The organism is Rhizobium sp. IBUN (genome assembly GCF_000510625.1).
In the GTDB taxonomy this organism is placed as follows: domain Bacteria; phylum Pseudomonadota; class Alphaproteobacteria; order Rhizobiales; family Rhizobiaceae; genus Rhizobium; species Rhizobium altiplani.
In genome coordinates this window covers 54,536-105,943 of sequence record NZ_AZNV01000022.1, presented here as the reverse complement: position 1 = coordinate 105,943, position 51,408 = coordinate 54,536, and the positions used below count along the sequence as shown (strand labels likewise).

The following is a 51,408-nucleotide window of genomic DNA, read 5'->3' as shown; positions in this document are numbered from 1 at the left end:
AGATCAGCTACCCCTTCCACGACCGCGATGCCATCGTCACCAATTGCGGCCGTCTGTGCATCCATCGCAAGAAGATCAACATCTCAACCGTCATGGCCGGCCAGAAGCTNGGCCTCAAGAAGTCGACGNCGGCATTTGGCTCGTCAGCTTCCCGCGCTATGATCTCGGATATATCGACCTCGAACAGAGGACATTGCAAACAATCGACAACCCGTTCGGCACGAGGTTGTCACCGATGTCTTAGGTACCGATTGTGACCTATGTGTCCGGGTCGGACAATCATTTGACTGGTAGCGGAGGAGGGATTTGAACCCCCGACACAAGGATTATGATTCCTCTGCTCTGACCTACTGAGCTACTCCGCCACTGGTCAACGGTGCCGTTCGCGATGCGCTCGGCCCGTGGGATGAGCGGCTTATAAGGTGCGCTTCGGCTTTGTGTCAAGCGCATGATCGAGAAAATGCCACAGGCTTTTTCAGGCCGCGACCGGGCTGGCCAACAGCGCCTTCAGCGAAGCTTCCGCCGCCGGTTCGCGCTCGGAGCGTTCGATGAAACCACCGCCATACACGCGGGCGTCGTCGCCGGGTGACGAATAGAGCGCACAGGCCTGGCCCGGCGCAACGCCAGCCTCGCCAACCGCGAGGTCGACATAGATGCCGGTCGCATCGGCATGCAGGACGGCAGGCGTCGGCGCGCGCGTCGAGCGAACCTTGGCAAAGCACACGAAGCCCTCGCCCGAAGCCGCCTCGACAAGCGGCTCGTCACCCAGCCAGTTGACATCCCGCAAATAGACGCGGTGCGTCTCCAGCGCCTCCTTCGGCCCGACAATGACCCGGCGCGAGCGGGCATCGAGATAGACGACATAGAGCGGCTCGCCGGTGGCGACGCCGATGCCGCGGCGCTGGCCGATCGTGTAGTGCAGGATGCCTTCATGCTGGCCCAGCACGCGGCCGTCGAGATGGACGATCTCGCCTGCGAGTGCCGCATTCGGCTTCAGCTTGTTGATGATGTCGGAATATTTGCCCTGCGGCACGAAACAGATGTCCTGGCTGTCGGCCTTCTTGGCGACGACAAGCCCCATCTCTTCGGCAAGCTTGCGGGTTTCTGCCTTGGGCAGACCGCCGAGCGGAAAGCGCAGGTAATCGATCTGTTCCTGCGTCGTCGCGAAGAGGAAGTAGCTTTGGTCGCGATCGGCATCAGCAGGGCGATAAAGGGCGCGGCGACCGGGATTGCCGGGGGCCGGATTGGCGCGGGAGCGAATGTAGTGGCCAGTCGCCAGCGCGTCGGCGCCAAGCTCCTTGGCCGTTGCCAGGAGATCCGCGAACTTGACCGTCTGGTTGCACGAGACGCAGGGGATCGGCGTCTCGCCGGCCACATAGCTTTCCATGAAGGGGTTGATCACCGTATCCCGGAAGCGCTTTTCGTAATCCAGGACATAGTGAGGAATACCGAGCGTTTCGCAAACGCGACGCGCATCGTCGATATCCTGGCCGGCGCAGCAGGAACCGGCACGGTGAACGGCCGCGCCGTGGTCGTAAAGCTGCAGCGTAATGCCGAGCACGTCATAGCCCTGGCGCTTGAGAATGCCTGCCACCACGGAGCTATCGACGCCGCCGGACATGGCGACGACAACGCGGGTATCTTCCGGCCTCTTGTCAAAATCCAGTGTATTCACAGGTGGCTGCCAATTCTAAGCTTGTTGCGGTCCGCCCATCTGAGCCGGCGGATTTCCTGCGTCAGAGCGGGATCGGCCGCCGGACTTTCGTTGGCGAGGATATAGAAAGGATTGGGGTCCGGCGCAAGAGGAAGCAAGTTTCATCACTCGCGCCGCCCTGGTTCGAAGCGCGGCTCGATCAGAACGACGCGATCAGCCTCCACGCCATTCCGGCAGCAGCACATCCAAGCAGTGTGGGGATCACCGACATCCTGAACCGGAAGATCGCAACCGCTGCGGCAAGGCTGAGAGCCAGCGACGGCAGGGCGAGCGACGACCAGACCGGCAGTTCGACCCATAGTGGACCGAACTGATGGACGCGAGCCTCGACAAATAGAAAGTGCAGACCGAACCAGATGGCGAGGTTCAGTATCACACCCACCACGGCAGCGGTGATCGCCGACATTGCACTTGCGAGCGCCGCATTTCCCCTGAGCTTTTCAATGAAAGGCGCACCGAGAAAAATCCAGAGGAAGCACGGCACGAACGTGACCCAGGTCGTCAGCATCGCCGCCAGCGTGGCTGCGGTCATCGGATCGAGGCCAGCCGGGTCGCGATAGGCGCCCATGAACCCGACGAACTGTAGAACCATGATCAGCGGCCCCGGAGTCGTCTCGGCCATGCCGAGTCCATCTAGCATCTCCGTCGGCCGCAGCCAGCCATAGTGCTGCACCGCCTCCTGCGCGACATAGGCGAGGACGGCGTATGCGCCGCCAAAAGTCACCACGGCCATTTTGCTAAAGAAGATGCCGATCTGCGTGAACACGTCATCTCCGCCACGGAAAACGTAGAGCAGCAGAAGCGGCCCGAGCCAGAGTGCCAGCAACACAGCCGAGATCTTAAGCGACCACACCAGGTTTGGCCGCGCATGAACCGGCGTTTCCTCACCAAGCGCGGAGTCGACATCGGCAAGGATGTGACCCGCCGCAGTTTTGTGGCCATTACCCACCTGGAAGAGCCTTGAACCGGATTTGGAACCGAGGAAGCCTGTTATCGCCGCTGCCAGAATGATGAGCGGGAATGGGACGTGGAGCACAAATATCGCCAAGAATGCCACTAGCGCGATAACGACCATCGCGGGATTTTTGAGCGCCCTGCCCCCGATCCGAATGACCGCTTGCACGACGACCGCAAGCACGGCGGCCTTGAGGCCGAAGAACATGCCTTCGACGGCCTCGACGTTGCCAAATATCACGTAGACGTAGCTTAAGGCCAGGATGGAGAGGAAGCCGGGCAAGACGAAAAGGATGCCGGCCACAAGGCCTCCTGCCGTCCTGTGCATGAGCCAGCCAATATAGATGGCGAGCTGTTGCGCCTCTGGCCCGGGTAACAGCATGCAGTAGTTGAGGGCGTGCAGAAAACGGTGTTCGCCGATCCACTTCTTTTCGTCGACGACGATCCTGTGCATGACGGCGATCTGCCCGGCCGGGCCGCCGAAACTCAACGCCGCCACGCGCAACCAGACGCGAAAGGCCTCGCCGAAGGAGACACCGTGACCCGTCCCGCCCGTCGTGTCGTCGGCGGGCCTGTTCGTGGCAAGATTGGTCATCTAACTTCCCTTCTTCGCGGAGGGCCAGTTGTGCGTTTCGTCGGTCGCGTCGCGGCACCATCGGTAGAAGGCATCGTAAAGGGTCATGCCGGCCTGCAATTGCTCGAGGTCATCGGCAAACATCCGCGAGAGCCCGAGCGAAGCCGCCAGCAATCCCGCTGCTTCGGGTGCAAGATCGAGCCTTGCGGTGTCGGCAGCCCGGACGATCGTCGCAAGCCTGAGGAGCGGCTGGGATTGAAGGGTGAACTCCTCCAGCATGATATCGAAGGAGCAACGCTCGCCACGATGGCTCCAGAAGACATCCTCGATGTCGAACGGTGTTGCGCCGAACCGGTCGGCGACCATCAGCACTTCAGCGGTCGGAACGAACAGGAAGACAGCCGATGGATCGACGAAGCGGCGGATCAACCAGGGGCAGGCGATACGGTCGATCTTCGGGCGCGCGCGCGTGACCCAAACCGTCCGCCCCTTCGCGTCCCGCGGCGGCAGCTTATCGTCCGGCACGGCGAGACCGCCTGCCTTGATCCATGCCTCGAACCCGCCTTCCAGTGTTTCGGCCTGCGTACCCATGACGCGAAGATGCGCGGCAACGCCGTGGCTAAGCTTGGCGCCGTGGTGGCAGACAATGACGGCCGGGCCGTGGGTTTCGGCACCCCACTCCTCCACATCCTTGAATGGCTTGCGGATCGATCCGGGAATGAGACGAGGATCGGCGGAAAAGTCCTCGTCATTGCGCACATCGATCAAGACAGGCGCACCCGGCGTGCCGATGAGGCGGTTCAGTTTGTCGGCTGAGATTTCGGTGAATGACGGCATCGCGCGTCCTCCGTTTTAGCGGCTTCGTTGGACGCGACTCTTCGGCTGGCGCCTCGTGGGGTGATCGCGACCCCATGGACCATATGATCCACGCGTGAATCGGCTATGTCAACATTTTCCGCCTGCTTGCGCTGCCGGCAAACAATTGAGATGTAACGATTGATCCCGCAGCGGCTAGACTGAAGTGTCCGAGCGCACGAGGAGGACGATATCACGCTAGGCTTCGGACGCTTTTTCAGGTCGCCGTCAGATTTCGAAAGCAGAAGACCCTGGCGGGTTCGTTTGTGAAAGGTAGTTCGATATGGTCGACGTTGCCGGCTCGCGACCCGCAGCCCTGCGGGCGATCCCGAAAGGCGTCTGGGCTCTCGGCTTCGTTTCGCTGTTCATGGACATCTCCTCCGAGATGATCCACGCGCTGCTTCCGGTGTACATGGTTGCCATCCTCGGCACTTCGGCATTTGCAGTCGGCGTGATCGAAGGCATTGCCGAGGCGACCGCCGCCATCACCAAAGTGTTTTCCGGAGCGCTCAGCGATTGGCTTGGCAAGCGAAAGCTGCTCGTGACCCTGGGCTACGGAATGGCCGCGCTGACAAAGCCAGTGTTTCCCCTGGCACCGTCGCTGGGCTGGCTCGTAACCGCGCGTTTCGTGGACCGCGTTGGAAAGGGCATCAGGGGCGCACCGCGCGACGCCTTGATAGCCGACATCAGCCCGAAGGAAATCCGCGGCGCAAGTTTCGGTCTGCGTCAGTCGCTGGACACGGTCGGCGCCTTCCTTGGGCCGGCACTGGCCTTGGGTCTGATGTGGTGGACCGCCGACCACTATGCGACGGTCTTCTGGATCGCCGTCATACCGGCGTTCTGCTCGGTCGCGATCATCCTCTTTGTCGTCAAGGAACCGCCGCATGCCGACCAAGGGCGCGCTCGGGTGCCGCTCCGAGCCTCGGAACTCGTTCGACTGCCTGTGATCTACTGGCTGGTCGTTGCCGTCTCTGCTGTCTTCACCCTTGCACGGTTCAGCGAGGCCTTCCTCATCCTTGATGCTCAACAGATGGGACTTCCCGTCATGTTCGTTCCGATCGTCCTGATCGTCATGAACATTGCCTATGGATTCTCGGCTTATCCGGTAGGCGTCATGGCGGATCGTGTCGACAGGATAACCCTGCTGATGGTCGGGCTGGCGCTTCTCGTTCTCGCCGACCTCAGCCTCGCGTTTCTTCCCGGGCTGGCAGGCCTCGGGATTGGAGTACTGCTGTGGGGGCTCCACATGGGCTTTACACAGGGCCTGCTGGCGACCCTTGTTGCGGATGCCGCACCCGCCGAACTGCGCGGAACCGCCTTCGGCATCTTCAACCTGATTGCGGGTGTCGCCCTTCTCGCCGCGAGCGTGCTCGCCGGCGCCCTCTGGGATTGGGGCGGACACCAGATAACCTTTCTCGCCGGCGCAGCCTTTGCCTCGCTCGCCGGCCTTTCGCTGCTGCCGTTGAAAAGGCGGCTTAGAACTGCTTTATAAATCAGGAGCTTGCCCCGTCAGCGATCCACGCAGCAAAGCTGACACCTTCGAGGTAATGATTTCAGGAGCCGGTCGCGGCAAGCAAGGGAGAGGCTCCGCCGTAAATCAGGGCCTCCGCCTCGGCCTGCTGCATAGGCGTGCCAAGCAGGAAGCCTTGTACTTCGCTGAAGCCTTCGGCGCGCAATTTCCGTAACTGCTCTTCGGTCTCGATCCCTTCCGCAAGCGTTGTCGCGTTGAAACCGGAGCCGATGCCGACGACCGCGCGCACGATCGCCAAGTTACCCGGATCCGTTTCGATGCCGGAGACAAAGCTGCGGTCGAGCTTGATCTTGTCGAAGGCAAAGGCGCGCAGATAACTGAAGGAGGAATAACCGGTGCCGAAATCGTCAATGGCGATGCGGATGCCGAGTTCCTTCAACGCCCGCAAGAGCGGCAGGCTCTGCTCAACGTCGGCGAGGAAGACTGACTCGGTGATCTCGATCTCAAGGCGTTCAGGACGGAGACCGGTCTCATCCAGTACCGCAACAACGGTCGCAAGCAGGCTGTTGTGGCGAAATTGGCACACGGAGAGATTGACGGCGATCTTGAGGTGATCGGGCCAGGCCGCCGCCGCCCGACAGGCTTCGCGCAGCACCCACTCGCCGATCTGAATGATAAGGCCCGTCTCCTCGGCGATGGGTATGAATTCCATCGGCGGGACCAGCCCTCGTACGGGATGGCGCCAGCGGATCAAGGCCTCGAAGCCCGCCAGACCATCGTCATCAAGTTGCACGATTGGCTGGTAGTGCAGTTCAAACTGGCCCTTTAGCAGCGCCTCGTGAAGCTCGGCCGTGAGCATGTGCCTGCGCTCGGCTTCGAGGCGCATTTCAGGAAGATAAAAGCGATAGGTCGAGCGACCACTTTCCTTCGCTGCGTAGAGCGCAAGGTCCGCGTTTCGCATCAGGACATCGTCGTCCTCGGCGTGCTCCGGCGCAAGCGCAATGCCGATGCTGCAGGTGACATGCTCGTCGACGCCATCAAGATCAAATGGGGCCGATAACGATCGGAGCAGCCGTTCGGCAAAGCGTTCAATGTTCTCACGTCGCTCCAGTCGGAGCAGCAGCGCAAACTCGTCGCCGCCGAGACGCGCGACGAGGTCGCCATCGGCGACAAGCTGCATCAGGCGCCCTGCGACCTGGCATAGCAGCGCATCGCCCGCGGCATGCCCTTTGCTGTCATTGATATGCTTGAAGTGGTCGACATCGAGGTAAAGCAGCGCCAGCGGGTTTTCCGTCGTGGCGACCGGTGCCTCCCGCTGGATATGATCGGCGAAAGAGGCGCGGTTCGGCAGGCCCGTCAGCGCATCGTGCATTGCCATGAAAGCGAGACGAGCCTCGACCGATCGCTCCTCGGTTACGTCCTGGGAAATGCCCAGGACATAGCGCGGCACGCCGCCGTCCGGTGCGGGCAGAGCCCGCTTGATCGTCCGCAGAATCCGCGGCGTCCCATCGGCGCGCTGCATCGTCTCTTCGAAGCTGATGGTTGTACCTGCCCCGAGAGCTCGGGAATCCTGCTCGCGAAAGATCGCCGTTTGCTTCTCTTCGAAAATGATGGAGTCGCTCTGACCGATGATACCTTCTGGATCGTGGCCGACGATGACCCCACACGCTTCGTTGAAAAGGATGTAGCGTCCGTCTTCTTCCATGTCCTTCACGAAGACGCCTACGGGCAGGTTGTCGACGATACTGTCCAGCATTGAGCGTGTATCGCTCACCTGCCTTTGGGCTGCGTTGACCTCGGTCCGGTCCTGCACGATCGCGAGGATCGCATCCCGTCCGTCGAAGCGAACCGCCCGTCCGTAGGTGAGCACTTCCAGGGTTTCGCCATTGGCCTTCAAATGCGTCCAGCGCTCCGCACGCTCCATATCCGTACGGGCCTGCACGGCATCGCGCATTCGCTTGCGCTCTTGCTCCGGCCTGATGTCGAGGACCGTCATGCGCGCGTAGTCCTGGCGCGAATAGCCGTAGAGATCGACGGCAGCATTGTTGACGATCAGGAAGCGAAGGCTGCCGGGTTCGTAGACCCACATCGGCGACGGATGGGTTGCAAACAGCGACTGAAAATCATCGTTCGGCGCATCGATCGGAGCAAATGCTTTCTGGAAACCGGTCATACTAGATCACAAGAAGTAATGGCAGCGGATCGACGGGTTATAGGTCGAAAAGCTAAACAAAAACAGAATCATAATTCGCACAAACTTTAGGCGCAACGCCTTTGGATTGTGCATTGCGGTATTTCTGCCTCCCTTCCCCATCAGTGATGGGCATGGCTGCACTGGCCGTGATCCGCCAGCACCTCGATGACACGGCACTGATCGACGCGGCCGTGACCGCAGCCTTCCACCATCAGCTCCAGCTCCGCTTTCAGCGCCATCAGGCTTCGGATCCTCTGCTCGACTTCGATTAGGCGCGCCTTGGCGATCGCGTCTGCAGAGGCGCATGACTGGTGCGGGTCGTCCTGCAGGGTCAGGAGGGTGCGGATCGCCTCCACTTCGAAGCCAAGCTCGCGGGCATGACGGATGAAGGCGAGCCTGCGCAGATCCGCCGGCTCGTAGGAACGTTGGTTGCCTTCGCTCCGGTTCGGCTCCGGCAGGAGGCCGATGCTCTCGTAGTAGCGGATCGTCGGCACTTTGACGCCGCTTTTCCGGGAGGCTTCGCCGATCGTGATCGTTTTCATGATTTTCCTCTTGCACCTCTAGTCGCTAGAGGATGTAGGGAGGATGCTTCTGTCTGACAAGGAAGCGGATCATGGGTGAAACTGTCGAGAAACGTTACAGGGTTGGTGGCTTGGATTGCGCCAGCTGCGCAGCCAAGATTGACACCGCCGTCCGACGCATCCCAGGTGTCGAAGACGTTTCTATCTCCGTGACCGCGGGGACGATGACTGTACGCCACGACGGCAGCAGCGATCTTGTCGCCATCGAAAAGAAAGTGACGAGCCTTGGCTATTCCGTCTCGCAGGTGACCGGAAGGATGCCAGTGGATACACAGCCGGCAGACCATTCCCACCATGACCATGACCACAGTAATCACGACCACGCGGGGCATAATCACGCAGGTCATGAGCATGTAGCGGAAAGAGTGCCTGACGCGCTGGACGGGCTCCACGGTCACGAGGCCCCTATGGCCGGACCTTGGTGGCACAGCAAGAAGGGCCGGCTGACAATCTTTGCCGGCGCAGCCCTCGTTATAGCTTACGTCATCGGCCACCTCGTGCCGGCAATTGCGCCCTACGCGTTCATCATGGCAGTGCTCGTCGGCCTTGTTCCAATCGCCCGACGCGCAATCGTCGCTGCCTTCGCTGGCACGCCCTTTTCGATCGAGATGCTGATGACGATCGCGGCGGTTGGCGCGGTGATCATCCAGGCCAGCGAGGAAGCCGCCGCCGTGGTCTTCCTGTTTCTGGTTGGCGAACTGCTGGAAGGCATCGCCGCCGGCAAGGCACGCGCGAGCATCCAGTCGCTGGCGACCCTGGTCCCGAAACGCGCCTTCCTCGAAGAGGATGGCAAGACCCGGGAAGTGCCCGCCGAGAGCCTCGCCGTCGGTTCGACGATTCTGGTTCGTCCGGGCGACCGCATCGCGGCGGATGGCACCATCCTGTCCGGCGAAAGTGCAATCGACGAAGCGCCGGTCACCGGCGAAAGTACGCCCGTGCAAAAAGGCGTGGGCGACACCGTTTTTGCAGGTACCGTCAACGGCGACGCGGCTCTTCGGGTCAAGGTGACGGCAGCGGCGGCGGACAACACGATTGCGCGTGTCGTCCGGCTGGTCGAAGCGGCGCAGGAATCAAAGGCGCCGACGGAGCGCTTCATCGACCGTTTCTCTCGTTACTATACGCCCGGCGTCGTCGTGGTTGCCGCCCTTGTCGCGATCCTGCCGCCGCTTCTTGCCGGCAGCGCCTGGAACGAATGGATCTACAAGGGCCTCGCCATATTGCTGATCGGCTGCCCCTGTGCCCTCGTGATCTCGACCCCGGCCGCGATTGCCGCCTCGCTTTCTTCTGGAGCGCGCCGCGGTCTGCTGCTGAAAGGCGGCGCGGTTCTCGAGACCCTCGGCAAAGTCACTGCCGTAGCATTCGACAAAACAGGCACGCTGACGGAAGGCAAGCCGCAGGTGACCGATGTGATCGCGTTTGGAAAGGACGAAGGCGAAGTCCTGAAATATGCCGCTGCCCTTGAGACAGGATCCAGCCATCCGCTGGCGCTTGCAATCCTGGCGCGAGCAACCGCCGCCGAGATCACCCTCCCCGCAGCAAGCAACGCCAAGGCTCTGGGAGGAAAAGGCATCACCGGGACCGTCGAGGGCCAACCCGTATTCTTCGGATCTCCCAAAGCCGCCAGCGAACAAATCCCTCTTTCATCGGATCAGGTCGCGCGCATCACGGCGCTCAACGACGATGGAAAAACAGTTTCGGTACTAATCGTCGGCGACACGCTGGCAGGAGCCATCGCCATGCGTGACGAACCGCGCGATGACGCCGAGCCCGGCCTTGAGAGATTGACCGAGGCAGGCATCAAGACTGTCATGCTAACGGGTGACAATCACCGTACCGCAAAAGCGATTGGCACACAGCTCGGCATCGAGGTACGCGCCGAACTGATGCCGGAGGACAAGCAACGCATCGTGACCGAGCTGAAGCGCGGCGGCCTGATCGTTGCCAAGGTTGGCGACGGCATCAACGACGCCCCTGCCCTTGCGACCGCCGATGTCGGTATCGCCATGGGCGGCGGCACCGATGTGGCGCTCGAAACTGCCGATGCCGCGATCCTGCATGGTCGCGTCAGCGACGTTGCGGCGATGATCGCGCTCTCCAAGCGCACCATGCGCAACATCGTCCAAAACATCACCATCGCGCTCGGCCTGAAGGCGGCATTTCTCGTGACCACCATCGCAGGCATCACTGGCCTCTGGCCGGCGATCCTGGCCGATACCGGCGCAACGGTGCTGGTCACCATCAATGCGCTGAGACTGCTGAAGCCGGCCAGGTAAGGGGTTAAGCAGGCACCGCTCTTTCGCTCATCGTTTTTCTCCGAGGTACTGAAAGATCGTTCGTTTCCAACGCGGATCGTGAATCGCCTGAAGGACGGCGACGTCGATTGCCTTTCGATACGGTCTGCCGAGCGGCATGGCGAGCCCGTAGCTTTGGGGCTCGAAATCGACATCCAGGACTTGCACGCTGCTGGAGAAATGCTGCTCCACAGTCCACGCTAAAAGCGGCTTGTCGTAGACGAAGGCATCGATCGATCCTGTTTCGAGCGCCTTCAGCCCGTCGGCAACCTGGGCAAATGTGCGGTGCTTGATGCGCTCGCCGTCCAGGAAGCCGATGGTCGCCGAATTGGCAAGCGTGCCAACGCGCACGCCCGGCAGATCCTCCACGCCATTGACCAGCCCGCGCATCTGCCTCGTCGTCAGTGCGGAAGTGACGCTGGCGGTGAACACGGCGATCGTGATGATCGATACCACCATCCAGATGATCGCAAGCGCCCTCCCCGCAACGGTGATCGGCCCGCGATGCCCGGTGCTTGCCTGCGTCATGGCCTCCGCGGACCACCAGATGCTCGCTCCCAAACCGCGTCCGACCGGTCCGCCGAAGTCGTCGTTGTGGCGCCGCTCGAACAGCCACACCAGTGCGCCGACCAGCAGGGAGATACCGATCAGCGCTCCCGCCGCCTGCAGGAATCCCGCTGAGATCATTGTCCGGGTGATTTCGCGCCACACCGACACGCTGTTGACTGACACAGCGATCCCCAGGCCGGTATCGTAGAAGGGCTGACTGAAATCCACGCGGCGTTCGCGGTCGGCCGTGATGGTGATCGCTGCGACGGAAACATCGTAGTCGCCCCGCGATGTGGCTTCGATGAGTTTTTGAACATCGGGCTCTTCGGCGAGGCGAAACTGCAGCCCTAGCTTCTGCGCGACCTCGCGCCAGAGCTCAATGGAAATGCCGCTCCAATTGCCATCGGCATCCTTCATCGCAAATGGCGGTGCCTGCTTGGTGCCGATAACAAGTTCGCGCTGAGGGAAATCTTGCCTGTCGGTCTGCTGCGGAACCTGCCCATAGACATAGGCGCAGCCGACTGCAGTTCCACTGAAGGCCGAGAAAGCGATAAGCGCGCCCCGGATATGGCGGCCCGCAGTGCGCACCCACCCACGTATGCCAGTCGCAAACGCTGCAACGGAGACTGCCACGATACCCGTTCTCACCAGCCTCCAACTCCGAAAAGAACCGCGCGCCAAGGCTGCCTAGTCCTGGGCAACGGCCTGGGCAGCGGTCCGAAGCGAGCCACGAAAGAACGCAAATTAGAAGTACGTTACGGTAAAATTTGCGCTTCGCCCGCCCTTCATACGCCTACGATTTTCAAAGGCACTGGGTCAGGTACAAAACCTCTGCGTTAGTCTCGCTGCGCAATTTGCACGCAGTGGGAACATTTCGCTCGCTGGGGCGTTAACGTTGAGAGGAGGAGTAACATGACGAATGACTTCAACAGACCAAACCCGAATACCTCGGCGTCCAAGAGCAGGACGCTGTGGATTGTTTTGGCAGCCATTGTCGTTATCGTAGCATTAGCAGCCACTTATTGGCCGAGAACACAAACCGGTTCGACCGCGACGGCACCGAACGCACCGGCTCCGACCACTTCCGAGCCGGCGTCACCGCCACCTGCATCGACTGCACCCGCGACACCGCCAGCAGCTGAGACTCCTGCCGCTCCAGCTCCTGCTGCCCCGGCTACCGAGACTCCGGCCGCCCCGGCGCCAGCCGCTCCGGCTCCAGCGAACCCGCAGTAGCCGCGAGCCCGCTTGCTCAGGCGGGTTTAACCTGCAAACATAAAGGCCGGCCGCTCGACTTAGTTCGCGCCGGCCTTGAGGATGCGATGCGTGCTGACATCCAGCGCATTGCCCGCTTCCCTGCCGTCCTTGGCAAGACCGTTCGCCGTGTTTGCGCAAGCTGACAGGCTGATGAGTGAGGCGAGCGCAAGGGCGATAGCGACGACTGACTTTGTCATGAAAGCTCCCAAATTGGTTGTTCAACAACCGTAGAAAGAGACCGATGGTCGCCCCTGACAGGGATCAACGTGGTCGACCGAAAGACAAAACGAGAAAACCCGGCGCAGGTTCCCACGCCGGGTTTTCTCATTGCCTGGGGAGCAAAACTCAATCGACTGAGAACACCAGCGGCTTTGCCTGGCGGATCGCCGAGTGTGCTGTCAGCTTGGCCAGAACCTCATCGCCAATCGGACCATCGACGTAAAGCAGCGCGATAGCATCGCCCCCCTGCTTGTCGCGGCCGAGCTGGAAGTTCGCAATGTTGACGCCAGCGGCGCCTAGCGTCGTACCGATGAAGCCGATCATGCCGGGTACGTCGGTGTTGGCGATGTAGACCATGTGCGAACCGACATCGGCATCAAGGTTGATGCCCTTGATCTGGATGAAGCGCGGCTTGCCGTCAGAGAAGACCGTGCCGGCGATCGAACGCGTCATCGTGTCGGTCTTGACGGTAAGCTTGATGTAGCCGTCGTAGACGCCGGTTTTGTCACGCTTGACCTCGGATAGCACGATGCCCTTTTCCTTGATCATGATCGGCGCCGAAACCATGTTGACGTCGGCGACCTGGTTGCGAATGAGGCCGGCGAGCAAAGCCGAGGTCAGCGCCTTGGTGTTCATCGTGGCCGTCGCGCCATCGTACAGGATCTCGATTTCCTTGATCGGATCTTCCGACACCTGGCCGACAAAAGCACCGAGAACGTCGGCAAGCCGGATAAACGGCTTCAGGATCGGTGCTTCTTCAGCAGTGATCGACGGCATGTTGATGGCGTTGGAGACCGCACCCTTGACGAGGTAATCCGACATCTGCTCGGCGACCTGAAGGGCGACGTTTTCCTGTGCTTCCGTGGTCGACGCACCCAGGTGCGGCGTGCAGACGACGTTCGGCAGGCCGAACAGCGGGCTCTCCTTGGCGGGCTCGACCTCGAAGACGTCGAAGCCGGCGCCGGCGACGTGGCCGGACTTGATGGCTTCTGCGAGCGCTGCTTCGTCAACCAGGCCACCACGGGCGCAGTTGATGATGCGAACGCCGGGCTTCGTCTTGGCGAGGTTTTCCTTGCCGAGGATACCGCGGGTCTTGTCGGTCATCGGAACGTGCAGCGTGATGAAGTCGGCCTTGGCCAGCAGCTCGTCGAGCTCAACCTTGGTGACGCCCATTTCCTGCGCGCGCTCGGCCGACAGGAAGGGATCGTAGGCCAGAACATGCATGCCGAGGCCGATAGCCTTCTTGCAGACGATGCCGCCGATGTTTCCGGCGCCGATGACGCCGAGCATCTTGCCGGTGATTTCGACACCCATGAACTTCGACTTTTCCCACTTGCCGGCCTGCGTCGAGGCATCGGCCTGGGGCAGTTGGCGGGCAACGGCGAACATCAGCGCAATGGCATGCTCGGCCGTGGTGATAGAGTTGCCGAACGGCGTGTTCATGACGATGATGCCTCGCTTGGAGGCGGCCGGGATATCGACGTTATCGACGCCGATGCCGGCGCGACCGATGACCTTGAGATTGGTCGCAGCGGCGATCAGCTTTTCCGTCGCCTTGGTGGCGGAGCGGATGGCGAGACCATCGTAGTTGCCGATGATTTCGGCGAGCTTGTCCTTGTCCTTGCCGAGCTGCGGCTGGAAATCGACTTCGACGCCACGATCACGGAAGATCTGGACAGCGGTTTCCGACAGTTCGTCGGATACGAGAACGCGAGGTGCCATTGCGGGGCTTCCTTCAAAAAGTTCAGCGATGGATGAAATCAGGGATGCGAGGCTCCGCCCGTTCGGCGGAGCCGGATGCTATCAGCTCAGGCAGCAGCCTGGGAAAGCGTCGCCTTCTGGGTCGCGAACGCCCAGGAGAGCCACGGCATCAGCTTCTGCATGTCGGCAGTCTCGATCGTGGCACCTGCCCAGATGCGCAGGCCCGACGGTGCATCGCGATAGTGGCCGATATCATAGGCGACACCTTCCTTGTCGAGCAGGCTGACGACGCCCTTGGCGAAGTTCGCCTGACCATCGGCGTCGAGCGCCAGAACGTCCTTGTCGACGATCTTCAGGCAGACGGACGTGTTGGATGCCGTCTCCGGCTTCACCGCCAGGTTGGCGATCCAGTCGTTGGCAGTAACGAAGTCCGCAATTACCTTGGCGTTGGCATCGGCGCGGGCCATCAGGGCCTTGAGGCCGCCGACTTCCTTCGACCAGAGCAGTGCATCGATATAGTCCTCGACGCAGAGCATGGACGGCGTGTTGATGGTCTCGCCGCTGAAGATGCCTTCGATCAGCTTGCCGCCCGAAGTCATGCGGAAGATCTTCGGCAGTGGCCAGGCCGGCGCGTAGGTGAGCAGACGCTCGACAGCGCGCGGAGACAGGATGATGACGCCATGTGCGCCCTCGCCGCCCAGAACCTTCTGCCAGGAGAAGGTGACTACATCGAGCTTGGCGAAGTCGAGATTCTGTGCGAAAGCGGCCGAGGTGGCGTCGCAGATCGTCAGACCCTTGCGATCAGCCGGAATGAAATCGGCGTTCGGAACGCGAACACCGGAGGTGGTGCCGTTCCAGGTGAAGACCACGTCGCGGTCGAAATCGATGGTGGAAAGATCCGGCAGCTCGCCGTAGCCAGCTTCGATCTTGCGGACGTCTTTCAGTTTCAGCTGCTTGACGACGTCGGTAACCCAACCAGCGCCGAAGCTTTCCCAGGCGACCATGTCGACGCCGCGCTCACCGAGCAACGACCAGAGGGCCATTTCAACGGCGCCAGTGTCGGATGCGGGAACGATACCGATGCGGTAATCCGCCGGCACTTCCAGAACGTCACGGGTGAGATCAATGGCCTGCTTGAGCTTCGTCTTTCCGATCTTCGCGCGGTGCGAACGGCCAAGAGCCGCATCGGAAAGGGCTTCGAGCGACCAACCGGGGCGCTTCGAGCAAGGGCCAGAAGAAAAATGAGTATTGTTCGGACGTACGTCCGGCTTTGCGGTCTTCGCCATGTGCTATCCTTCCAGATAGATAGCTCCTCGTTGGGGAGGAGTGTCCCGCCGCCGTCGTTATAGGGCGGTGGGATCGAAGTCAAGCAGCCGCTGTCGCTAGGAGAGAGATTTTTAGCGTATGCGCGTCATTGCGCCGCGGACTTACCAGCCGGCGATCCGCAAGCCGACACGGATTTCGTATCGCGTCAGTCCGTCGTCGCGACCGCTTGATCCCGAAGGACCCGTAAACATGCTGCTGCCGGCAATGTCGGAGAAGCGGTAGCCGACATCGATCTTAATGGTATCCGTAACCTCATAGCTGAGGCCGGCCATCAGCGCATAAGTGAAGCGCCAGCTGCTTTCGCCATTGAGTTCTTGCTGGGAGAACGCCGCTCCCGAGCAGGTCGAAGCACCATCCGTGCACGCGGGTTGCGCATGCACGTTCCCCCATTTTACATTGGTCGCCCCGATCCCGGCACCGACATAAGGGGTGAAACCGGCAATCGTCGCGAGGTCGGCATAGCCGTTCGCCATCACGCCATAGGCCCGAAGATCGCCGCGCGCACCGAAGGCGCAGCCGGTTCCGACGGCTGCGGATGCAGCACAAGGCAAATCGGTGCGGGCTGTTCCGGTGAACTTGCTTTTGAAAAAGTCGCCCGTGAAGTCGGCGCGCCAGATGTCGGTGAATTGATAGCCGATACCGGCACCGCCTGAAATCGGCCTGGAAAAACGTGCCGGATCGAATTCGCCGCCAGCAGTGGCGCCCCCGGCGTCAGTAAAGCGGTAGGCCGGCGCTTCGTTTCCTGTCCACGGCGCATAGCCAAGATCACCGCGAAGATACCAGCCCCGTGCCGATGCATCGCCGGCAATGGTGACCTCGGGTGCCTGCGTAATCGGGGGTTCCTCCGCCATCGCCGGACGGCCGAACAGAGCGAAGCTTGCCGCCGTGGCGCGGATGATGGTGGACGATTTCATTGCAATTCCCGACCGGGCAGAGAAATGCCCGCATGACTGACCATCCGGGCATTATTCCAACCAGATGCTAACGCGCGGTTAACTATGTTTGTTAACTTCGATCGGGGACGGGGAGAAACGAAAAAGGCCGACCTGACGGCGGCCTTGAAGTCGAGGCGCTCGCAACAATGGGGTGTCGGCTATTGCAGCGAATAGCGCAGGCCGAGTTTGAAATCGTGCGAGGTAATGTTGTCGAAGTGCATCGGGCCGGTGTTCACCGTGTTGTCGTAGGAACGGAGCGGGCCGGTTTTTGCGTCGCCAAGATCGACGTAGCTATAGCCAAAATCGACGGTGAGGCGATCTGTCACTTGATAGCCGATGCCGGCATGGAGCGCCCAAGCAAAGTTCCAAGTGGATTCACTGTCACCATAAGCAACGCCTTGGGTCGGGACGTTGACGTCCCTGAACCGAGAGATCGTGTTGCGTGAGGCACCGATGCCGGCGCCGACATAAGGCGTAATGCCTTCCCATGTGCCGATGTCGACATAGGCATTGGCCATCAACAGCCATTCCGATTTGGCAGCATCGTAGTCATTTGTACCATCCCAGACGGGTCCCGTCGCATCGGTATGACCGTAACGATCGAGCGCGGAAAAATCGGTCTTGCCGCGATACTGAACGATCGCATCGCCGCGGAGCCACTGGTTGAATTGATAACCGACGCCCAACCCACCGAGCAGGCCACTGTCAAATGAGCCCTCATCCGGAAATTCGTGGAGTTCCACGTCGTCAAACAATTCGTGCTGCATACTGCCAAGACGCTGGTTAGTCATGCCCAAGTCCCCGCGCAGGTACCATCCGCCGAAGGCGGGAGGGGGCGGAGGAGCCGGATCGACATAAAGATCGGCAGCGAGAACCGGGCCACCTGCCGTCAACGCCGCAGCCAGGGCAATCAAAAATCTCTTCATAGTATGCTCCAGAAACAATCGATGCCCGGGCGTGCGTCATTCGACCACGCCCGGCTTTTATTCATCCGGAGTCTTACAAATTAGAGTTAATGTCAGATTAAATTCAGAAAATCTTTAGCATGATCTTGCGCACATGGCCGGACGCCGAAACAATGCCCGCCATGTTCACAAATACGGACGTCACGCGGCGTCGCGCGCACCACCGATTATACCAACCAGATCATTGACGATGCGTTCGATCTGGCCGCGGTCATCGCCTTCAGCCATGACCCGGATCAGCGGTTCGGTGCCGGACGGGCGGATAACAAGGCGGCCGCTATGACCGAGCTCGGCTTCTGCATCGGCGATTGCCTTCCGCACACGGGCGTCTTCAAGCGGCTTGCCGCCGGAAATGCGCACATTGCGAAGGAGCTGCGGCACTGGCTCGAAGCGGCGGCAAACTTCGCTCACCGTCTTGCCGGTCCGCTTGACCGCAGCAAGGATCTGCAATGCGGCCACCAGACCGTCGCCCGTCGTACCGTAGTCCGACAGCACGATGTGACCGGACTGCTCGCCACCGACGTTGTAGCTGTGCTGGCGCATGTGCTCGACGACATAGCGGTCACCGACCATCGTGCGTACGAGGCCGAGGCCCTTATCCTCGAGGAAGCGCTCCAGCCCGAGATTCGACATCACCGTCGCAACGATACCGCCGCCGCGAAGCTGCTGGCTTTCGGCAAAGCTCTCGGCAATGACAGCCATCAGCTGGTCGCCGTCCACAACAGCGCCGTTCTCATCGATGATGATCACGCGATCGGCGTCGCCGTCGAGCGCAATGCCGATATCGGCACGGACTTCATCGACCTTCTTCTGCAGAGCAACCGGGCTGGTCGAGCCGCAATTGAGATTGATGTTCGTGCCGTTCGGCTCGTTGCCGATGGTCACGACGTCGGCGCCGAGTTCCCAGAGAACAGCGGGCGCCACCTTGTAGGCGGCTCCGTTTGCGCAGTCGATCGCGATCCTTAAGCCTTGTAGCGTGACGTCACGCGGCAGCGTGCGCTTGGCATGCTCGATATAGCGGTCGTGCACGCCGTCAACACGCTTGGCGCGGCCGATGTCGTCGGCCTTGGCAAGCTGCGTCGAGAGATCCTTTTCGAGCAGATCCTCGATCTGCGATTCCAGATCGTCCGACAGCTTATAGCCATCTGGCCCGAATAGCTTGATGCCGTTGTCCTGGTAGGGATTGTGGGACGCCGAGATCATGACGCCGATGTCGGCGCGCAAGGACCGCGTCAGCATCGCCACGGCTGGCGTCGGGATAGGACCGAGAACAAAGGCATCGACGCCCGCAGCAGTGAAGCCTGCGACCATCGCGTTTTCGAGCATATAACCAGAAAGGCGGGTGTCCTTGCCTATGACAACGCGATGACGGTGGTTGCCTCGGCGAAAGATCGTTCCGACTGCAATCCCGACCCGCATCGCAAGGTCGGGTGTCATTGGGAACACATTGGATTGACCGCGAATACCGTCTGTACCGAAATAGCGTCTTTTCATATGCACCCCTGTGCCTTAGCGCGCCTTCAGGCTGCGCATTATTACTTGCAAAAATCACGTCGCCACGGGCGAATGTCGTTACAAGAGCTTCGAGTGAAGCCTCCCTATGTCACCGGCATGACATAAATCGCTGTCACCATCACGTAAATTCGCGAGAAAATCCATTACATCGCGTTACCGACGCGAAAGGCCGGAGTCCAGACTGGACCCCGGCCTTTCAGGCATTCTCAAGATAAATCAATGCGGCTGCGGCTCTAGGCCGGCTTCAGGCTCGTCACCCTTAGCCACCGGTCGGCTACCGGTCTTCGGAACGGCCGAGCCGCGGCTGGGCGGCGCGTCGTCGCCGAGATCGCGCGAAGGCTTTTCGCCGCGAATCAGCGCCTTGATTTCCTCGCCCGTCAACGTCTCGTATTCGAGCAATCCTTCGGCCAGCGCGACGAACTCGTCATGCTTGTCGGTGAGGATATCGCGGGCCTGGGTATAGGCCTCGTCGATCAGGCGGCGAACTTCGTTGTCGATCTTCTGGGCGGTGGCCTCGGAGACGTTCTTCGACTGCGAAACAGAGTGGCCGAGGAAGACTTCCTGCTGGTTTTCGCCGTAGGCCACCTGGCCGAGCTCGTCGGAGAAGCCCCATTGGGTGACCATCGCACGAGCAAGCTTGGTGGCTTGCTCGATGTCTGAGGATGCACCCGATGTGATGTTCTCCTTGCCGAAAGTCAGTTCCTCAGCAACGCGGCCGCCCATCATGATGCAGAGGCGCGAGACCATCCACTTGTAGCTCATCGAGTAGCGGTCGCCCTCGGGGAGCTGCATCACCATGCCAAGCGCACGGCCGCGGGGGATGATGGTTGCCTTGTGCAGCGGATCGGCGACCGCCACATTGAGTGCGGTGATCGCGTGACCGGCTTCGTGATAGGCCGTGAGCTTCTTTTCAGCCTCGGTCATCGCCGAAGAGCGGCGCTCGGCGCCCATCATGATCTTGTCCTTGGCGTCCTCGAATTCCTGCATGGTCACGACGCGCTTGTTGCGGCGCGCAGCCATCAAGGCAGCTTCGTTAACGAGGTTCATCAGATCCGCGCCGGAGAAGCCGGGCGTACCGCGAGCCAGAACCTTGAGATCGACGTTCGGTGCCAGCGGAACGTTGCGAGCATGAACCTTCAGGATACGCTCGCGACCGACGATGTCGGGGTTCGGCACGACCACTTGGCGGTCGAAGCGGCCCGGACGCAGAAGTGCGGGATCGAGAACGTCAGGGCGGTTCGTCGCCGCGATCAGGATGATGCCCTCGTTTGCTTCGAAGCCATCCATCTCGACCAGCAACTGGTTCAGCGTCTGCTCACGTTCATCGTTACCGCCGCCGAGACCGGCGCCGCGATGGCGACCGACAGCGTCGATTTCGTCGATGAAGATGATGCAGGGCGCATTCTTCTTGGCCTGTTCGAACATGTCGCGGACACGGCTTGCGCCGACGCCGACGAACATTTCGACGAAGTCGGAGCCCGAGATCGTGAAGAACGGCACATTGGCCTCGCCTGCAACAGAGCGGGCGAGCAGCGTCTTGCCGGTGCCCGGAGGGCCAACCAACAGAACGCCACGCGGAATCTTGCCGCCGAGGCGCTGGAATTTCTGCGGATCACGCAGGAATTCGACAATTTCCTCAAGGTCTTGCTTGGCCTCGTCGACGCCTGCGACGTCATCGAAGGTCACCCGGCCATGCGCTTCGGTCAGAAGCTTGGCCTTGGATTTGCCGAAGCCCATCGCACCGCGTGAGCCTCCCTGCATCTGCCGCATGAAGAAGAGCCAGACGCCCAGTATCAACAGCATCGGCAACAGCGTACCGATATAGCTCAGGAAGCCCGAAGAGCCATCGGTTTCCGGGCGCGCCGAAACGAGGACATTCTTCTGCTGGAGGCGATCGAGCAGGCTGCCGTCAACAACAGGCGTATAGGTCTGGAAGGTGGTGCCGTTTTCAACATAGGTGCCGGTGACGCGGTTGCCCGTGACGACGACTTCCTTGACGCGGCCCGCATCCACTTCCCGCAGGAACTGCGAGTAAGGGATCTCGCGGGAGCTGGTCTGCGCCGGCGACGTCTGGAACATGCTGAACAGGGCAATCAGCAGAAGCGCAATGATTGCCCACAAGGCGAAATTACGTAAGTTAGGGTTCATCGAACTCCCCAGCACTGGAACAGCCACCTCATGGCGACCGTCTTATTTGGTCTCTAACATAGGATTGCCTTGGGTGAATGCCAAGGAAAACTGGACTGTTAGATAGATTTTCCGTCAATAAGACCTAAAGGCGGTTTTGGATAGGGGCGCGTTCCAAAGGCAGCCGCAAGCCTGTCGGCAAAGATGAAGTCAAATCGTGTCAAAAAACGGTCGAACGGCGAGAAATAGGGACTGATCCTGACTTTCTCGGCAACACGAGAGGGAACTTCGGACCCAGCAGCGTCGACGACGCATGGCGCCGCTGACCGGGCCTGCCTGAGCACGCCCCTCGGTAGCCGGTCGCTCTGCATCTCAGCTCCGCCGGCAACGACGCCGATATCCGTCGGGGCTGCATTTTCAACCAGGAACCGCCTGTCCCAGACGCCGCGCGTGCCCGGCGCCAGCGTCAACGGCAGGATCCCACGGTTTTCACGAACGAGAAAAAGCCCGTCGCGCCGAAGGTCAAACACTACCCTGCCCGCGGTCATCCGATCTGGCTGATCGCTTTTGATAAGCGCCAGCACATCGTCCGTCTGCTTGCGTCCGAGCGGGAACGCCTGCCCGCCGAAAACCGCAGCAAGGCGCGCAATCGCATAATCAAGAATGCCCCTCTCCGAGGTGAGTCCGGCCGGGAGTACCTGGCCGACCAAGGGAGAATGCATAACGAAATGCTGATCCAGCCATCTAGCCGCCGAAGCGGCGACGCTCGTGCGCCAGTCACCGGCCTCGCCCGCATCCGGGACGGCATCCACCTCGTCGGCGAGGCGGGATCGCATCCGCACACGTTCATAGGTCGGGTCATCATTGCTTGGGTCGTCGATCCAGCCGACATGTCTCGTGCGAAGATATTCGCGGATCGCCTCTCGCCGACAGCTAAGCAGCGGTCGGGCAACCCAAATGCGGCGATCAAAGAGCACGAGATCGGCGATGCCGGTGCTTGGCTGTTCTGAGCGCTCCGACCGCATGGCGAGCGTCTCGCGCTGATCGTCTGCCGTATGCGCGGTTACAACGATGTCGGCGTTGAAGTTCTCGGCGGCTTCGGCAAGCAGCGCGTAGCGGGCGTCGCGCGCAGCCGCCATGAGGCCGGCCTTGGGCTTTTCGCCCTGCCAGACTTTAACGACGTGAGGGATATCGAGCGACCCGCAGAGGGCAGCAACCTGGCGCGCCTCCTCGGCCGATTCTGTCCGCAGTGCATGATCCACTGTAACAGCGCAAAGAGAGATTTTCGAGTTGGGTACAGCCTTGCTCGCTTCGGCAAGAGCCAAAAGCAGGCCTGTTGAATCGCTTCCGCCCGAAATCGCAACAAGGATGCGCGAGGGCCCGATCAGCGAGTCAAGGAAACGGCGCGCTGCCGTCTCAGGTAGGAGGGGGCTATCCGGGCGCAAACCGGAAGGCCTTAGCAGGCGAGACGCTTTTGCTCGCTGGCAACCTTGGTTATCACGGCACGCGAAGCCTTGGGGTAACGCTTCGAGACTTCCCGCAGCGTGGCGCATGCGGTTTCCGTATTGTCGAGCGCCGCAAGCGACATGCCCAGCTTGAGAAGCATTTCCGGCGCCTTTTCGGAGCTGCCATACTTCTTGTGAGCATCGAGGAACGTCTTGGCGGCCTCATTGTACTTGCCCTGCGAGTAGAGCGCTTCGCCAAGCCAGAAATTGGCATCCGCCGCGCGGGCGCTGCTCGGGTATTGAGCGATGTACTGGGTGAACTCCTGCTCGGCCGTCGAATAGTCCCCGGAAAGCACGTGGCCGTAGGCGGCCTTGTATTGGTCGGCTTCGCTGCCGAGCGAGGCCGTCTGCGACGAACGGCGGGAATCGACGCCAGGAACCGGGCCGGATCCGACCGTGGCATTCTCGTTGACCGAGCCTCCGACCGGATTGCCGCTCTGGTCGAACTGCATCGAACCGAGCTGCTTCGGCGGCTGGCCGAGACCATCATTTGCAGGAACGTCGGTCGAGGGAGCCGTTTCGGCTCCCTGCGGTGCTTGGATTACGCGGGCGACATCGTCACCACCGCTCCGGCCCTGCGCCGGAGGAGGCACATCGGCTTCGCTCTTTTTCATCGTCTTGGAGCTGCTGCCGGCACTACTGCCGCCGCCCTTTTCCAGCTCCTGGAAGCGGAATTCGTTGTCTTCCTGCGCCTTGCGAATCGTTTCCTGCATCTGCAGGAGCTGGAAGCTCATCTCTTCGATGCGGCCGTTCAGCTGGCGCAGCTGTTCTTCCAGCTGCTGGATGCGAACCTCAGGGCCGCCCGCCTGCACGTTTACAACCGGTGCCTGCGGTTGCCGATTGGCAGCCTTGCCGCCGATCTGCCACCCGAAAAGCGACGTCGCATTCGCCGATTGGCCCGCCCCGGCCACGGCCGCGAGGCACAGCATGCCCGCAACGACAAATTTCTTCATATGGTTTGTCCTGTCCCTGTGATTCTTCGCACCCATTGGCACGAACAGGAGATTTTTCCAATTGCTTTCAAAAAGCAACGGAAACTGGCCAAAGTGTGTTCAAAAAGAAAAGGCGGCCCGCGTTGGAGCCGCCTTTCGAAATTGTAATATTTCCCGGCAATTACATGCCGGCGCCACCGAGAACGGTAACGGCCCGGCGGTTCTGCGACCAGCAGGAAATATCGTCGCAGACGGCAACCGGGCGTTCCTTGCCGTAGGAGATCGTCTTCATGCGCTGTGCCGGAACGCCGCGCGAAGCAAGGTAATCCTTGGTGGCCGCTGCACGGCGAGCGCCGAGAGCAAGGTTGTATTCGCGCGTGCCGCGTTCGTCGGCGTGGCCTTCGATGGTGATCGCGTACTTCGGATAGCGGGCAAGCCACTGAGCCTGGCGGTCGAGGGTCTGGGAAGCGTCCGCGCGGATCGAGGTGGAGTCGGTGTCGAAGAAGATGCGATCGCCGACGTTGACGGTGAAGTCCTGTGCAGAACCGGGCGTTGCGGCGCCGGCACCGAGGCCCAGGTCACCGGCGCTGTTCGCCATGTTCTTCTTGTTGGCGCAACCGGCCAAGGCAAGACCGGCGACAAGCGCGATCATGACGGGGTTACGGGCGAAATTCTGCATGCGGCTCATTGCCGGGGTGTGAATTCGGCTCATGGCCGGTCTCCTTGCGACTTGATTAAGGTTGCCGGACTGTAACCTCGTTGGGTTAATCGGCATTCAAGAATTATGGTTAACAAATGGTTGATTTGTCCCTCAGTCGCCCCAATCAGGGATTTTTGCGGCGACAAAAAGGCACATCCACAGGCTTTCCTACTCGAGAAGCGGCGACCAGGCCGGGTCCGAAGCGAAGTTCGGCGTCTTGATGAGCTGCTCGTTGTAGCCCGTCAGATCGATCGAGTAGAGCTGCGGACCGCCGGCACCAGCTGCCTGGCGGAAGAACATGATGACGCGGCCGTTCGGCGCCCAGGTCGGGCCCTCGTTATGGAAGCCCGTCGTCAGGATGCGTTCACCCGAACCATCAGGCTTCATGACGCCGATCGAGAACTTGCCGCCCGACTGCTTGGTGAAGGCGATCAGATCGCCGCGCGGAGACCAGACCGGCGTCGAGTAGTTGCCGTCTCCGAAGGAGATACGGGTTTGGCCGGAGCCATCGGCATTCATCACGTAGATCTGCTGGTGGCCGCCACGGTCGCTTTCGAAGACGATGCGGTTGCCATCAGGCGAATAGGACGGCGAGGTATCGATCGCAGCAGTGGACGTCAGGCGCGTCGTGGTGCGCGAACGCAGATCCATCGTGTAGATGTTTGCGTTGCCTTCCTGCTGAAGGCTCATGACGACTTTCTGTCCGTCAGGCGAGAAGCGCGGCGAGAAGGTCATGCCCGGAAAGTTGCCGACCACTTCGCGCTGTCCAGTTTCCAGTTGCAGCAGGTAAACCCGCGGCTGCTGGTTGGCGAAGGACATGTAGGTGACTTCCTGGCGGTTCGGCGAGAAGCGCGGCGTCAGCACGAGATCGCTGCCGTTCGTCAGCATGCGCACGTTGTAGCCGTCCTGGTCCATGATGGCGAGCTGGCGCTTGCGCTCCTGCTTCGTGCCGGACTCGGATACGAAGACGACGCGCGTATCGAAGTAGCCCTCTTCGCCGGTGATCTGCTTGTAGATCGCATCGGCGATAATATGGGCAACGCGACGCCAGTTCTCAGGCTGGGTGTAGAACTGCTGGCCCGTCATCTGCGTGCCGGCAAAAGTATCCCAAAGTCGGAACTCGGCGCGCAGGCGCCCGTCGCTTTCCTGCGTCACGCGACCGGTAACGAGGGCCTGCGCATTGATGACCTTCCAATCTTCGAAGCGCGGAGCGGCATCCGGGTTGGAGATCTTCTCGATGAAGGCGTTCTTGTTGATCGGCGCAAAGAGGCCGGAGCGCTGAAGGTCGGCGGCAACCACCTGCGACACCTGGGCGCCCATGTCGCCTTGCAGGAAATCGGTGATCGCGATCGGCAGTGGCTCGACATTGCCCTTGTTGATGTTGATTTCGACAAGCGCGTTGGCCGGCGTGGCGACAACCGCTGTGGTTATCATGCCGACGGCGACCATCAAGGCGCGAATGAGGGAACACTTGGTCATGGAGGACAAGCCTTTCAGCATTTTAAAGTGCTAGATCGCTGGGATCGAAGTTGACGATAACTTCGCCCCAGGCGTCATATTTGTCTTTCGGGAGATTGGTGAAGGGCGACGACTTCATCACGGCACGCTTGGCACCGCTTGCCAACGCCATGCGCGTCGCCTCGTTGGTGCCGCCAACCGCTTCGACCTCGGGTGAGCCGATGATGTTACCGTCAGGGTCCAGCTTCATGTGGACCTTGATGCGAACGTCGCTAGCACCTTCCATCCCCGGGATAACCGACCAGTTGCCGGCGATCGCGCTACGCAGCGCATCCATCTCGCTCATCGAGAGCTTGGAGCCACCGGTGGCCTTCTTGGCACCGAGCGAAGCAACCTCGGTCGAGCTTTTGGCTCCGCCATTCGACGGGTCCTGCTTGTTCAGCAGCGCCGCGATATCGTCGGCGTTGAAGTCGCTCTGCTTAGAGGAGGCGGACTTCGCTTTCTCCTGCTTCTTGTCGGCCTTCTTCTTGTCCGTCGGCTTTTCGTCCGCCTTCGCCTGATCCTCGGTCTTTTTCTCCGGGGGCTTTTCGGCCGACTTCTGTTCCGGCGGCTTGGCTTGCGGCTTCACGACCGGAGTCGGAACCTTGTCCGGCAGCGCCTCGGCGTCCGGCTTCGGTGGCTCCGGCTGTTCCTGTGGCGTTTCCTCAGGCTTTGGCGGCGTCGGCGGGGTGATTTCCGGCTTCGGCGGCGTAATGGACGCGACCTGCTTCGGCTCGACGTCCGTCTCCTCCTTCATTATCTCCTTCACCTCGTTGGGGACGGGATCATTCTGAGGAAGAGGCTTTTCGACGGCCTTGGGGGCAGCAGCGCTCTCGTTATTGCTGGGCTTGGCGTTCGGGACCGGCGGCGTCTTGAGGTCGACCTTGTTCTCGCCCATGTTCTCGGCGTTTTCGACATTGGTCGGCTTGGCCGTCGGCTTCGGCGCCGGCTTTTCACTCGGCTTGGCCGTCTTGTCGCCCTGCTGCATCTGCGTCATTTCTTCGACGGGCACGAGGTCGACGGGCATCGCCTCGAAATCCTCGACCTTGAACTGCTCCGGGGAGCCGATCGAGATCAGCGCCCAGGCAAGCAGTGCACAGTGCAGAGCCGCAGATGTGACGATACTGGCCTTCATAGCGTTCGCTATTGGTCCTTCTTCTGCTGCGTCACGAGGCCGATGTTCTTGTAGCCGGCACCCTGGATGCGAGCCATGACGTCGGCGATCACGCCATAGGGCGCGGTCGCGTCGCCGCGAACGAAGATGCGTTCATTGTAGCCCGTCGTTGCGATCGCCTCGAGCTTCGCGGCAATCTCTTCGACCGGGATCGGTGTTTCCTGCAGGAATACCTGGCCGTCGTTCTTCACCGAGATCGTGATCGGCTGCGTTTCGGAATTCAGCGCCTTGGCCTGTGTTTCCGGCAAGTCGACGGGCACGCCGACCGTCATCATCGGTGCTGCCACCATGAAGATGATCAAAAGCACCAGCATGACGTCGACGAGCGGCGTCACGTTGATTTCGGAGATGGCACCACCTCTGTGGCCACCGCGACGACGACCACCGCGACCACCGCCGCTACCGCCACCGCTTGGAGCACCCATACCCATATCGTTGACTCCGTTCCCGTCGATTACTGCGCGGCCTGGCGCGGCTGCAGTTTTTCGTCGATCTGGCGCGAAAGGATGGCGGAGAATTCATCCGCGAAGCCTTCCATACGGCCCGAAAGCTTGCCGGCGTCGGCAGTGAACTTGTTGTAGGCGATAACGGCCGGGATAGCGGCAACAAGGCCGATTGCGGTTGCAAGCAGCGCTTCGGCGATACCGGGAGCAACGACCGCGAGGTTCGTCGACTTCGAGCCGGCGATTGCCTGGAACGAGGTCATGATACCGACGACCGTACCGAAGAGGCCGATGAACGGGCCGGCCGAACCGATCGTTGCCAGCGAGCCGAGACGGGCGGAGAGAAATTCGGATTCACGCGCCAGCGTAACGTCCATGGCGCGGTCGATACGCATCTGCAGACCGATCGGGGAGCGCGCACCGCGCTCGAACGACTTCTTCCATTCGCGCATCGCCGCAACGAAGATCGCGGCAAGGCCGGTGTTGTTGCGCTCCGATAGCGTGCGATAGAGCTCTTCCAGCGACTGGCCCGACCAGAACACCTGCTCGAACTTCTCGAACTGGCGCCGTGCGCGACCATACGCCAGATACTTGTCGATGACGATCGCCCAGGTCCAGACCGAGGCTGCGATGAGCCCGAGCATGACCAGCTTGACGACGAGACCTGCCTGCATAAACAGCGACCAGAGGCTGACGTCGGCCGTTGCTGCTGCCAATCCTACTTGTTCCATTGATCCAAAATCCCCGAATCCAAACGCCCGGCACTTGACCGGGCGGCACAAAGTGATCTCGCAAGAAGTGTCTGGCGGCCGCCGCCCAAAGCCCTGGTCAAGCTTCCAAGCTCTTATCCGCCTTCCTTGCCGTCAAATTTGGTCAAAGGAAGGCGTGCACCGCACAAACTCTGACAATCCGAGTAAGACACTATTATGGTTAATAGTTCGTTAGCGCCGGATCATGACAGCGAAACTATCGGCGAAAGATGTATCCCTTGGATTACTTGGTCAGAACTAGGTCGATGACCACAACAGCGCTTATCTTCCAGCGCGCGAATTCCTTCACACAAAACTCATGTTTATGCAAGGTCGGAATCCCGCGTCTTTTCAGCGTTCGCGATCAACCCGGGCGAATCGCCGCACGCAAAAGGTGTTAATCGCACTGCTCGTTGCGAGGGCTCAAGGTCCGCGGAGCGGCTTGCTGCCTTCCAGGAATTTCGCCGCAAGAGTCTCCGGCAGTCGTCGCGGCCTTGCATTGGCGTTGATGACGGCGATGATCACCTTGGCGGCGATCAGCAGCGTTTCGCCGCGCCGGATTTCCTGATTGAGGACCATCTTGGCGCCGCCTGCTCTTTCGGTGTGGGTCAGCACCGTCAGGATGTCATCCATCCGTGCCGGCTGCTTGAAGTCGATCTCCATGCGATGGACGACGAAGACAAGTCCCTCCTCGTCCGCATTGATAAGCTCTCGTTGCTCGACGCCGAGGCACCGGAGGTAATCTGTGCGGCCGCGCTCGAGGAAGTGCAGGTAGCGGGCATGGTAGACGAGGCCGGAAAAATCCGTGTCCTCGTAGTAAACCCGCTGCAGGAGCCGGTGACCCGTTTCCGTGAGTTCACCCGAAATCGAAAAACCGTTGTCCGCCATAATTTTCTCCAAAGCCACGCGCCCTCTTTGGCGGAAGACTTTCCGCCTTGCAAGCATTGAACAATTGTCACGCTTCCTAAGTAATTTTTGACAGAGACATTCAAGCAGGAGACACCGCGATGAAGATTGCAGTGATGGGCGGGGACGGATTCATCGGCTGGCCGACATCATTGCATCTTTCGGACGCGGGGCATGAGATCCATATCCTCGACAATCTTTCGCGGCGGTGGATCGACACCGAACTCGGGGTCCAGTCGCTGACCCCGATGGACTCGATCCAGGAACGCACGCGCATCTGGCACGCCGAAACTGGCCGGCGCATTCATTTCAACCTGATCGACCTCGCCAAGGACTACGAGCTCCTGAAGAAGTGGCTCGCCGAGAACCGTCCGGATGCCGTCATTCACTTTGCCGAGCAGCGTGCCGCCCCCTACTCGATGAAGAGCGACCGGCACAAGAACTACACCGTCAACAACAACGTTAACGCCACCCATAACCTCCTGAATGCGCTTGTCGAACTCCAGCTCGACGCACATCTCATCCACCTCGGCACGATGGGCGTCTATGGCTATTCGACGGTCGGGGCGGCGATCCCCGAGGGGTATCTGCCCGTTGGCATCGAGACGGCGAGCGGCGAGACCGTCAGCCAGGAAATCCTCTATCCGTCCAATCCCGGCTCGATCTATCACATGACCAAATGCCTGGATCAGTTGCTTTTCCATTTCTACGCCAAGAACGACCGCCTGCGCATAACCGACCTGCACCAGGGAATCGTTTGGGGAACGCATACCGAGCAGACACGCCGGCACCCTCAACTCGTCAATCGCTTCGACTATGACGGCGACTACGGCACCGTGCTGAACCGCTTCCTCATCCAGGCGGCGATCGGCTATCCCCTAACCGTCCATGGCACCGGTGGCCAAACCCGCGCCTTCATCCATATCCAGGACTCGGTACGCTGCATCGAGCTTGCCTTGAACAACCCGCCTGCCCGCGGAGCCCGTGTCGAAATCTTCAACCAGATGACCGAAACGCATCGCGTGCGCGATCTCGCCGAAATGATCGCAAAGATGAGCGGCGCCGAAATCGCCTGGCTACCGAACCCGCGCAAGGAAGCACCGGAAAACGAACTCATCGTCAAGAACGAGAAATTTCGCCATCTCGGCCTCGATCCGATCACCCTCCAGGCAGGCCTTCTGAGCGAGATCGTCGATGTCGCCAAGAAATTTGCCTATCGCGTTGACCGGTCGCGCGTGCCTGCCGTTTCCGCTTGGACGAAGGACATTGCCGCCACGATCAACCATGATCCGGAAGGCAAGAGGCTGAAGTCCGTTTCATGAGTGAGCCCCGGCACGCCTATGTCACTCTCATCACCAACGACGATTACGCCAAGGGTGCCAAGGCGCTTGCAACATCCTTGCGCCGAACCGCTACCCCAGCGGTCATCGTCGTCCTCCATACCGCGGGCGTTGACCAAGCCAGCCTTGCCCCACTCCTAAAGCTCGACTGCCGCCTGGTGCCGGTCGAGCATCTGCCGCTGTCAGCGGAGTTCAATGAGCGTCATGCTCGATCCAATCTGCACGCCGCGGCTCCCTTCACGAAAGGACGCAAGCCGGCGTTTCACTCGCCGCTCGACAATTTCTGCAAGCTGCGCCTCTGGCAGCTGACCGAATACACCAGTTGCGTCTTCATCGATGCCGATGCGATCGTGTTGCACAACATCGACAAGCTCTTCCGCTATCCCGAGTTTTCGGCCGCCCCGAACGTCTATGAATCCCTCGAGGACTTCCAGCGGCTGAACTCCGGCGTCTTCGTCGCGCAACCGTCTGAAGACACATTCCAACGCATGCTGGAGCGACTGGATCAGCCGGGAGTGTTCTGGAAGCGGACGGACCAGACCTTCCTGCAGGAATTTTTCCCGGATTGGCACGGCCTGCCGATCTATTTCAACATGCTCCAATATGTCTGGTTTACCATGCCCCAGCTTTGGGATTGGCACAGTATTTCCGTCCTGCACTACCAGTATGAGAAGCCGTGGGAGACGAATCATCCGAAGGTCGATAAACTGCGGCCGCTGATCGACCTTTGGCATGCATTCTATGCCGGCGATGACCTGCCGGATCTATCGACCATGGCGAACCCGGAAGAGGCAGCATGAAGGTATTGGTATCGGGGGGAACAGGTCTCGTCGGGCGCTATATCGTCGAAGAACTGCTCGCCGCCGGCTATACCGTGATCATCGGCGGCCGCCACGCTCCCCTGCCCCGCTTCTTTTCGAGACCGGTTGAGTTCGCCCCGCTCTCGCTCGATCCTGCGCACGATTATATCGAAGCCTTCGAGGACGCCTATTTCTTCGTGCACGCCGCCTTCCACCACCCGCCCGGCAAATACCGCGGCGGCGAGGGCGACGACCCGGAGACGTTCAAGCGCTTCAACCTCGACGGCAGCGTCCGGCTTTTCGAAGCAGCCAAACGCGCCGGCACGCGCCGCTGCGTTTTCATTTCCAGCCGCGCCGCCTACGGAGAGCATGCACCGGGAACCACGCTGAAAGAGGGCATGCCTGACAAGCCCGAGACCCTCTACGGCCAGGTCAAGCTTGATGCCGAGCGCAGTCTCGCACACCTCGCGTCGCCCGGCTTCGCGACGGCCAGCCTCCGATTGACCGGCGTCTATGGCGACCTCCGACCGAACAAATGGGACAGACTGATCGAAGATTACCTAGCCGGCCGCCACCTGCGATCACGCGCCGGAACCGAGGTCCACGGAAGAGATGTCGGCAAGGCCGTACGGCTGATGCTGGAAGCGGACGCCACGCGTATCTCCGGCGAGACCTTCAACGTCTCCGATATCACGCTGGATACCTGGGACATCCTGGAACACATTCGCTGGGAGCGCGATTGCGTGAACAGGCTCCCGCTTCCCGCCGACAAGGCGCAGCTTACGCCGATGGACACGGCGAAGATCCGTGCTCTCGGTTGGTCGCCTGGCGGCATGCCGCTGTTCAATCAAACGATCCATGCGCTCGCTACGCTTGCATAGGCGGCACAGGCCCACGCAAGCGTGAAGTTGCAGACTGCACCGGATAGTGCAATCCGGAGAATAGTATGCAAGTCGGTTCCGCATCAGCGCTCAACATCCTGCGCAACACCTATTCCGCCCACAATCTCAATATGTCGGCCGACAGCACCAGCGCGCGCCTGAAGATATTGCAGAATGCGGCAAAGGCACAGGAAAGCCTGCGCGAGAGCATGGCCACCTCGGCCGAAGCGGCGAAGGCCAGAGCGGCGCGCAAGCTTGAGGAAGCCAAGCAGCAACTCGAAATGCTGAAGAGCGGGGGCTACCCGCCGGAGCTCGTCGCCCGGCTTGCGGCCGAACTTGCCCACAAGATCAGCGCCGCTGCGGCGGAATTTGCCTCGGCTGTTGCGGCCAGTGCAACAAACATCGCTTCCACAGCCAATGCCTCTGCGGCAACGGCCGATACCGGAGCGGCGTCGGCAGATGCCGCAACCGATACATCAGCCACAGACGCGGCCACGGCATCGGACAGCTCCGACGCGAGCGCCGCCCAAGCGGACGAACCCGACGGCGCAACTGCGGCGCGCAACGCCTACCAGAGCGTCGTCGAAGACGGACAGCAGGCGTCCGCCGGCATCTCCACCGAAGACCGCAAGACAATGGAAGAGTTCAAGGCCATCCTGCAGGAGGTTCGGCAGCTCATGGACAAGGCGATGCGCGACTTGCGCGCAAGAACCGGCCAGCAGGCATCATGCGTGAACGCCTACTCGTTTGAGGCACAGGCCGACGCCTCAGCCATACCGACCAGCATCACGATTTGATCCGATTGGCTAAGGCGGGCGGTCAAAGGTCGCATTGTCCCGTTGAAATGATCGGCAGGACCGTTATCGTCTGCTGAAAAAAGCGCGATGGACCGTATGACCCCGAAAGAAATGAAAGCCGAAATGCGTGCCGGCCGGCTTGCACTGCGCGACGCCATCCCAGAGGCCACGCGCATCGAGATGAGCCTGGCCATGGCCGAGCATGCCGGCGAGGCCGTCGCCTTCGATCCGGGCACTGTCGTCTCCGGCTTCCTGCCGATCCGCTCGGAGGCCGACATCCGGCCGCTTCTGGCGCGGTTCCAGGCGCGCGGAGCACGGCTTTGCGTGCCCGCCATCCTCGACAAGCAGACAATCGTGTTTCGCGAACTCGTGCGCGGTGTCCCTTTGGTCAGCACAGGCTTCGGCACCTCGGGACCGCCGGCGGACGCCGCCGTGCTCGATCCCGAAATCATGCTGGTTCCCCTCTCCGCCTTCGACAATCGCGGCCACCGCATCGGTTACGGTGCCGGCTATTATGACCGCGCCATCGACCGTTTGCGGCAAAAAGGCCTGCATCCCAAGCTGATCGGCATTGCATTCGACTGCCAGGAAGTGGCACATGTGCCCGACGAGCCGCACGATGTCAGCCTGGACGCCCTTCTGACGGAAAGCGGGCTGCGCTTTTTTGCCTCTTGGATTGGATAGCAATGCGACTGCTTTTTCTGGGTGACATGGTGGGTAAGACCGGACGCACCGCCGTCTGGAACCGCCTCCCCGGCCTCATTTCTGACCTGAAGCTCGATTTCGTCGTCGTCAACGGCGAGAACGCCGCCGGCGGTTTTGGCATCACCGAGGATATCTTCCTCGAGACGATAAACGCCGGCGCCGATGTCGTCACGACGGGCAACCACGTCTGGGATCAGAAGGAAGCGGTCGCATTTGCCGGGCGTCACGACCAGTTCCTGCGACCGGCCAACTATCCGCAGGGCACGCCGGGCCGCGGCTCGGGGCTGTTCTACGCCCGCAACGGTGCACGCGTGCTGGTCGCAAATGTCATGGGTCGCGTCTTCATGCATCCCGAACTCGACGATCCCTTCAAGTCTGCAGAAGCGATCCTCGATGCCTGCCCGCTGAAGGAACAGGCCGATGCGATCATCTTCGACTTCCATGCCGAAGCGACAAGCGAGAAGCAGTGCTTCGGTCATTTCGTCGACGGCCGCGCCAGCTTCGTCGTCGGCACCCACACACATGTGCCGACCGCCGACCACCAGATCCTGAACGGTGGTACCGCCTACATGTCGGATGCCGGCATGTGCGGCGACTACGACTCCTCGCTCGGCATGGATAAGGAGGAGCCGCTGAACCGGTTCATCTCCAAGATGCCGAAGGGCCGCATGGAAGCAGCGACCGGCCCTGCCACCATCTGCGGTGTCGGCGTCGAGATCTCCGATGCGACCGGCCTGGCTGAAAAGATCGCTCCGCTGCGTCTCGGTCCCCGGCTTGCCGAGACTATTCCGGAGTTCTGGCGCTAGAGCCTTTCCCGCCATGACGCAAACGTGAGAAGCGACTCCGGATTTCAACTGGACCGCTGCTGCGCCTTGCCGCATCCTCCCGAGCCTGTCCGTGAGAGCGCTGGAGGAAGTGGCATGAAGCCGCGTTTTCTTGTTTTCGCAATCGCCTGCCTGATGGTCCTGGTTGCCGCGGAAGCCGCCGCCGCTCAGGAGGAACAGCGAAACGTCAGCCAGTGCCAGGCCATCGCCCAATCGATCCCGCAAGCGACCTTTGCCAGCTTCACGGGCTCGGCACCGATCATCGATGCCACCGCCACCGACCAATCGGTTGCGCTGACCTACATCGGGCACTCCACCTTCCTCATTGAAACGCCAGGTGGCGTAACGATCGCGACCGATTACAGCGGCTGGTACTCGCCGCCACAGGCGCCAATGGTCGTCACCATGAACCGCGCCCATTCCTCGCACTATACGCTGGTGACCGACCCGGCCATCAAATATGTACTGCATGGATGGAGCGACGTCCCGGGCGAAAAGGCCAAGATCAACCTCGTGGTCGGAGACACCTACATCCGCAACGTCACAACCGATATCAGGGGCGGCTTAGGCGCGCCGCAGCAAGATGGGAACTCGATCTTCATCTTCGAGGTTGCCGGTCTCTGCATCGGTCATCTCGGCCATCTGCATTACGAACTGACGGAGGCCCACTACACGGACATCGGCCGGCTGGATGTCGTGATGGTGCCGGTGGATGGTGGGCTGACGATGGGTTCCGACAGCATGAGCCGCGTCATCAAGCGCCTGCGCGCCTCGCTGATCCTGCCGATGCATCAGCCGCGCCCACTGCAAAGCTTCCTGTCGATGTTCGGACCCGATTTCGACATCAGCTACGCGCCGACGAACACGATCTCCGTCTCGCTGCGCACCTTGCCGAAAAAGCCGCTGATCTATGTCGCGAAGGGCATGCAGTAAAAGACCCGGACTGCGCCGGGCCTATTCTTCTCAGGCGAACTGCAAGTGCTGCCTGATGCCGACATCGGGCATCTTGTCATCGTCGAGGTTGGCCTTGGCGATCTCCCAGCCGAACTTCAGCTTATTGCCTGTCGAAACCCAGATCTCGGCGTCGTCGACATGCATGGCGAGCATCGTGAGCTTCGGATCCTTCTTGCCGTCGTCATACCAGGCGGCGACGAGCGAGTTCCAATACTCGTCTACCTTTGACGGGTCGGGCCGCACCTCGATCTTGCCGGCAAGGCAGGCATGGTAGTCGTGATCCTTGCCGACTACACAGAAATGCGCCCGAGTCCCCGGCTTGATCGCACGTACGATCGCCGCATCGGATTTCGTATAGAACCAGATCGTGTTGGTCTTCGGATCGGCGTTCGGCGCCATCGGCTGCATGTGCATGTCGGCCCCGTCCACGCCGAGCATGCCGGCATGAATGTCGTTCACCTGGTCCCAGAGCTGGCGTGCCGGGTGTTCCCGCGCCTCGTTGAAACTAGCCATAGCACTTCCTTCCATTTCGAGGGTCCGTGGGTGAAACGTCAACTTGCTGGGGTTTGTTCCGCCATTCCGGATACACGGGCGACCGGCGCGACAGAGCCGTTTTCCCTTGAATGCGGCCAATTTCGCTCTTATAAGGCGGCCCATTCCTACCAATACGACGTGAACAGGGGTGCCATGGCTGGCCATTCACAGTTTAAAAACATCATGCATCGCAAGGGCCGTCAGGATGCCGTGCGATCGAAAATGTTCTCCAAGCTCGCACGTGAAATCACGGTTGCGGCCAAGGCCGGTCTGCCCGACCCTTCGATGAACGCCCGCCTGCGTCTGGCGATCCAGAACGCCAAGGCGCAATCCATGCCAAAGGACAATATCGACCGCGCCATCAAGAAGGCCTCCGGTGCCGACGGCGAGAACTACGATGAAGTCCGTTATGAGGGTTACGGCCCGGGCGGCACGGCGATCATCGTCGAGGCGCTGACCGACAACCGCAACCGCACCGCCTCCAACGTCCGCTCGATCTTTACGAAGGCCGGCGGTGCACTTGGAGAAACCGGCTCGGTTTCCTTCTCTTTCGACCACGTCGGCGAGATCACCTACAAGCTGTCCGCTGGCGATGCCGACAAGATGATGGAAGCGGCGATCGAAGCCGGTGCCGACGACGTCGAGACCGACGAAGAAGGCCACTACATCACCTGCGCCTTTGAATCCCTCGGCGAAGTCGCCAAGGCCCTCGAAGGCTCGCTCGGTGAAGCCGAAACCGTCAAGGCGGTCTGGCGCGCCCAGAACAACGTGCCCGTCGACGAAGAACGTGCCCAGTCGCTGCTGAAGCTGATCGACAGCCTGGAAGACGATGACGATGTCCAGAACGTCTACTCGAATTTCGAAGTCGACGAAGAGGTTCTGGCCAAGCTTTCGGCCTGAGACCTGCAAGGAAGCATCATGTTATCGCGCCGGCCGGATTGTTCCCGCCGGCGCTTTCGTTTCAAGGACGCTCTTCCTCGGGCGCCAAGCCGGCCTGCGCTATAAAATTCTTGCGGAATGCGGCAAGATCTTCGGCGCTGGCATCGGTTATCGCCCAGAACACCAGCCCGCCGCTCGACCATCGACTAATATTGTATCCCTCGCGTTCCGCACTGCCCGGTGCCGTCGACGTACCCGGCCATATAAAGAGATTAATCACGTGTCCGCGGAGCCGATAGATCAGAGCCGCGACGACCCGTCCGCCAACGTAGTCGACCCTGCCCCCGATCAGGGGAAGCCCCTGGGCCGCGAGATCGACGACTGGCGGAGAGAAGTCGATCTTGCCGTTGAACCAGGGCTTGACGGTGTGTCGATCCGAGGTCTGCACATCAGCCAGGTGATCGGCAAGCAGCGAGCGGACATGGCTGGCGACGATCTGATCTTGGATATCTATCCCACGCGGCAGATTGACGAACAGGAAGAGACTTGCGGCCAGCGCAGCAAGCGACGGCACAAGGCTCCATTGCCGGATGAACGCGAAGATCCGCGGCCAGATGCCGTTTTCGGCCGCAGCCGCCTTCTCCGGATCCACGGTGGCGGCAGTCTCGAGGGACAGGCTACTTAGGACCCGAGAACGCACTTCTTCCGGCGCGCGCCATTTGACCCCGTTTCCACCGATGACCTTCCGCATGGCAGTCACCCTTGCCAGCGCGGCGCTGCAGGAGACGCAACCGGCAAGATGCGCCTCGAATTGCGCCGAATGGACCGAATCGAGCTCACCGTCGACGAAACCGTGCAGCATGTCGCTCCATTCGGGACAGGCTCTATGGCTTTCATCGCTCATGGCGCCACCCCGCTCTTTTCCAGGGCCAGCCAGGCTTTGCCGAACTCCTCCCGTGCCCGCGCGAGCCTGGACATGACGGTGCCGATCGGCGCGTCGATGATTTCGGCGATCTGCCGATAGGACAGGCTCTCGAGTTCCCGCAGCACCAGCACCTCCCGCATCGGGTCGGAAAGATCGCCGATGACCCGCCGTACGCGCTCGGACTCGCTCTTGCGGATCACGGACGCTTCCGGCGTGTCGTCGTCGGACGCGATCTGGCAAGTCGCGATATCCGCTTCACCGGTCGAGACGTCCTCGGCCATCGGCACTTCGAAATGCGCCTTCCGGCGGCCGTCGAGTAGCCAGGCGCGGTAGCAATTTCTGACGATCGAAAACATCCAGGCGCGCGGATCGCCGCCGCGATAGCCTTCGAAGCTCCGATAGGCGCGCAGGAAGGCTTCCTGGACGATATCTCCAGCAGCATCGCGATCGCGACTGAGGAAGCGGGCGAAATTGTAGGCGTCGTCCAGCTGCGGAAGGATGGCCTTCTGGAAGCGTTGCATCGTTTCGGCCGATGCGGCAGGCGTCCTCATCGTGGCCGCTTGCGGGTCGAGCAGCGGCCGCGTCATCGCCAACGACATGCCGATCATGGCGGAGAGGGCTTTCAGAAGGCGAGCCGCCATCCGCCCGGTACCGGCAATCGCCCGATCGGCACCTAATGGCGTGCGCTGGCATTCGAATGAAAGGAAATCCGCGATCTCAGCCTCTGTCATCGTCTTCCCCGGGTTCGGCCGACCGCATCGGATCGCCCTTATGCCTTCCGCAAGATAGATCGCCCTGACCGTCATTTTATTCCGTCCCGGCGCGATTTTTTTCGAGGAAAAGCGTTCACGGGAAGGGTTCTGGATGCCGTCGCGAAAAATCTCCCATCGGTTTCATCGGCTTAGGAAGATTGCCCGGCATGCCGGGAATAACTGCCGGCCGGCCTCGATCTTGTCTGGCAGCGGCGGCACCCATTGTCGTGTTGCCGCTGCATCATAGCACCCGACAAGAGGAGACTTGCGATGTTCACCATGACACGCCGTACCGTTCTCGGCACCGCCGCCGCGGGCGCCGCCTTCGGCCTTGCCTCGAAACTGGAATTCGTTTCACCGGTCTTTGCCGAAACGCCCGACGAGCCGAGCGTCGGCTTCTACAGATATAGGGTCGGATCGGTCGAGGTCACCGCCATCTATGACGGTATCTGGCGAAAGCCGCACGACCCAGGCTTCATCAAGAACGCCTCAATCGAAGACACCAAGGAGGCGCTTGCCAAGGCCGGCCTGCCGACCGGTTTCATGCCGATCCCCCTCACCGTCGTCGTCCTCAAGATGGGCGACCGGCTGATCATGATGGATGCCGGATCGGGCGTCGGCCAGTGGCAGGCGAATGCGACGCACCTACCCGCCAACATGGCGGCGGCGGGCATCGACTACAGGAAGATCAACACGGTCATGCTCTCACATTTCCATCCGGACCACGTCTGGGGCCTGATGGACAAGGGCACCAATGCGGCCGTCTTTCCCGATGCCGAACTGATCGTCAACGCAGCCGAGTATAGCTGGTGGACGGAGTCTGGCCGCGTCGAAAAGCTTGCGGAAAGCCGTAAGGCCGCCGGCCAGCGCATCGCCAATGTTTTCCCGAAATGGCAGAACTGGAAACTCGTCGAGGACGGCGCCGAGGTAGCGCCCGGCATCCGCATGATATCAGCGCCGGGACATACGCCCGGCCACTCCGTCTATCTCGTCGACGGCGGAAACGAACAGCTGATGGTGTCGGCCGACATCATGTACGTGCCGGCCTTGCTCGCCCCGCATCCGGAATGGCAGGGCGCCTACGACCAGGACGGGCCGATGGCGATCGAGACGCGCCGCAAGCTGATCGACCGCGTCATCGCAGACAAGATCGCGATCTGCGGCTCGCATTTTCCGTTCCCGGGCTCCGGCACCTTCGTCAAGGACGGCAACGTCTACGGCTTCACCCCCAAGATCCAGGCATGAGAAACTGAAGGAGAAACGATCATGAAGAGACATGTTCTGGCAGGCACGATCGCCTTGATCGCGGCAACCGCTGCCCTTCCCGCGATCCAAGCCGTTCCGGCCTTCGCCATCGACAATATCGAACCCACCAATGCGCCAGATTTGACGTCGGTGCGCGCCAAGATCGCTGCCGGGGATTATCAGGGGGCGCGGGACGAGCTTCGCGGCCTTGCCGAGGATACGCAGCAGGCAGACGTCTACAATCTGCTTGGCTTTACCCTGCGCAAGACCGGAGACTACCGGACCTCGCTGACCTATTACACCAAGGCGCTGGAGCTCGAGCCCGACCACAAGGCCGCCCGCGAATATCTGGGCGAACTCTACGTCGAGACCGGCGACATGGCCAAGGCGAACGACCAGCTCGCACGACTGACGACGCTTTGCCCAAACGGCTGCGAGGAGCGTGACGATCTTGCCAAGGCGATCGCTCAGAAGACGGTGCGGCAGACAGGCAACTGACATCCGGAACATCAGGCGAAGAGGGGCCTTGGGCCTGCGGGCCGGCCATGGAAGACATGACCGGCCTTTCGTTTTGGCCGTCCATTCACATCAGGTGATCGATCGGTCACACGTTCGTTACCCCCAGCCCGCCGTTAAGGTCTCGGTAACCCTCGCCGACTTGAATGCGCCGCGTTCGCTCCAGCCGGTCTGTTCCAAGACCAGCGTCTCTCACACTTTCGGCGGGGAAAATGCCCATGAAAAGAATAGCTCTCGTACTCTCCTTCACTCTTGCCGGTGCAATTGCCGCCCATGCGCAGCCGACAATGGTCAAGCAGTTCGAGGACTGGGGCGTCTATTCCTACAGCAAGGGCGGCGAGACGGTGTGCTATTTGCTGACAGTGCCGACAAGCAAGCAACCGGCAAGCGTCGATCATGGCAGCAATTACTTCGTGATCGGTCGGGCGCCGGGCGCCGGATATGAGCCGCAAGCGATCATGGGCTACGAACTGAAGCCCGGCTCCCGGGCCAAGATCGCAATCGGCGACAAGACGTTTACGATGTTCACCAGGGGCAAGTCCGCCTGGGTGCTTGAAGAATCGCGCGAGCATGACGTCATCAGCGCCATGCGCTCCGGTAGCGACATGACGGTCGAAGCGGTCTCCCAGCGCGGCACGGCGACCACCTATACTTATTCCCTAAACGGGGTGACCGCTGCCCTGAAGCGCATGGCATCCTGCAACTAGGCCATGGCACGCCGTCGATACCGTGCAGCACACCGGCTGGGCGTGCTGGCTGCCGGCTGCTTGCTCGGCATCGTGCTCCCCAGCCAAATGACATCCGCCGATGGCATCTCCGGCTGCATTCATCGCGCGCTGCTATCCAGCCACCGCACTGCGCTGATCGGCCCCTGGATGGCCTCGCCGGTGCCGATCCGCGCTACACCGCGCGCCTCAGCGAATGCCGTTGCAAAGCTCGCGGCGCGCGTCCGGGTCGCCGTCAACTCATGTGATGGTACATGGTGCAATGTCGAGGTGACCGGCCATGACGTCGGCGGGTTCGTTCGCCAGTCCGCCCTATCGGGCGTCTATCCGAACGAGAAGATCATGTAGCCCTTTGACGGCCGACTCAGGGACCGGCCCCGCCGAGGAAGGCAAGCCGGGTGAAGATCGTGTAGTGCGACTCCGACGCCATCATCGCCACGAAGACGAGGACGAGCAGCGGCGGCAGCAATATCGCGTAGACGAGCGCCAGCCGTTCCCAGGCCATGTGCATGAAAATGGCAACGATCAGTCCGGCCTTCAGCATCATGAAGACGATGATGAGCGTCCAGCGGGGATAACCCTGGATGCCGAGATAATCGACGAGATAGGAGAAGGTGCTAAGGACGAACAGCAATCCCCAGACGACGAGGTAGAGCCTGATCGGATGCTGTTGGCCGGAATGTGCTTGTGCCTGTGCCATGGATGCGACCTCACCACAGATAGAAGAAGGCAAAGATGAAGACCCAGACGAGGTCGACGAAGTGCCAGTACAGGCCCATGATCTCGACGTTCTCATAGCTGCCCCTGCGGCTTGTGAAGAAGCCGCGCTGGCCCGTATCGAAGTCCCCGCGCCATACCTTGCGCGCGGTAACCAGCAGGAAGATTACGCCGAAGGTCACGTGCGTCCCGTGAAAACCGGTGATCATGAAGAAGGATGATCCGAACTGTGCCGCGCCCCACGGGTTTTCCCAGGGGCGCACGCCTTCGGTGATGAGCTTCGTCCATTCGAAAGCCTGCATTCCGACAAAGGTCGCGCCGAGCGCGGCGGTCAGAAGCAGCAAAGCGGCCGTTTTCCCGCGCTCGCGGCGATAACCGAAATTGACAGCCATGGCCATCGTGCCACTGCTGCTGATCAGGATGAAGGTCATGATCGCGATGAGGATCAGCGGGACCTCCTGGCCGCCGATATTGAGCGCGAAGACCTCGCTCGGATTAGGCCACGGAACCGGCGTCGACATCCGCGCGGTCATATAGGCCAGGAGGAAGCAGCCGAAGATAAAAGTATCGCTGAGGAGAAAGATCCACATCATGGCCTTGCCCCAGGAGACGTTCTTGAACGCCCGCTGGTCCGAGGCAAAGTCGGCCGCCACGCCGCGCAGGCCGGCGGGCGGCCCCATGGCGACGTCGTCAGTTTGCATTCGGGTCAGTTCGGCCATCGTCCACCCCTTAAGAAACGAGTTGGCGGCAGAGATCGACGAAGTCGTTTGCCCAGCCGGTAAAAAGCGCGAAGAGAAGCAGCCACACGACGAGCATGAAGTGCCAGTAGGTGGCGCAGAGCTCGACACTGAGGCGCAGCCTGGCGGAAGCGGCGGTGCCGCCTGCGAGCAAGCGCAATCTGGTTCGCGCAAGCACTGCCAGCCCACCGAGGATATGCAGGCCATGCAATCCCGTCAGCATGTAGAAGAAACTGTTTGCCGGGTTATCGGCAAGGACATATCCGGCCGCGACCAGCTGCAGCCAGGCGACGACCTGCCCGGCAAGAAAGAGCACTGCGGTCGCCAGCGCTATATCAAGCGCAAGCCGAAGGCCGTCATCGGCGCCCCGGCGCGCTTCAACCACCGCCCATTGCAGAGCCGCGCAGCTGGCGATCAAGACAGCGCTATTCGCCCAAAGAAGCCGAGGAACGGGTATTGCCCACCAATCCGCACCGCTCATTCGCGAAAGATAAGCACTGGCCAACAGGGAAAAGAGCGCGCCGACCACCGCGAGGAAAATGCCGAGGCCGATCTTGGCGGTCGGGATCGGCGGCTTCGCCGGTCCGCCGATATCATCAAGCGTGCCGACCTCCATCCATGGCTTCGACATCATCCTCTGCCCGGACAGCCACCAGATGACGATTGCCGCTATTACCGCGAGAAAGACAAGAACCACACTCATGTGTGCGCCCTCGACACTCCGGCCATAGGCGGCTGGTTCTGGGGTATGAAGTCTTCGGGAGCGCCGGGTACACTGTAGTCGTAGGCCCAGCGATAGACGATCGGAAGCTCCTTGCCCCAGTTGCCATGGGCGGGCGGCGTCTGAGGAGTCTGCCACTCGAGGGTCGTCGCTCGCCACGGATTGCCACCGGCCTCGCGGCCGCGGAACAGACTCCAAATGACATTGAACAGGAACACCATCTGCGCCGCCCCGACGACAAGCGCCGCGACCGAAATGAACATGTTCAGGTCATGCACCGAAGGCGGAATGAAAACCGTGTCGCCAAGCTCGAAATAGCGCCTCGGCACGCCCACCAGGCCTACATAATGCATGGGGAAGAAGATCGCATAGGCGCCGATGAAGGTAACCCAGAAATGGATCCGACCGAGAACCTCGTCGAGCATCCGCCCGGTAATCTTCGGATACCAGTGATAGATTGCGCCGAAGACCACCATGATGGGCGCGACGCCCATCACCATGTGGAAATGCGCTACCACGAACATCGTATCGGACAGTGGCACGTCCACCACGACGTTGCCGAGGAACAGTCCGGTCAGCCCGCCATTGACGAAGGTCACGATGAAACCGATGGCAAACAGCATCGGCAGCGTCAGGTGGATATCACCCCGCCACAGCGTCAGCACCCAATTGTAGACCTTGATCGCGGTCGGCACGGCGATGATCAACGTTGTCGTGGCGAAGAAGAACCCGAAATTCGGGTTCATGCCGCTGACATACATGTGATGCGCCCATACGATGAAGCTCAGCGCCCCGATAATCACGATCGCCCAGACCATCATGCGGTAGCCGAAGATGTTCTTGCGCGCATGCGTGCTGATAAGATCGGAGACGATGCCGAATGCCGGAAGCGCGACGATGTAGACTTCCGGATGCCCAAAGAACCAGAAGAGGTGCTGGAACAGGATCGGGCTACCGCCATCGGATTTCAGCTGCTCTCCCATTTCGACAATCGCAGGCATGAAGAAGCTGGTGCCGAGCAGCCGGTCAAACAGCATCATGACGGCGGCGACGAAGAGCGCCGGGAAAGCCAGCAACGCCATGACGGTTGCTGTGAAAATGCCCCATACTGTCAATGGCATCCGCATCAGCGTCATGCCGCGCGCTCGCCCTTGCAGCACGGTGACGACATAGTTCAAGCCACCCATCGTGAAGCCGATGATGAAGATGATGAGGGACGAGAGCATCAGGATGATACCCCAGTCGCGCCCGCCTGGCGTACCTGACGTCAGTGCCTGCGGCGGGTAAAGCGTCCAGCCGGCCCCCGTCGGTCCGCCAGGGGCGAAGAAGCCCGCAACAAGCACGATCACGGCCAGCAGATAAAGCCAGTAGCTCAGCATGTTCGCATAGGGGAACACCATATCGCGGGCGCCGACCATCAACGGAATCAGGTAATTGCCGAAACCGCCGAGGAAAAGCGCGGTCAGGAGATAGATCACCATGATCATCCCGTGCATGGTGATGAACTGGTAATAATGATCCGCATCGATGAAGGAAAAATAGCCGGGAAAACCGAGCTGTAGGCGGATCAGCCACGACAGCACCAGCGCCACCAGACCGATCGAAAAGGCCGTCACCGAATACTGAATGGCAATGACCTTGGCATCCTGACTGAAGACGTATTTCGTCCACCAGCTCCTCGGATGATAGAGCTCAACATCCGCCACCTCGGCGGGTGGGATAACATCGCCGGCATTGGTTGGAATATCAACCATCGCATGCCTTCCTTCCTCCTCCCGTTACGGCCGCTCCCCCGGCCGCAACGCCGGCCTACTTGGCCGGTTCAACCGCTGCCATCAGCTGCGAAAACGTCTGCTGCTGCGCGAGCCACGCCTTGTAGGCGTCCGGCTCGTCGACGACGACAGTCCCTCGCATCTGCGGATGTCCGACGCCACAAAGCTCCGCGCACAGCACTTCGAAGGTGCCCGTCCGCGTCGGCGTGAACCAAAAATAGGTGACCGAACCGGGGATCATGTCCATCTTCGCCCGGAACTCGGGAACGTAGAAATCATGCAGCACATCGATCGAGCGCAGGTGTACGCGGACCGACTTGCCGATCGGCAAGTGCAGTTCGGCGCCTGAGATGATGATGTCGTCGAGGCCAGCCGGATCGTTCGTGATCACGCCGAGCGGATTGTCGGCGGTCACCGCTCGATTGTCTGCCCTGCCGAGCTTGCCATCGGCGCCCGGCAACCGGAAATTCCACAGCCACTGCTGCCCTACGACTTCGATTTCGCCAGCATCCGGCGGCACCGTCACGAACTGGTTCCAGACGACGAGACCAGGCGCCAGCATCGCTGCCACACCAAGGGCCGTGCTGCCGGCAAGCCACCATTCCAGACGCTTGTTCTCGGGCTCGTAGGCGGCCCGATTGCCCGGCCGATGGCGGAAACGAAAGATGCAGTAGGCCATGAAGGAGATCACCGCGACGAAGACGATGCCGGTGATCCAGAATGTAATGATGATGGTATTGTCGATGTAGTTCCAGTTCGAAGCGATCGGAGTCCACCACCACGGGCTGAGCAGGTGGAAAACCACCGACCCGATGACGATCAGACCGAGAACCAGCACGACAACCATGCGTTCCTCCCAATGCCCGGCCGGCTGTGGAAATTACCCGCAATCCGCTGGCACTTGCGTTAGGACTATCTCATAAACAAAACATCACGGCAATGGCGCGAAATGACGCCAACGAGCCGTCTGCCTCTACATCAATAAGCTGATTTCATTTCGAGAATTGCTTGAGATAAGCTAGCAGATTGGTGATATCGCCGTCGTCCTTCAGCCCGACGAACACCATCTTCGTACCCTTAACCTTCAACTTTGGGTCGTGAAGATAATCGCGCAGAGTCGCTTCGTCCCAGACCAACCCGGCTGTGCCCGCCGCCTTCATCGCCGCTGAATAGGCAAAATCCGGATGCGTCCCGGCTGTTCGGCCGAACAGGTGGTTCAGCGACGGCCCGACCTTGTTCTTGTCGGTGTCGGCAATATGACAGACCGCGCACTTCTTAAAGACCGTTTCCCCGGCCGCCACGTCGCCCTCTTGGGCGATTGCAGCCGAGGCGGAAAGACAGATCAGTGAAATCAAAGCAGCAAGACCGTGGTAACGCATAGCAATCCTCATCCTCCAAAGGTTGCTCGAAACCGGCCGCGCGCGCGATTTGCGGCGTGCGCCGTCCATCACACTTGCGTCGCCACAACGCTGTGCAAACGACATGTGTGATCAAGCAAAGCTATGGTCCGGCTGCGTTAAGTCAATTCGCACAAATGGCTGTAGGCCACGAAGCGCCCGCGATGCGCGGCATTAGGCCGCAGCGCGAAGGAAGTTTCCAAGCCCGGCGAAAAGCTCGACCGATTTCAATCTCGCCTCGATATCGTGGATCGGCATGGAGATGATCACTTCATCCGCCTGCGTCTCGGCAAGGAATTCGGTGAGCTTTGCCTCCGCGGTCTTCGGCGACCCGACGACGGCATAGCGCAGCGTGTGCTCGACCGTCAGCTTCTCCATCGGGGACCAGAAGCTCCCCATATCGGCGACCGGCCGCGGAAACTGGCCACGCACATTGCGGCGCAGATTGACGAACTGCTGCTGGGCCGAGGTGAAATGGTATTGCGCCTCCTCATCCGTTGCGGCAACGGACCCCATGACACCAACCATGACATAGGGCTTGTCGAGCATGGCGGAAGGTGTGAAGCGGCTGCGATAGATGTCAATGGCATCAAGCAGCGAGTCCGGCGCAAAATGCGAGGCGAAGGCATAAGGCAGCCCCAACATCGCGGCGAGCTGCGCGCTGTAGAGGCTGGAACCCAGGAGCCAGATCGGAACGTTGGAATTCATGCCGGGAACCGCAAGGATCGCCTGGTTCTCGATCGGCGTGCCCAGCAACTGCTGCAATTCGACCACGTCGTTCGGAAAGCTCTGGGCCCCCGCATCGAGATTGCGCCGCAGGGCCTGGGCGGTCCGCATGTCGGTGCCGGGCGCACGCCCCAGGCCGAGATCGACGCGGCCCGGAAACAGCGCTTCCAGCGTTCCGAATTGCTCTGCAATGACAAGCGGCGAGTGGTTCGGCAGCATGATGCCGCCCGAGCCGATGCGGATCCGCTTGGTTGCCGCGCCGACGTGGCCGATCACGACCGCCGTCGCCGCGCTGGCAATACCCGGCATGCCGTGATGTTCCGCAAGCCAGAAGCGGTTGTACCCGAACCCTTCGGCCTTCTGCGCCATGCGCGCCGAACTCTCGAGCGACTGGCGGATCGTCCCGCCTTCTGGAACAGGAGAGAGATCGAGAATGGAGAAGGGAATCATGACGAAGCCTGTCGGTAATTGGAAGGACAGGTCTATGTAGGTGGCCGCTCGGCCCATTCCAAACGAGCGGGAAAGAAAAAGGGCCGGTCTCCCGGTGCCGGTCTCCCGGCCCTCGTTCATCTGCCGATCACGGTTCAAGCCCGACGTCGCAGCAGGTGTACCTCGGCGCCCTGGTGATGTTCCGCCTGCGCCAGCGTGAAATTCGCCAGCTGCCGGTCCATTTCGACCGCTTCGGTCGCGAGCCGATGGATCGCAGCCGTCGTTTCCTCGACCATGGCGGCATTCTGCTGCGTCATCGCATCAAGCTCTGAGACCGTGGAGTTGATTTGACGCAGGGTGTCGGCTTCCTCGCGCGTCGTTTCCATGATCTCGCTGATCTGGCCGTTGATTGCCTCCACATGGCTGCCGATCCCCGTCAGCGCGTCGCCGGCACGCTCGACGAGCGACACGCCCATCTCCACTTCATGCGTGGACTTCTGCAAGAGGCTCGATATTTCCTTTGCGGCACTCGATGAACGCTGTGCCAGTTCGCGCACTTCCATGGCGACCACGGCGAAGCCCTTACCGGACTCGCCTGCCCGTGCAGCCTCGACGCCGGCATTGAGCGCCAGCAGGTTGGTCTGGAAGGCGATCGCATCGATCACGGCGATGATCGAATTGATCTGGCGCGACGACGCCTGGATCGCCTCCATCGCGGCAATTGTCTCGCGCATGATCTGGCTGGAGCCGGTCGTCTCCCGCTTGGCGTCGCGGGCGATGCGTTCGGCCTGCTCCGCACGCTCGATCTGAACGCGGACCGACTGGGTGATCGCATCGATCGCATTCGCGGTCTCGGTGATAGAGGCGGCCTGCCGCTCGGTCCGACCGGCAAGCTCATCGGCACCGGTGCGCATTTCCTCGGAACCCGAACGCACGGCCATGGAGTTGCCGCCGATCGCCGTCATCGTTTCGCTGAGGGTAGCCAGCGCCTCGTTGAAGTTGACCCGGAGGCCTTCGAGTTCGTTCGGGAAGCGGGTCTCGATCTGATGGGCAAGATCGCCGTTGGCAAGGTGATGCAGGCCCTCGTCGATCGCCTGGACGACTTCCTGCAGGGTCCGTGCTTCCGCCTCGCGCTCAGCCATGTGCTGCTGGCGATCCCGCTCCGCGCGAGCCCGCGTTTCGTTGCTGGCAGCTTCCAGGTCGCGGCTCTCGACAAGCGACTGCTTGAACCGCGCCAATGCCTTGGCCATCGTGCCGATTTCGTCGCCGCGGTTCTGGCTGCCGATCTCGACTTCGAGGTTGCCGTCGGCGACGTCACGCGTGACGTCCGCGAGCCGGGCAAGCGGCGAGAACAGCAGCTTGGTGATGGCCCAGGTTGCCACGGCCATGATGATCAGAACACCAAACGCAATCATCGTCAGGAGCGTGGCGATCTCCAGCGAGCCAGCATTGAGTTCGCTGATGCGGACGCTTTCCACGACGAGGAAGCGGGAGCCCTGATAATCGATGCCGCGAACATAGGCTCGTGCCGAGCCATCGGCGCGATCGAAGTCGTCGACCGTCATGCCCTTGGCCGACAGCGCGTCCTTCGCGAAGGTGAAAGGCGTGGTATCGAGCGTTGCCAGCTGGCCGGACGAGCTTACGCCGATCGCCGATCCGTCATCCGAGATGATAGCGGCTTGCGCCGTGCTACCGGACACGATGCCCTTGGCGAGAATGCTGGTGATGATGTTGTCGCGGACCTTGAAGAGCATCACGCCCTTCGCCGCGCCGAGCTTGACGATCGGCACGGCATAGAAGATTGCCGACTTACCGTTCGCCGCGTCGACGCGAAGACCGGAAAAGCCGGTGGGGGCGGAATCGTCAGTCGCCTTTGCGGAGTTGGCGATCGCCTTGGCGAAGGCAAGGCCGGCGCCGGTCGCCTTCCATGCATCGGTCTTCAGGTTCTCCGCGAAATCGTCGTTCTTCTTGTAGGAGTAGAGGACGTTGCCATCGAGATCGGCGATCAGCAGGTCGCTGAAGGCGGTATTCTCCAGGTCGCGGGCCACTTCACCCTGCGTCGTTTCATGGTTGGAGTAGTAGAAGCCGCTTGGTGCCTGCGGCTTCACCAGTTTTTCGCGCTGGTCGGCCGGGTTCGGATTGTTGGTGATGAACACCTTCTTCAATTCGGCGCGCGCATCACCCGACGTCTTCTCGATTGTCTTCCAACCGCTCTTCAGGCTTGTAATCGACATCTGCAACGCTTCGATGCGCGCAATCGAGTTCGCCTGGTTTTCCAACTGCTCAAGCTGATCCTGCAGCATGTCGCCGCGGAAGATCAGGACGCTCTCCTTGGCCTTGAGTGCCTGCTCACCGGAAATGCGGCTGCTGGCGAAGTAAGCAAGTACGTTGATGACCGCAATCGACAGTGCGGTCAGCAGTATAAATGTCGCGATGACCTTGAAGGACAGGGATTTAAATCTCTGAACCATGAACGATGAACCCTTCCGGAACGGCTCATACCGGCAGAGCGTGGAACATCCTGCCGGCTGACCTGAAAACAGAAAACGGGAACCTTGCCTTCCTGAGAAGGGAGTTCCTCTGACATTTTGTGGATCAAAAGTCGGCTATGGAGCTTAAATTGCCGTAAACAGCGCGTGGCAAAAACAAGGAATGTTTTTGTTTTGTTCACATATCGATGGCAGTTATTTGGCGAGTGCAATAGGGTGAAGCATGCAAAATACGATTCGCATCATCGGCGTTGATCCGGGCCTGCGCCGCACGGGCTGGGGAATTATCGACACGCTCGGCAATTCCTTGCGCTTCGTCGCGTCCGGTACGGTCACCTCGGACGGCGACCTGGACCTGGCCTCGCGCCTTTGCCAGCTGCACGATGGCCTGGCGGAAGTCGTGCACAGCTATCAGCCTGATGAGGCTGCCGTCGAACAAACCTTCGTCAACAAGGACGCCGTTGCAACGCTGAAACTCGGGCAGGCACGCGGCATTGCCATGCTGGTCCCTGCCCGCGCCGGTTTGCCCGTCGCCGAATATGCGCCAAACGCTGTCAAGAAGGCGGTCATCGGTGTCGGCCACGGCGAGAAGCAGCAGATCCACATAATGCTGAAAATCCTGATGCCCAAGGTCGAATTCAAGGGCAACGACGCGGCTGATGCGCTGGCCATCGCCATCTGCCACGCTCATAACCGCGGCAGCAGCCGCATGCGGCAGGCGGCGCTTGCCGGCTAATCTTCACTGAAAACCCACCGAACGGACCATTTGCATGATCGGCAAGCTCAAAGGCACCATCGAAGAAATCGGCGATGACTACGTCCTCGTCGATGTCCACGGCGTCTGCTACGTCGCCTTCTGCTCGGCGCGCACGCTCTCCCGCCTCGGCTCGGTGGGCGAGGCCTGTGTGCTTTTCATCGAGACCTATGTTCGCGAAGACCAGCTGAAGCTCTTCGGCTTCATGACCGCGCTCGAGAGAGAGTGGTTCATTCTCCTGCAGAGCGTACAGGGCGTTGGTGCAAAGGTGGCTCTCGCCGTCCTTTCGACCCTGCCTCCAAGCGAACTGGCGAACGCCATCGCGCTGCAGGATCGCACGGCAGTCGCCCGCGCTCAGGGCGTTGGTCCCAAGGTTGCCGTGCGCATCGTCACCGAACTGAAGAACAAGGCGCCGGCCTTCGCCGGAGAAGCGTCGGCCACCATCGGCCTCAAGCAGGAGCTCGGTGAAGGTGTTGCCGCTGCCCCTGTCGCCGACGCGGTATCCGCGCTGACGAACCTCGGCTATTCCCGCGACCAGGCTGCCAATGCCGTTGCCGCCGCAATGAAGACCGCCGGTGAAGGCGCCGACAGCGCCAAGCTCATCCGCCTTGGGTTGAAGGAACTGGCTCGCTGATCCAATTGCCCGAGCGGGTGCCAA

At 60.9% G+C, this 51,408-nt stretch carries 48 protein-coding genes and 1 tRNA gene; 16 read left to right on the top strand and 33 right to left on the bottom strand.

The annotated features are described in order from the left end of the window. Positions 1-288: 288 nt before the first annotated feature. From RHIBUN_RS0120050 to RHIBUN_RS0120030, 4 genes are all read right to left on the bottom strand, one after another. Positions 289-365, bottom strand: a tRNA-Met gene (locus RHIBUN_RS0120050). A gap of 110 nt (positions 366-475) precedes the next feature. Then, entirely contained in the window at positions 476-1,675 is a 1,200-nt protein-coding gene (mnmA, locus tag RHIBUN_RS0120045) for a tRNA 2-thiouridine(34) synthase MnmA (protein WP_018116390.1), read from the bottom strand. A 178-nt stretch (positions 1,676-1,853) separates the two neighbouring features. Further along, positions 1,854-3,263, bottom strand: a complete 1,410-nt coding sequence (gene chrA / locus RHIBUN_RS0120035) for a chromate efflux transporter (RefSeq protein ID WP_025660926.1) — start codon at positions 3,261-3,263, stop codon at positions 1,854-1,856. Then, positions 3,264-4,079 carry a sulfurtransferase/chromate resistance protein gene (locus RHIBUN_RS0120030; RefSeq protein WP_025660925.1) on the bottom strand — a complete coding sequence of 272 codons (816 nt, stop codon included), beginning with the start codon at positions 4,077-4,079 and terminating at the stop codon, positions 3,264-3,266. Between the two features lie 301 nt (positions 4,080-4,380). Between RHIBUN_RS0120030 and RHIBUN_RS0120025 the strand changes: the two genes are divergently transcribed. Next, on the top strand, positions 4,381-5,589 hold the full coding sequence (locus RHIBUN_RS0120025; RefSeq protein WP_025660924.1) for an MFS transporter: 1,209 nt from the start codon (positions 4,381-4,383) through the stop codon (positions 5,587-5,589). Positions 5,590-5,650: 61 nt separating this feature from the next. Here RHIBUN_RS0120025 and RHIBUN_RS0120020 read toward each other — a convergent pair whose 3' ends face one another. Both RHIBUN_RS0120020 and RHIBUN_RS0120015 read right to left on the bottom strand, forming a co-directional pair. Then, positions 5,651-7,741, bottom strand: coding sequence for a bifunctional diguanylate cyclase/phosphodiesterase (locus tag RHIBUN_RS0120020; RefSeq protein WP_025660923.1), 2,091 nt, complete (start codon positions 7,739-7,741; stop codon positions 5,651-5,653). A gap of 140 nt (positions 7,742-7,881) precedes the next feature. Then, a complete protein-coding gene (locus RHIBUN_RS0120015; RefSeq protein WP_018859225.1) occupies positions 7,882-8,304 on the bottom strand; it encodes a helix-turn-helix domain-containing protein in 423 nt (140 codons plus the stop codon). A gap of 71 nt (positions 8,305-8,375) precedes the next feature. Between RHIBUN_RS0120015 and RHIBUN_RS0120010 the strand changes: the two genes are divergently transcribed. Next, positions 8,376-10,616, top strand: coding sequence for a heavy metal translocating P-type ATPase (locus tag RHIBUN_RS0120010; RefSeq protein WP_025660922.1), 2,241 nt, complete (start codon positions 8,376-8,378; stop codon positions 10,614-10,616). Positions 10,617-10,643: 27 nt separating this feature from the next. On the opposite strand, the gene RHIBUN_RS0120005 is transcribed toward RHIBUN_RS0120010, so the two are convergent. The 16 genes from RHIBUN_RS0120005 to ybgC form a co-directional block, all read right to left on the bottom strand. Next, entirely contained in the window at positions 10,644-11,831 is a 1,188-nt protein-coding gene (locus RHIBUN_RS0120005) for a transporter substrate-binding domain-containing protein (RefSeq protein ID WP_245268003.1), read from the bottom strand. A gap of 644 nt (positions 11,832-12,475) precedes the next feature. Beyond that, positions 12,476-12,634, bottom strand: coding sequence for a hypothetical protein (locus RHIBUN_RS0119990; RefSeq protein ID WP_025660921.1), 159 nt, complete (start codon positions 12,632-12,634; stop codon positions 12,476-12,478). A gap of 148 nt (positions 12,635-12,782) precedes the next feature. Next, positions 12,783-14,378, bottom strand: a complete 1,596-nt coding sequence (serA, locus tag RHIBUN_RS0119985; RefSeq protein WP_018859219.1) for a phosphoglycerate dehydrogenase — start codon at positions 14,376-14,378, stop codon at positions 12,783-12,785. An 86-nt stretch (positions 14,379-14,464) separates the two neighbouring features. After that, complete coding sequence (locus tag RHIBUN_RS0119980; protein ID WP_025660920.1) at positions 14,465-15,643, bottom strand: phosphoserine transaminase; 1,179 nt, start codon at positions 15,641-15,643, stop codon at positions 14,465-14,467. A 141-nt stretch (positions 15,644-15,784) separates the two neighbouring features. Continuing rightward, on the bottom strand, positions 15,785-16,597 hold the full coding sequence (locus RHIBUN_RS0119975) for an outer membrane protein (protein WP_025660919.1): 813 nt from the start codon (positions 16,595-16,597) through the stop codon (positions 15,785-15,787). Between the two features lie 179 nt (positions 16,598-16,776). Further along, positions 16,777-17,544, bottom strand: a complete 768-nt coding sequence (locus RHIBUN_RS0119970) for an outer membrane protein (protein WP_018859216.1) — start codon at positions 17,542-17,544, stop codon at positions 16,777-16,779. A 180-nt stretch (positions 17,545-17,724) separates the two neighbouring features. After that, positions 17,725-19,077 (bottom strand): phosphoglucosamine mutase, encoded by a 1,353-nt coding sequence (glmM, locus tag RHIBUN_RS0119965; protein ID WP_018859215.1) that lies wholly within the window; start codon positions 19,075-19,077, stop codon positions 17,725-17,727. Between the two features lie 237 nt (positions 19,078-19,314). Beyond that, the gene (gene ftsH / locus RHIBUN_RS0119960) at positions 19,315-21,246 is read right to left on the bottom strand and encodes an ATP-dependent zinc metalloprotease FtsH (RefSeq protein WP_025660918.1); all 1,932 of its coding nucleotides are present in this window, start codon (positions 21,244-21,246) and stop codon (positions 19,315-19,317) included. A 98-nt stretch (positions 21,247-21,344) separates the two neighbouring features. After that, positions 21,345-22,670: a tRNA lysidine(34) synthetase TilS gene (tilS, locus tag RHIBUN_RS0119955; protein WP_025660917.1), complete on the bottom strand. Its 1,326-nt coding sequence runs from the start codon at positions 22,668-22,670 to the stop codon at positions 21,345-21,347. 11 nt (positions 22,671-22,681) lie between these two features. After that, positions 22,682-23,683 carry a tol-pal system protein YbgF gene (ybgF, locus tag RHIBUN_RS0119950; RefSeq protein ID WP_025660916.1) on the bottom strand — a complete coding sequence of 334 codons (1,002 nt, stop codon included), beginning with the start codon at positions 23,681-23,683 and terminating at the stop codon, positions 22,682-22,684. Between the two features lie 160 nt (positions 23,684-23,843). Continuing rightward, on the bottom strand, positions 23,844-24,374 hold the full coding sequence (gene pal / locus RHIBUN_RS0119945; RefSeq protein ID WP_007802639.1) for a peptidoglycan-associated lipoprotein Pal: 531 nt from the start codon (positions 24,372-24,374) through the stop codon (positions 23,844-23,846). Positions 24,375-24,530: 156 nt separating this feature from the next. Further along, entirely contained in the window at positions 24,531-25,841 is a 1,311-nt protein-coding gene (tolB, locus tag RHIBUN_RS0119940; protein ID WP_018859210.1) for a Tol-Pal system beta propeller repeat protein TolB, read from the bottom strand. 22 nt (positions 25,842-25,863) lie between these two features. Next, on the bottom strand, positions 25,864-26,994 hold the full coding sequence (locus tag RHIBUN_RS0119935) for a cell envelope integrity protein TolA (protein ID WP_025660915.1): 1,131 nt from the start codon (positions 26,992-26,994) through the stop codon (positions 25,864-25,866). Positions 26,995-27,002: 8 nt separating this feature from the next. After that, a complete protein-coding gene (gene tolR, locus RHIBUN_RS0119930; RefSeq protein ID WP_025660914.1) occupies positions 27,003-27,458 on the bottom strand; it encodes a protein TolR in 456 nt (151 codons plus the stop codon). Positions 27,459-27,487: 29 nt separating this feature from the next. After that, entirely contained in the window at positions 27,488-28,207 is a 720-nt protein-coding gene (gene tolQ / locus RHIBUN_RS0119925) for a protein TolQ (protein WP_016557208.1), read from the bottom strand. 441 nt (positions 28,208-28,648) lie between these two features. Further along, on the bottom strand, positions 28,649-29,113 hold the full coding sequence (ybgC, locus tag RHIBUN_RS0119920; protein ID WP_025660913.1) for a tol-pal system-associated acyl-CoA thioesterase: 465 nt from the start codon (positions 29,111-29,113) through the stop codon (positions 28,649-28,651). A 119-nt stretch (positions 29,114-29,232) separates the two neighbouring features. Here ybgC and RHIBUN_RS0119915 point away from each other — a divergent pair, with 119 nt between their 5' ends. The 7 genes from RHIBUN_RS0119915 to RHIBUN_RS0119885 all read left to right on the top strand — a co-directional run bounded on the left by RHIBUN_RS0119915 (position 29,233) and on the right by RHIBUN_RS0119885 (position 35,411). Beyond that, the gene (locus tag RHIBUN_RS0119915) at positions 29,233-30,453 is read left to right on the top strand and encodes an NAD-dependent epimerase/dehydratase family protein (RefSeq protein ID WP_025660912.1); all 1,221 of its coding nucleotides are present in this window, start codon (positions 29,233-29,235) and stop codon (positions 30,451-30,453) included. Further along, complete coding sequence (locus tag RHIBUN_RS0119910) at positions 30,450-31,271, top strand: glycosyltransferase (RefSeq protein ID WP_025660911.1); 822 nt, start codon at positions 30,450-30,452, stop codon at positions 31,269-31,271. The genes RHIBUN_RS0119915 and RHIBUN_RS0119910 overlap by 4 nt, the downstream gene beginning before the upstream one ends. Continuing rightward, complete coding sequence (locus RHIBUN_RS0119905; protein WP_025660910.1) at positions 31,268-32,152, top strand: NAD(P)-dependent oxidoreductase; 885 nt, start codon at positions 31,268-31,270, stop codon at positions 32,150-32,152. Before RHIBUN_RS0119910 ends, RHIBUN_RS0119905 begins: the two co-directional genes overlap by 4 nt. A gap of 65 nt (positions 32,153-32,217) precedes the next feature. Further along, positions 32,218-32,949 carry a hypothetical protein gene (locus RHIBUN_RS0119900; RefSeq protein ID WP_025660909.1) on the top strand — a complete coding sequence of 244 codons (732 nt, stop codon included), beginning with the start codon at positions 32,218-32,220 and terminating at the stop codon, positions 32,947-32,949. Positions 32,950-33,045: 96 nt separating this feature from the next. Then, positions 33,046-33,633: a 5-formyltetrahydrofolate cyclo-ligase gene (locus RHIBUN_RS0119895; RefSeq protein ID WP_025660908.1), complete on the top strand. Its 588-nt coding sequence runs from the start codon at positions 33,046-33,048 to the stop codon at positions 33,631-33,633. Positions 33,634-33,635: 2 nt separating this feature from the next. Continuing rightward, complete coding sequence (locus RHIBUN_RS0119890; protein WP_016557201.1) at positions 33,636-34,460, top strand: TIGR00282 family metallophosphoesterase; 825 nt, start codon at positions 33,636-33,638, stop codon at positions 34,458-34,460. Between the two features lie 114 nt (positions 34,461-34,574). Then, positions 34,575-35,411 carry an MBL fold metallo-hydrolase gene (locus RHIBUN_RS0119885; protein ID WP_025660907.1) on the top strand — a complete coding sequence of 279 codons (837 nt, stop codon included), beginning with the start codon at positions 34,575-34,577 and terminating at the stop codon, positions 35,409-35,411. Between the two features lie 30 nt (positions 35,412-35,441). Here the strand turns inward: RHIBUN_RS0119885 and RHIBUN_RS0119880 are convergent, their stop codons facing one another. Further along, positions 35,442-35,945, bottom strand: a complete 504-nt coding sequence (locus tag RHIBUN_RS0119880) for a pyridoxamine 5'-phosphate oxidase family protein (protein WP_025660906.1) — start codon at positions 35,943-35,945, stop codon at positions 35,442-35,444. A 174-nt stretch (positions 35,946-36,119) separates the two neighbouring features. Between RHIBUN_RS0119880 and RHIBUN_RS0119875 the strand changes: the two genes are divergently transcribed. Beyond that, positions 36,120-36,866, top strand: a complete 747-nt coding sequence (locus tag RHIBUN_RS0119875) for a YebC/PmpR family DNA-binding transcriptional regulator (protein ID WP_025660905.1) — start codon at positions 36,120-36,122, stop codon at positions 36,864-36,866. 61 nt (positions 36,867-36,927) lie between these two features. On the opposite strand, the gene RHIBUN_RS0119870 is transcribed toward RHIBUN_RS0119875, so the two are convergent. Both RHIBUN_RS0119870 and RHIBUN_RS0119865 read right to left on the bottom strand, forming a co-directional pair. Beyond that, a complete protein-coding gene (locus RHIBUN_RS0119870; protein ID WP_025660904.1) occupies positions 36,928-37,749 on the bottom strand; it encodes an anti-sigma factor in 822 nt (273 codons plus the stop codon). Next, a complete protein-coding gene (locus RHIBUN_RS0119865; RefSeq protein ID WP_037217232.1) occupies positions 37,746-38,576 on the bottom strand; it encodes a sigma-70 family RNA polymerase sigma factor in 831 nt (276 codons plus the stop codon). The genes RHIBUN_RS0119870 and RHIBUN_RS0119865 overlap by 4 nt, the downstream gene beginning before the upstream one ends. Before the next feature lie 216 nt (positions 38,577-38,792). Between RHIBUN_RS0119865 and RHIBUN_RS0119860 the strand changes: the two genes are divergently transcribed. From RHIBUN_RS0119860 to RHIBUN_RS33625, 4 genes are all read left to right on the top strand, one after another. Beyond that, on the top strand, positions 38,793-39,767 hold the full coding sequence (locus tag RHIBUN_RS0119860) for an MBL fold metallo-hydrolase (RefSeq protein ID WP_018858839.1): 975 nt from the start codon (positions 38,793-38,795) through the stop codon (positions 39,765-39,767). Between the two features lie 21 nt (positions 39,768-39,788). Continuing rightward, entirely contained in the window at positions 39,789-40,265 is a 477-nt protein-coding gene (locus RHIBUN_RS0119855; RefSeq protein WP_025660902.1) for a tetratricopeptide repeat protein, read from the top strand. A 230-nt stretch (positions 40,266-40,495) separates the two neighbouring features. Continuing rightward, entirely contained in the window at positions 40,496-40,990 is a 495-nt protein-coding gene (locus RHIBUN_RS0119850; RefSeq protein ID WP_025660901.1) for an invasion associated locus B family protein, read from the top strand. A 3-nt stretch (positions 40,991-40,993) separates the two neighbouring features. Then, complete coding sequence (locus RHIBUN_RS33625) at positions 40,994-41,356, top strand: SH3 domain-containing protein (protein WP_025660900.1); 363 nt, start codon at positions 40,994-40,996, stop codon at positions 41,354-41,356. Between the two features lie 16 nt (positions 41,357-41,372). On the opposite strand, the gene RHIBUN_RS0119840 is transcribed toward RHIBUN_RS33625, so the two are convergent. The 8 genes from RHIBUN_RS0119840 to RHIBUN_RS0119805 all read right to left on the bottom strand — a co-directional run bounded on the left by RHIBUN_RS0119840 (position 41,373) and on the right by RHIBUN_RS0119805 (position 49,978). Then, positions 41,373-41,708, bottom strand: a complete 336-nt coding sequence (locus RHIBUN_RS0119840) for a cytochrome C oxidase subunit IV family protein (RefSeq protein ID WP_018858844.1) — start codon at positions 41,706-41,708, stop codon at positions 41,373-41,375. Between the two features lie 10 nt (positions 41,709-41,718). Beyond that, the gene (locus tag RHIBUN_RS0119835) at positions 41,719-42,444 is read right to left on the bottom strand and encodes a heme-copper oxidase subunit III family protein (RefSeq protein ID WP_018858845.1); all 726 of its coding nucleotides are present in this window, start codon (positions 42,442-42,444) and stop codon (positions 41,719-41,721) included. A 10-nt stretch (positions 42,445-42,454) separates the two neighbouring features. Continuing rightward, positions 42,455-43,165 carry a cytochrome c oxidase subunit 3 gene (locus RHIBUN_RS0119830; RefSeq protein WP_025660899.1) on the bottom strand — a complete coding sequence of 237 codons (711 nt, stop codon included), beginning with the start codon at positions 43,163-43,165 and terminating at the stop codon, positions 42,455-42,457. Then, a complete protein-coding gene (ctaD, locus tag RHIBUN_RS0119825) occupies positions 43,162-44,937 on the bottom strand; it encodes a cytochrome c oxidase subunit I (RefSeq protein WP_025660898.1) in 1,776 nt (591 codons plus the stop codon). Before ctaD ends, RHIBUN_RS0119830 begins: the two co-directional genes overlap by 4 nt. 55 nt (positions 44,938-44,992) lie before the next feature. Next, a complete protein-coding gene (locus tag RHIBUN_RS0119820; protein WP_025660897.1) occupies positions 44,993-45,802 on the bottom strand; it encodes a cytochrome c oxidase subunit II in 810 nt (269 codons plus the stop codon). A 145-nt stretch (positions 45,803-45,947) separates the two neighbouring features. Beyond that, positions 45,948-46,334: a cytochrome c family protein gene (locus RHIBUN_RS0119815; RefSeq protein WP_025660896.1), complete on the bottom strand. Its 387-nt coding sequence runs from the start codon at positions 46,332-46,334 to the stop codon at positions 45,948-45,950. Between the two features lie 192 nt (positions 46,335-46,526). Beyond that, entirely contained in the window at positions 46,527-47,528 is a 1,002-nt protein-coding gene (locus tag RHIBUN_RS0119810) for an LLM class flavin-dependent oxidoreductase (RefSeq protein WP_025660895.1), read from the bottom strand. Positions 47,529-47,662: 134 nt separating this feature from the next. After that, positions 47,663-49,978: a methyl-accepting chemotaxis protein gene (locus RHIBUN_RS0119805; RefSeq protein WP_025660894.1), complete on the bottom strand. Its 2,316-nt coding sequence runs from the start codon at positions 49,976-49,978 to the stop codon at positions 47,663-47,665. A gap of 241 nt (positions 49,979-50,219) precedes the next feature. Between RHIBUN_RS0119805 and ruvC the strand changes: the two genes are divergently transcribed. Both ruvC and ruvA read left to right on the top strand, forming a co-directional pair. Then, positions 50,220-50,732 carry a crossover junction endodeoxyribonuclease RuvC gene (gene ruvC, locus RHIBUN_RS0119800; RefSeq protein ID WP_025660893.1) on the top strand — a complete coding sequence of 171 codons (513 nt, stop codon included), beginning with the start codon at positions 50,220-50,222 and terminating at the stop codon, positions 50,730-50,732. 34 nt (positions 50,733-50,766) lie between these two features. Beyond that, a complete protein-coding gene (gene ruvA, locus RHIBUN_RS0119795; RefSeq protein ID WP_025660892.1) occupies positions 50,767-51,384 on the top strand; it encodes a Holliday junction branch migration protein RuvA in 618 nt (205 codons plus the stop codon). The last annotated feature ends 24 nt before the right edge of the window (positions 51,385-51,408 follow it).

Coding starts and splice junctions, on each gene's coding strand:
- chrA (WP_025660926.1), bottom strand. CDS start 3,263: ATGACCAATCTTGCCACGAACAGGCCCGCCGACGACACGACGGGCGGG.
- RHIBUN_RS0120030 (WP_025660925.1), bottom strand. CDS start 4,079: ATGCCGTCATTCACCGAAATCTCAGCCGACAAACTGAACCGCCTCATC.
- RHIBUN_RS0120025 (WP_025660924.1), top strand. CDS start 4,381: ATGGTCGACGTTGCCGGCTCGCGACCCGCAGCCCTGCGGGCGATCCCG.
- RHIBUN_RS0120020 (WP_025660923.1), bottom strand. CDS start 7,741: ATGACCGGTTTCCAGAAAGCATTTGCTCCGATCGATGCGCCGAACGAT.
- RHIBUN_RS0120015 (WP_018859225.1), bottom strand. CDS start 8,304: ATGAAAACGATCACGATCGGCGAAGCCTCCCGGAAAAGCGGCGTCAAA.
- RHIBUN_RS0120010 (WP_025660922.1), top strand. CDS start 8,376: ATGGGTGAAACTGTCGAGAAACGTTACAGGGTTGGTGGCTTGGATTGC.
- RHIBUN_RS0119990 (WP_025660921.1), bottom strand. CDS start 12,634: ATGACAAAGTCAGTCGTCGCTATCGCCCTTGCGCTCGCCTCACTCATC.
- serA (WP_018859219.1), bottom strand. CDS start 14,378: ATGGCACCTCGCGTTCTCGTATCCGACGAACTGTCGGAAACCGCTGTC.
- RHIBUN_RS0119980 (WP_025660920.1), bottom strand. CDS start 15,643: ATGGCGAAGACCGCAAAGCCGGACGTACGTCCGAACAATACTCATTTT.
- RHIBUN_RS0119975 (WP_025660919.1), bottom strand. CDS start 16,597: ATGAAATCGTCCACCATCATCCGCGCCACGGCGGCAAGCTTCGCTCTG.
- RHIBUN_RS0119970 (WP_018859216.1), bottom strand. CDS start 17,544: ATGAAGAGATTTTTGATTGCCCTGGCTGCGGCGTTGACGGCAGGTGGC.
- glmM (WP_018859215.1), bottom strand. CDS start 19,077: ATGAAAAGACGCTATTTCGGTACAGACGGTATTCGCGGTCAATCCAAT.
- ftsH (WP_025660918.1), bottom strand. CDS start 21,246: ATGAACCCTAACTTACGTAATTTCGCCTTGTGGGCAATCATTGCGCTT.
- ybgF (WP_025660916.1), bottom strand. CDS start 23,683: ATGAAGAAATTTGTCGTTGCGGGCATGCTGTGCCTCGCGGCCGTGGCC.
- pal (WP_007802639.1), bottom strand. CDS start 24,374: ATGAGCCGAATTCACACCCCGGCAATGAGCCGCATGCAGAATTTCGCC.
- tolB (WP_018859210.1), bottom strand. CDS start 25,841: ATGACCAAGTGTTCCCTCATTCGCGCCTTGATGGTCGCCGTCGGCATG.
- RHIBUN_RS0119935 (WP_025660915.1), bottom strand. CDS start 26,994: ATGAAGGCCAGTATCGTCACATCTGCGGCTCTGCACTGTGCACTGCTT.
- tolR (WP_025660914.1), bottom strand. CDS start 27,458: ATGGGTGCTCCAAGCGGTGGCGGTAGCGGCGGTGGTCGCGGTGGTCGT.
- tolQ (WP_016557208.1), bottom strand. CDS start 28,207: ATGGAACAAGTAGGATTGGCAGCAGCAACGGCCGACGTCAGCCTCTGG.
- ybgC (WP_025660913.1), bottom strand. CDS start 29,113: ATGGCGGACAACGGTTTTTCGATTTCGGGTGAACTCACGGAAACGGGT.
- RHIBUN_RS0119915 (WP_025660912.1), top strand. CDS start 29,233: ATGAAGATTGCAGTGATGGGCGGGGACGGATTCATCGGCTGGCCGACA.
- RHIBUN_RS0119910 (WP_025660911.1), top strand. CDS start 30,450: ATGAGTGAGCCCCGGCACGCCTATGTCACTCTCATCACCAACGACGAT.
- RHIBUN_RS0119905 (WP_025660910.1), top strand. CDS start 31,268: ATGAAGGTATTGGTATCGGGGGGAACAGGTCTCGTCGGGCGCTATATC.
- RHIBUN_RS0119900 (WP_025660909.1), top strand. CDS start 32,218: ATGCAAGTCGGTTCCGCATCAGCGCTCAACATCCTGCGCAACACCTAT.
- RHIBUN_RS0119895 (WP_025660908.1), top strand. CDS start 33,046: ATGACCCCGAAAGAAATGAAAGCCGAAATGCGTGCCGGCCGGCTTGCA.
- RHIBUN_RS0119890 (WP_016557201.1), top strand. CDS start 33,636: ATGCGACTGCTTTTTCTGGGTGACATGGTGGGTAAGACCGGACGCACC.
- RHIBUN_RS0119885 (WP_025660907.1), top strand. CDS start 34,575: ATGAAGCCGCGTTTTCTTGTTTTCGCAATCGCCTGCCTGATGGTCCTG.
- RHIBUN_RS0119880 (WP_025660906.1), bottom strand. CDS start 35,945: ATGGCTAGTTTCAACGAGGCGCGGGAACACCCGGCACGCCAGCTCTGG.
- RHIBUN_RS0119875 (WP_025660905.1), top strand. CDS start 36,120: ATGGCTGGCCATTCACAGTTTAAAAACATCATGCATCGCAAGGGCCGT.
- RHIBUN_RS0119870 (WP_025660904.1), bottom strand. CDS start 37,749: ATGAGCGATGAAAGCCATAGAGCCTGTCCCGAATGGAGCGACATGCTG.
- RHIBUN_RS0119865 (WP_037217232.1), bottom strand. CDS start 38,576: ATGACGGTCAGGGCGATCTATCTTGCGGAAGGCATAAGGGCGATCCGA.
- RHIBUN_RS0119860 (WP_018858839.1), top strand. CDS start 38,793: ATGTTCACCATGACACGCCGTACCGTTCTCGGCACCGCCGCCGCGGGC.
- RHIBUN_RS0119855 (WP_025660902.1), top strand. CDS start 39,789: ATGAAGAGACATGTTCTGGCAGGCACGATCGCCTTGATCGCGGCAACC.
- RHIBUN_RS0119850 (WP_025660901.1), top strand. CDS start 40,496: ATGCCCATGAAAAGAATAGCTCTCGTACTCTCCTTCACTCTTGCCGGT.
- RHIBUN_RS33625 (WP_025660900.1), top strand. CDS start 40,994: ATGGCACGCCGTCGATACCGTGCAGCACACCGGCTGGGCGTGCTGGCT.
- RHIBUN_RS0119840 (WP_018858844.1), bottom strand. CDS start 41,708: ATGGCACAGGCACAAGCACATTCCGGCCAACAGCATCCGATCAGGCTC.
- RHIBUN_RS0119835 (WP_018858845.1), bottom strand. CDS start 42,444: ATGGCCGAACTGACCCGAATGCAAACTGACGACGTCGCCATGGGGCCG.
- RHIBUN_RS0119830 (WP_025660899.1), bottom strand. CDS start 43,165: ATGAGTGTGGTTCTTGTCTTTCTCGCGGTAATAGCGGCAATCGTCATC.
- ctaD (WP_025660898.1), bottom strand. CDS start 44,937: ATGGTTGATATTCCAACCAATGCCGGCGATGTTATCCCACCCGCCGAG.
- RHIBUN_RS0119820 (WP_025660897.1), bottom strand. CDS start 45,802: ATGGTTGTCGTGCTGGTTCTCGGTCTGATCGTCATCGGGTCGGTGGTT.
- RHIBUN_RS0119815 (WP_025660896.1), bottom strand. CDS start 46,334: ATGCGTTACCACGGTCTTGCTGCTTTGATTTCACTGATCTGTCTTTCC.
- RHIBUN_RS0119810 (WP_025660895.1), bottom strand. CDS start 47,528: ATGATTCCCTTCTCCATTCTCGATCTCTCTCCTGTTCCAGAAGGCGGG.
- RHIBUN_RS0119805 (WP_025660894.1), bottom strand. CDS start 49,978: ATGGTTCAGAGATTTAAATCCCTGTCCTTCAAGGTCATCGCGACATTT.
- ruvC (WP_025660893.1), top strand. CDS start 50,220: ATGCAAAATACGATTCGCATCATCGGCGTTGATCCGGGCCTGCGCCGC.
- ruvA (WP_025660892.1), top strand. CDS start 50,767: ATGATCGGCAAGCTCAAAGGCACCATCGAAGAAATCGGCGATGACTAC.